Origin of the sequence: Paenibacillus konkukensis (assembly GCF_023523925.1) — a bacterium.
Taxonomy (GTDB): Bacteria; Bacillota; Bacilli; order Paenibacillales; family NBRC-103111; genus Paenibacillus_S; species Paenibacillus_S doosanensis.
In genome coordinates, this window is the sequence record NZ_CP027059.1 from 5,791,887 (window position 1) to 5,849,557 (window position 57,671).

The following is a 57,671-nucleotide window of genomic DNA, read 5'->3' on the forward strand; positions in this document are numbered from 1 at the left end:
GAGAACGGCAGCGAGGCGATGGAGCTGATCGAGAAATGGGCTCCGGACGTCGTCGTGACCGACATTCGCATGCCGTTCATGGACGGTCTGCAGCTGTCCGAATGGATTCGCGGCAAGTACCCGATGACCAAAATCATTATTTTAACCGGCTACGATGAGTTCGAATATGCCCAGAAGGCGGTCAAAATGCATATCGACGAATATGTGTTGAAGCCTTTTTCCACTCAAGAGCTTATGCAAGCGCTGGCCAAGATCAAGCGGCTGATCGACGAGGAAATCGCCCGGAAGGAGAACGTTCTGACGCTGCAGGAGCATTACAGGCAAAGCCTGCCTGTGCTTCGCGAAGTGTTCCTCGGTTCGCTGATGAACCGCAAGCTGCCCCGGGCCGAAATCGAGCAAAAGTCGCTCAACTATAACGTGAAGATAGACGGAGCAAGCTTCGTCGTGTCCGTGCTCAGCATGGACAATCCCGGCGGAGAGGAAGCGGCCGATCCGAACGGGAGGAGGGCCGGGTCGCAATCGCTCAAATATTCCAAGGACCAGGAATTGAAATTGTTTGCGATCTTAAACATTTCCGAGGAAATAGTCAATAAATACGAGGCGGGCATCGTGTTTTTGCACAACGGCAATCTTGTGCTGCTCACCGCGGCGGCGGAAACGGACCAGGAGGCGGTAAGCAAACGTACGGCATCCGTGCTGGAAGAGATCCGCCAGAGCATCGAGAAATATGTGAAGCTGTCGGTGACGATCGGCGTCGGCACGGTCACAGCGGATATCGCCAACGTCAGCTATTCGTACAAATCGGCGGTGATGGCGCTTGATTACCGGCTTATTCTCGGCAATAACCGGATCATAATGATCGACGACGTCGAGAAACGCGCCGTAGAGAAGCTGCAGTTCGATGAACTGAAGGAGCATGCGCTCATTCGCTGCATTAAGGTAGGCACGCTTCAGGAGATGAAGGAGCTGGTGGACGAGCTGTTCCAGGGGATTGAGGCGGCGCCGGTGTCGTTCAAGGATTACCAGATTTATTTGCTGGAGATGCTGACCGCCATATTGAAAGCGGCCAAAGACGCCAATCCCGATCTGGACCCGGTGCTCGGGGCGAGCTTCAATCCGTTCGCCGAAATCCATAAGCTGACCAACCCGCAGGAAGCGAAGGATTGGATTGCAGGGCTGTGCGGCCGCCTGATGAGCAGCATTGTCAGCGAGCGGCAGTCCTCCTACAAATCGCTGGTCGATAAGGCGAAGGCGTACGCGCTGGCGCATTATCACGAGAGCGATATTTCGATCAACAAGGTATGCAGCCATCTGCATATTAGCGCGGGCTATTTCAGCGGCATTTTCAAAAAAGAAACGAGGATGACGTTCGTCGGCTACTTGCTGCATATCCGCATGGAGGCGGCCAAAGAAATGCTGCGGACCACCGATTTGAAGACGTTCGAAATCGCCGAGAAGGTGGGCTACTCGGAGCCCAATTATTTCAGCTACTCGTTCCGCAAATATGTGGGGGTTTCTCCCAAAGAATATAAGAACAGCTCGCGCGAAGCTTAAAGAACAGGGGGGCGGCGGCGATGAATGCGATCCGCAGAAAGTATCGCGCTTTGGCCGACACGTGGAAATCGAAGAGCATCCAGTTTATTATTACCGCCTCCTTTACGCTGATCGCCATCGCGGTCATGCTGATCGTCAGCGTCATTTTGTACAACAAATTTGCGCGGACGGCGGAGCAAAATACGTTTCTCAGCAACGGACAGATCGTGGAGCAAATTAATTACAACCTCGAAGTGTATTTGAAGGCGGTCACGGAAGTATTCGATCTGGTCGACCGCAAGGTGCGAGCCGGCAGCCCGATTCCGAACGATACGCTGCTGGAGCAGCTGAACACGATCTTCGAATCGCGCGAGGATATCGTCTCGATGGCCTTGTTTACCCAGTCGGGCGAGCTGATTACCGGACTGCCCGCGGCCGAAATGCGCAGCAATACGAAGCTGACGGAGCAGAGCTGGTTCACGTCGGCGGTGGAAATACCGGATCATCTGTCCTTCTCGCTGCCGCATATTCAAAATTTGTACAAAGGCGAGTACAAATGGGTCGTTTCCATGAGCAAAGGGATTACGGTTATGCGAAGCGGCAAGCCGGAACGGGCGGTTCTGCTGATCGACGTCAATTTCAAGACGATGGACGAGCTGTTCCGCAGAGTCAGCCTGGGCAAAAAAGGCTACGTGTACATTATCGACGAATCGGCGGGCAATATCATCTACCATCCGCAGCAGCAGCTGATTTATATCGGCCTGAAATATGAAAACGTCGAACAGGCGCTGAAGTATACGTACGGCAGCTATTTGGACGAATCGACCGGCGAGAAGCGGCTGATTACGATCAAGACGGTCAATAACATCGGCTGGAAAATTATCGGGGTTTCTTACATGGATGAAATCGTGGCCGCCAAAAAAGAAATCGGAGGCTTCATCGCCTGGCTCCTCGCTGCGGTCATCGTATTCGTGCTGCTGATTTCCGCCTTCATGTCGGCCAAAATATCGCAGCCGATCAAAAGGCTGGAGAAATCGATGCGCAAGGTGGAGCAGGGGGACTTTCACATTCACATTCCGGTTACCGGCAACGACGAAGTGGGACGGCTGTCCCGCAGGTTCAATTATATGGTGTCGCAAATCCGCCAGCTGATGGATCAGAGCATCCGCGAGCAGGAAGCGAAGCGCAAGACCGAGCTGGACGTGCTGCAGTCGCAGATCAATCCGCATTTTTTGTACAACACGCTCAATTCCGTCGTCCGGATGGCGGGCAGCGGCAAGAGCGAGGACGTGATCACGATGATTACGTCGCTGTCGAAGTTTTTCCGCATCAGTCTAAGCCGCGGCAAGCGCATTATTACTGTGCGGGAAGAGCTGGAGCATGTGCGAAATTATTTGATCATTCAAAAAATCCGTTACAAAAATAAGTTCGAATACGTGATCGAAGCGGAAGAGGAGGCGCTGGATTGCCGGACGCTCAAGCTGCTGCTGCAGCCGCTGGTGGAAAATGCAATTTACCACGGCATCGAATATATGGTGGACGAAGGCTTGATCCGGATTACGGCGTCGCTCGAAGGAGGCAAGCTGCTGTTCACGGTGCAGGACGACGGGCTCGGCATACCGCCGGATAAGCTGGAGCGCCTGCTTCACGGCTCGGCAGCCTCGGAGGAAGGCTCCGGCGTCGGCGTTCGCAACGTGCATCAGCGTATCCGGCTGGCCTTCGGGGAGGAATACGGGCTGCATATCGACAGCAAGCAGGAGGAAGGCACCGTCGTTCGGGTATGGCTGCCGCTGCAGATGGACGAAGGGGGGACGCAAGGATGATTACAAGAGGAGCGGTAAGCTCGGTCATAAGACGCCGGATTATTTTGCTTGCCTTGGTGGCTCTTCCCGCACTGCTGCCTGCCTGCGCGTCCGATTCTGAGCCGGCGGAAGCCGGCCAAATCAAGAACGTAACGCTGCTTATGAAATCGAAGAGCGGCGATTACTGGAAGACGGTCAAGATGGGAGCGGAAGCCGCGGCCAAGGAATTCAGCGTGGAGCTCCGCGTCGAAGGGCCGGATGACGAAGGCGATGTGAACGGCCAGATCGAACTGCTGAATCGGTCGGTCAAGGACGGGATGGACGCGCTCGTGCTGGCGGCAAGCGATTATGACGCTCTAGGCGCGGCGGTAGACCGGATGGGCCTGCCGCGGGTTCCGGTTATCGCGATCGATTCGGAGGCGGGATCGTCCAGAATCAAGAGCTTCATCGGCATCGACAATGTCGATGCCGGCCAGAAGGCGGGCAAGAAGCTGATCGAGCTGACCGGCGGGAGCAGCCGCATCGCGGTCATCAGCTTCGGCAAAGGCGGGCGCAACGCGGAGCAGAGGGAGCGGGGGCTGCGCGATGCGCTTCGGGCCGCTCCCGGCGTGCTTGCCGGCGCTACGCAGTACTGCTCCGGCAGCGCAGAGCGGTGCGGCGAGCTGGCAGCCTTGCTGCTGCAGCGGGAGCAGGCGGACGGCATCGTCGCGCTGGATGCGGCCGCTTCGTTGGGCGTTGCCGCCGAAACCGAGCGCCTCGGGTTCGCCGGCAAGGTGAAAATCGTCACCTTCGATAATACGCCGGAGGATATCGAATATTTGCAGGAAGGGATCATCCAGGCGACGATCGTGCAGAACCCGTTCAGCATGGGCTATTTGGGCGTCAAGTACGCCGTCGACGCGATGAACGGCAAGCGGAATCCGGCCTTTATGGATACGGGGACGAAAGTGATCGATCAGGAAAATATGTTTTGGCTGGACAATCAGAAGCTGTTATTCCCGTTTGTGAAGTAGCTGCGTTATACGCGCGGCCCGTTTGGCTAACTTTAGACGCCGTCCTTATCTTAAGCCCCGCGGGAGTTAAGATAAGGACGGCGTCGTTTTTTTGCGGCCCCAAATACATGAGAATTTTTATAGAACGGATGAGAATTTTGCATGGGAATCGGCCGTAACTTCAACGATAATGAAAAAGCGGAAACGAGTTAACTATATAAGTAAATGGAGGTCAATGATATGAAAAAGGTTGTATCCACGCTGCTTGCGGCAGCATTAATGACGGCGGCGGCGGGCTGCTCCGGTACGGGCGGAACGAATGCGCCGGCAGCCGGCGGCGGCCCGGCCAACACGGACAGCGGAGCGTCCGCCAAGAAGCCGGTCATCGGCGTTGCGATCTACAAATTCGACGATACGTTCATGACGGGCGTGCGCAATGCGATCTCGGCCGCCGCCGAGGGCAAGGCCCAGACGGATATCGTCGACAGCCAGAACTCGCAGCCTACCCAGAATGACAAAGTCGACTTGTTCATTACGAAAAAAGTGAATGCGCTTGCGATTAACCCGGTCGACCGCACCGGCGCCGGCGTCATTATCGATAAAGCGAAGGCGGCGAATACGCCGGTCGTGTTCTTCAACCGCGAGCCGCTCGCCGACGATATGAAGAAATGGGATAAAGTGTACTATGTCGGCGCCAAAGCCGAGCAATCCGGCACGATGGAAGGGCAGCTGGTCGTCGATTACTTCAAGTCCCATCCGGAAGCGGATAAAAACAAGGACGGCGTGCTGCAGTATGTCATGCTGAAGGGCGAGCCGGGACATCAGGACGCCGAGCTGCGCACGAAATTTTCGATTAAAGCGGTGGAGGACGCCGGTATCAAGGTCGAGAAGCTGGCTGAAGATACGGCGATGTGGGACCGCGTCAAAGGGCAGGAGAAAATGGCCGCATTCCTCGCTTCCCACGGCGATAAAATCGAGGCTGTATTCGCCAATAACGACGACATGGCTCTCGGAGCGATTGAGGCGTTGAAAGCGAAGGGCTATTTCAAAGACAACAAATATATGCCGGTCGTCGGCGTCGACGCCACCGCTCCGGCCGTGAAGGCGCTGGAAGACGGCACGCTGCTCGGCACGGTGCTCAACGACGCCAAAAACCAGGGGAAAGCGACCTTGAATCTGGCCAGCGTGCTCGCTCAAGGCCAAACGCCGAACAAAGACAATACCGGCTATGAAATTACGGATGGCAAATACGTATGGGTTCCTTACAAAAAAATTACGAAAGACAATGTGAACGACGCCAAATAAATGCAGTGTTCATGAAAGGCAGCGCGGCGCGACCATGATGCGCCGAAGAAACTGCGGCAATACAAGGCAAGGGCAATGACTGCTTTCGTCGTACCCTTGCTTTCTTTTTTTCCGAAAGGGGCGTTACCATGGCTGACCATGAATTTGTGCTTGAAATGAACGGCATTTGCAAACAATTCCCCGGCGTCAAGGCGCTCGACAATGTGACGCTGAAAGTCCGGCCCGGTACGGTTCATGCCCTGATGGGCGAGAACGGGGCCGGCAAATCGACGCTGATGAAATGCCTGTTCGGCATTTATACGCCGGATGCGGGCGAGATTTACTTGAACGGCGATAAGGTGGAGCTGAAAAACTCGAAGGACGCTCTCGATCACGGCGTATCGATGATTCATCAGGAGCTTCACCCTATTCCGCAGCGCAATGTGATGGAGAATATATGGCTCGGGCGTTTTCCTGCAAAAGGCTGGGGGCCTTTCCGATTGGTAGATCATAGAAAAATGCTGAACGATACGAAGCGGCTGTTCAAGGAGCTGGAGATGGATATCGATCCGCACGCTTTGGCCGGTTCCATGTCGGTTTCCAAGCTGCAATCGCTGGAAATCGCCAAGGCCGTATCGTATCACTCGGGCGTCATCATCATGGACGAACCGACCTCGTCTCTGACGGGCAACGAAGTCGAGGCGCTGTTCAAAATTATCGGGCAGCTCAAAAGCCGCGGCGTCGCTATCATCTACATTTCACATAAAATGGAGGAAATATTGCGCATATCCGATGAAGTGACGATTATGCGCGACGGCAAGCTGATCGGCACGTGGGCGGCTTCGGAGCTGACGACCGATCTGATCATTACGCGCATGGTGGGGCGCGACCTCAGCCAGCGGTTTCCGGAGCGGACGAACGTACCCGGCGGCGTCTTGCTGAAGGTGGAAGGGCTGACTTCTCCGGCGGCGAAGTCGTTCAAGGATATTTCCTTCGAACTGCGCCAAGGCGAAGTGCTAGGGCTCGGCGGTCTGGTCGGCGCTCAGCGCACCGAGCTGATCGAAGCGCTGTTCGGACTGCGGGCCGTATCGTCGGGAACGATCACGCTGCGCGGCAAGCCGGTCAAATTCAAGAAGCCGCAGGCGGCGAAGCAGCATAAAATCGCGCTGTTAACGGAAGAGAGGCGGGTCACGGGCATTTTTCCGGTGCTGTCGATTCAAGAGAATGCGGCGATCGCCAATCTCGACCGGTACTTGAACCCGTTCTTCCTGCTGAACGAGAGGAAGATGAAAGCGGAAGCGGAACGCAGCGTTGAGCAGCTTCGGGTCAAGACGCCATCGGTCAAAACGCTGATCAAAAATTTATCCGGAGGCAATCAGCAGAAGGTGCTGCTGGCTCGCTGGCTGCTGACCGAGCCGGACATTTTATTGCTGGACGAACCGACGCGGGGGATCGACGTCGGGGCGAAGTACGAAATTTATTCGATTATCGCCGACCTTGCCAGGCAGGGCAAAAGCATTATTATGATTTCGTCGGAAATGCCGGAGCTGTTAGGAATGTCCGACCGCATCATGGTCATGTGCGAAGGGCGGCTGTCCGGCATCGTCGAAGGGGAGAAAGCGACAGAAGAAGAGATCATGCGCCTTGCGACCAAATATATGGTGTAGGGCTTCTCACGGGAGGATTCACACATGAACACGAAATCAGTAAGCAACTTTTTAACGCAGAACGCGATCTACATGGTCTTGATCGTCCTTGTAATCGGGATCGCCGTCTCGGACCCGCGATTTCTGTCGATAGATATTTTGCGCGATATTTTGCTGCAAAATTCCACCAGAGCCATCATTGCGCTCGGTATGGCGTTCATCCTGATCACGGGAGGAACGGACCTCTCCGCCGGCCGCGTCGTCGGGCTGACGGCGGTGCTGTCCGCTTCGATGCTGCAAATATCGGATTATCCGCGCCGCTTTTTCCCGGATATGCCGGATTTGCCTTTATGGGCGCCGATCGTGATCGGCATTCTCGCCGGCTTGCTCGTCGGATTGCTGAACGGCTGGATCGTCTCGCGGCTTAGCGTGCCGCCCTTCATCGCCACGCTGGGAACGATGGTTATCGTGTACGGCGCGAACTCGATTTACTTCGACCTCAAGCCGAACGAATCCCAGCCTATCGCCGGCTTGCGCAAGGACTTCACCAATATCGGCACCGGCTTCTTCGGGCCGAACGGCTCTTATTCCATCCCTTATATCGTCATTATCGCCATCATCGTCGCGCTGATCGTATGGGTTGTATTCAACAAGACGCGGCTCGGCAAAAATATGTACGCCATCGGCGGCAACATCCAGGCGGCCACGGTTTCGGGCATTAACGTCAAGCGCAACCTGCTGTACATTTACGCATTTGCCGGATCGCTGTACGGCTTGGGCGGCGTATTGGAAGCGGCCAGAACCGGCGGCGCGACCAACAACTACGGCAATATGTATGAGCTGGACGCGATCGCGGCCTGCGTCGTCGGCGGCGTATCGACGGCGGGCGGCATCGGCACGGTGCCGGGCGTGCTCGTCGGCGTGCTGATCTTCGGCGTCATCAACTACGGCCTGACCTTTATCGGCGTCAGCCCGTATTGGCAGCTGATTATTAAAGGGCTGATCATCGTAGCGGCCGTCGCGTTCGATATCCGCAAATATTTGGCCAAAAAATAGAAGCTCGGCACGGCATCATTCGGAGGGAGGGGCGGCGGACAAAATCGCTGTCTCGTCCCTTTGCTGCTTATGAACGTCCCGAACGGGAGGAGTTGGAACAGCGAGCGGAAACTTCTATCGACCGCAGGACACGACTCAATGACCGCACTTCTAAATGACATGGCGGCAAACGCGGGGAGGGTGGACAAGGCGTCCTTAGGGTGAGACAATGAGGTAACTTGGGGCGCGGCGTATCCAGAAAAGCGAGGGCCGTGCCGCAAGGGGACTTTAAACACGCAAGGACGGATGAGAGCTTGATGAAGCAGCAATCGGCGCGGCTTCCGCAGCCGCTGTATGTATATAGTTACGTTTGTCATGAAAGTGAACAAGCTTTATGCGCAATGGAGCTGCGCGCGCTGTTCGGCAACGATGCCGGGACAGGGGGAGCAGGCTATCTGTTCAGCTCCAAGGCGGTCGAGCCGAGCCGCAGTCCGTTTATTAAGCTGAGGCTGGATGTGCTCTGCGAGGAAGACAGCCTGGAGAAGCTGGCGGAACGGGCGGGGGAAGTGCGGCTTACGGACGAAACGTTCAAGGCCGAGTTCGTGGAAACCGGCGATGCTCCGGTTTATGAAGAGCGGCGGGCGATCGAGCGGCTCGTCGGCTCGCGGATTCGCGGCAAGGCCGAGATGCGCAGGCCGCAGCGCCGGTTCGGCATCGCCTGCGCGGACGGCCGTTGGCTGTTCGGCGACATCGTCAAGGGCGAGGCCGTATGGCTGCGGCATAACGAGAAGCCGCAGCAATATTCGACGGCGCTCGGCACGCGGGTTGCCAGAGCCGTCGCCAACATCGCCGTTCCCGAGCCGCGAGGCGTCCGGGCGATCGACCCGTGCTGCGGCATCGGCACGGTGCTGCTCGAAGCGGTGTCGATGGGCATCGACATGACGGGTAGCGATATCAATCCGCTTGCCGTGCGCGGAGCCCGGAGAAATCTCGCTCATTTCGGATTCGACGCGAGGGTGTCGGTCGGCAGCATCCACGCGATCGCAGGACGCTACGATGCGGCCGTGCTCGATCTGCCGTATAATCTGTGCTCGGTACTGTCCGCGGAGGAGCGGCTGGCTATGCTGGAGAGCGCCCGCCGCCTGGCTGCCAGAGTCGTTGTCATCGCGACGGATGCGATCGACGATGCCATCGCCGCGGCGGGGCTTGTTACGGTCGACCGATGCGAAGTGAGCAAAGGAGCTTTTGTCCGGCATATTATGCTGTGCGCGGACGACATGAGCGGGCCTCACGCTGCCAAGACCTAGCGTAAGGTTAAGAAAAGATCCGGGCAAAACCGTCAGCATTCACCATGGATCGCAGCAGGATTCCGGCGCTGCAAGACGTTGATATGCTTCTTATTGCGCTAATAGGTTCTTTTCGGGAGAAATATTATTTTCCCGGAAAGAGCCTTTTTCGCTTTGGCGTATGGCATGCATGAGCATGCCTGCACATATACTGGCATGGAGACAAGCTCGAGGCATTCGGGCCGCTTCATTTACAGGACCCGGCAAGGCGCAAGCGAGCGCGAAAGCCGGACCGGAGGGGCAAGGAAGAACAGGATAACCCAAGGAGGTCGTCATGTATAAGGGTACAAAGCTGCGCCCGTTCAATATGTTTGCTTGTCTGGCCGTCATTGCCGTTAACGCATTGGCGCAGATACATCCTCTGGGCGGACTTGCGACCGGAGAAATTTCCGCGATGTTTCCCGTTCAAATTACGCCTGCGCCGTACGCCTTTTCCATATGGGGACTTATTTATGCGCTTTTGCTCGGCTACGCCATTCTACAGCTCATTCCCGGACAAAGGGAGCAGGACGAGGTTCGGGCCATCGGTCCGTGGTTTGTCGTGAGCTGTTTTTTCAATATAAGCTGGCTTTTCTTATGGCAGTGCTTGTTCATCTCATCCTCGCTATTCGTCATGCTCGGCCTGCTGCTTTCCTTGGCGGCGATTTATTGGAATACCCGGTATAAGGGCTGGTCTTCGAACCGCTGGATTCGCTTTCTGGTGCAGATGCCGTTCAGTCTTTATTTCGGATGGATTACGGCGGCCAGCCTGGCGAATGCGGCCGTCTTCCTGTACGCGCATCAGTGGGACGGCTTGGGGCTGCCCGAAACGTTCTGGACCGTCATCGGTCTGCTGATTGCCGGCTTGCTGAGTCTTCTGATCGGCTGCCGTTTTCACGATCCGTTTTATATGCTGGCGATCGTTTGGGCGATGAGCGCTATCGGGACGGCTAACCGGGACTATCCGGCGATCTTCTGCATGGCGTGGGTCTCTGCCGGATTGCTGCTGATCTACGCACTGCTGCTGTTGTATTCGCTGCTTACGCGGAAACACAAGATAAAAAGGAGATAAGCCGGCCGAAGGACTGCGGAATGCTATCTGGCAATAAGGCTGCTTCACGCACAGATTCGTCTGGCGCGGGGTGGCTTTTTTCCGCTGCGGCATCAGGGAAATAAGGCTGAAAAGTGCAACAAAAAGGGCGCAGGAGCGTTACATATAGTAATAAATGGTATAAAAACGATTTTGAAATGAAAGGGGGCTTCGGTTCCATGCCCGATTGGTCGTATCAAACGCTGTTTCGCCCGCTGCTGTTTCGGCTGCCTCCGAAGCTGGCTCGGGATTTGACTTTGCACGCGATGGGAGCCTTGGCCAAGCTGCCGGGAGGCCGCCTGCTCATACGCACGATGGGGCATATGGAGCCATCTCCCTTGTTGGAAAGCGAGCTGGCGGGAGTGCCTTTGCCATACCCGGTCGGCTTGTCGGGCGGGCTCGACCCGCGCGGCGTCGCCCATCGGGCGTTGGCTCAATTCGGCCTCGGCTTCATCGAGATCGGACCGGTGACCGTCCGCGAGCTCAAGGACAGCCGGACGATTCGCCGGGATATCCCGAACGAGGCGATCGTTTACCCGGACGCTGCGGCGAACCCGGGGCTGGATGCGACGCTCCGCAGACTGCAGCGCAAGCGGGGGCACCCGCTGCCGCTCATGCTGCGCATCCGCAGCATGCCGGGCAGCTCGCCTGCGCAAGCGCTGCAGGAAGAGCGGCGCTTGCTGGCGGAGCTGCGGCCTTATGCCGCGGCGTTCTACATCGAAGCGCCGGACCCCGGCTGGCCGCTGCAGGAGAGCCTCGCGCACCTGCAAGCGATCGCGGCGTCGGCCGAGCGGCTGCCGCAGGATGCCCGGCAGGCGGATGCAGCGCCGCCGCTGCTGCTGTATGCGCCGCCCGATTATCCGCAGGAGCGGCTCGCGCAGCTGCTCCACGGCATTCGGTCTGCGCCGGGACCGTGGGCCGGCGTCGTGATCGGCGACGCCGCCTGCGGGGAAGGCGGCGCTATCGTCGGCCGCGCGTGCCGGGATGCGGCGGCCGAGCGGGTCGCCTTGCTCCGCGAGCTGGGCGGGCCGGAGATGAAGATCGTCGCCGGCGGCGGCGTCCACGAGCCGGAAGACGCGCTGGAGCTGAGACGGGCGGGAGCGGACTTCGTGCAGCTGCACAGCGGTCTTGTCTACGCGGGGCCGGGCCTCGCCAAGCGCATTAACGAAGCGATTCTATACGAGACGCTCCGCGCGTCCGAAGCCCCCGCGCCGCCTTCGTTCTGGCACGGCTGGGGCTGGATGTGTCTGCTCGGACTCGGCATGATCGTCGGCGGCGTGCTCGCCTGGATCATTGCGGCGACGACCGTCGTACTTCCTTATGATACGGCTTTCCTGGGGATGGAGCCCGCAGCCTTGACTCAGGCCAATCCGTACCTGCTCGGCTTTATGTCGCATGACAGGGTTACGCTGGCCGGTACGATGATTTCTATCGGCATTATATATGGGCAGCTGGCTTATCATGGGCTGGGCAAGGGGCTGCATTGGGCCAAAACCGCGTTGACGACCTCCTGCATCGTCGGCTTCAGCAGCTTTTTCCTATACTTGGGCTACGGTTACTTCGATCCGCTTCATGCGTCGGCGGCAGCGATATTGCTGCCGATGTTCATCTTGTCGATGCGCAGGCAGGAGGACCTCCCGCCCCGGGAAAGACCGAATCTGCTTAACGACCGGATATGGCGGCGCGCTCAATGGGGACAGCTGATGATGGTCTCCCTCGGCTTGGCGCTTGCTATCGGCGGACTCGTCATCTCCTTTGTAGGCGTCACCGCCGTTTTCGTGCCCGAGGATTTGCAATATTTATGCGCCACGCCCGAGATGCTGGCCGCAATTAACGATAAGCTTCTTCCGCTGATCGCGCACGACCGCGCCGGGTTCGGAGGAGCGCTGTTCGCCGATGCGTTAGCTCTGCTGGCCGCGGCGTTATGGGGAATCCGGCAGGGGAGCCGCTGGCTGTGGTGGACGTTTTTGCTCGGCGGGCTTCCGGGGTTCTTGGCCGGCTTCAGCGTGCATCAGCAAATCGGTTACACGAATGCATGGCATTTGCTGCCCGCTTATTTCGCTTTTGCATTGTATGTGCTCGGTCTGCTCTTCTTATATCCTTATATGATGAGCCGGCAGGCCGGAAGTCCCGTCGATCAGCGTCAGCCGGGACCATCGGCGCACATAAAAAGGAAATCCATGACATAACGTGGAAAGTAGTAAAAGCAAGCCATTAATCGGAACGAACGAGAGGTACGCTTATGATCGACATTACCGAAACGTATGTGGACTCGTTGGCTCTGAACGCCGCCGCCGTCAAGAACGGCCGGGATCTTGCCAGAAAAAACAGCTTCCCCAAACTGTGCCGCTCCGAAGATCAAACGCTGCTTTTCGGTGAGTGCAAAGGGAGCGGCAAGGAACCGTACCGCTGTTCGGCGGATTACGCGAAGCCGGACAATCCGGTGTTTCGCTGTTCATGCCCGAGCCGCCAATTTCCGTGCAAGCATATTCTCGGCTTGCTGTACGCCTTTGCTTCCGGGGCTCCGTTTCAGACGGAACAAGTCCCTGAAGATGTAGCGGACAAGCGCGAAAAGGCGGAGAAACGCGAGGAGAAGAAGCAAGCGGCCGGGGCCGCGGGAACGGCTCCTTCCGCCGCCAAGCGCAAGACGAACAAGTCCGCGCTCGTCAAAAAAATAGCCAGCCAGCTGGAAGGCCTCGGTCTGCTCGATAAGCTGGTCAGGCAAATCACGCAGAGCGGATTGGCCGGAATCGATCCGAAGACGCTTCATATGCTGGAGGAGCAATCCAAGCAGCTCGGCAATTATTATCTTCCGGGCGCGCAGGCGGCGCTGCGGGAGCTGTTGCTGCTGCTGCAATCGGAGGAGAACAGGGAAGCGGTCTATACGGAAGCGATGGACCGGCTGACCGTGCTGTATGCTCTGGTCAGAAAAGGCAGGGAGCGTCTGGAGGCGCGCCAGGACGACCCGGAAGCGCCGATGGACGCGGCTTCCACGCTGGAGGAGCGGCTCGGCCATGCCTGGCAGCTGGCGGAGCTGCGCGAGCACGGCCGGGTGCTGCCCGAAGCGGAGCTGCTGCAGCTGGCGTTCCGCTCTTACGAGGACGAAGCCAGGGCCGAATATGTGGATGAAGGCTGGTGGGTTCATCTGCAATCGGGGGCCGTGTATCCGACGCGCAATTACAGGCCGGTGCGGGCTGCCAAGCGTATGAAAGAGGAAGATTCGACGGAGGCCGTGGTCAAGACAAGCGAATGCTTCGTCTACCCGGGAGAGATGAATCCGCGGATTCGCTGGGAGGCGGCCTTGTTCCGCGAGCCCGGGAGCGGCGATTACGCCAAGGTGCGCACGGCCGCTTGCCGTTCATTCGCCGAGGCGGTCAAAACGGCCAAAAATCATATGAAAAACCCGCTCGGGGAGAAGCGGCCGGTCATGCTGCTGCATGCGGCACGGCTGCACAAGGCGGACGGGACGTATGTGCTGGAGGACGACACAGGGAAGCGGCTTGCCTTGGGCGACGCGGATTGGTCCGGGCGGGGAAGCACGGAGCTGCTGCCGCTGCTGAAGGCGGAGCATACGGACAATCAGACGTTTCTTGTGATGATGAAGCATGATTTTCAGGAAAACCGGCTGCAGGTTCAGCCGCTCAGTCTAATAACGGATACGGGGGTCGTACGGCTCATTTGATATTGCCATTCAGGAAAGGAGGCTCGCTTGATGAGCATACAACTGCTGCAAGAGTTACATAGCGAGGTTCGGCGGCTGTTCATAGCCGGCAGCGCCCTGGCGGCCGGGGACGTGCGGCTCGACAAGCTCAGGCCCCGGCTTGAGGCGCTGGGCGAGCATGCTCCGGTATTTCATCGCCTGGCCCGATTGGTGGAGCAGCTGACGGAAGCGTCCGGGGACGAAGCGCCGCCGAAGCTGCTTGAGCTGGGAACGCTGCTCCATGCGGTCATGTATACGCAAGGCAAGACGGATGCCGCCGGGGAAGCGGTGCCGATTCGGACGGTGGACACTTCTTGCTATACGGGAGTTTCGTACCGCAAGCTGCGGGCGGCAACCGAGGCGTTGACGCAGAAAGGTCCGGGCAGGCTGGAAGCGATACGAACGGCCTATGAAGAGGGCGTGTTCCGGGATATCCGGACCATCGTCCCCGCCGTTTCCGCTCTGGATGAGACGAATTCCGAAATCGCCGAATATGTGACGGAATATGTCGTTCCCGCCTTGGGGGAGCAGGCGCTGCCTGTTCTGAAAAGCCAATTCGACGTGCAGGCGGGCAAAGGAGCCGTTCGCCGGCTGCAGCATATTCACCGGATCGCGGGTATGAAGGAGAAGACTTTGTACTTGCAGGCGATGACCGAAGGCTCGCTGGAAGTACGGGCGGCCGCAATCAAGCTGCTGGGAGTGTATCCCGAATGCGAGGCCGTCCTGTTGGAGCAATCGCTCGATAAAAAGAAGGAAATACGCCGCGCGGCCTACTTCGCGCTGGCGGAGCTGGCAAGCGGCGCAGCTGCGGATCGGCTGTATCAGGCTTTTTTGGGCAAAGACCGCGACAATGCGATCGATCCGATCCAAAGCTGCGAATCCAAGTCGCTGACCGAACGGCTGGTGTCTTTTGCCGAAGCGCAGCTGCCGTCGCTTGCCCAAGCCGAGGCTGCAGAGCAAGCGATTGCGGCACTGGAGGCGGCTGCTCAATGTATGGACGGGAAGACGCATCCGCAGATCGCCGATTTGTGGATGAGGCTCTTATCGGAGCCGGCGTTCGCCGGGAAGGAAGCCGATACGCTGCAGCGGGAAGCGGCCCGGCAGCTGCTCGCGATGGGACTCCCGGGTACCGACCGGTTCCTGCTGGCGCTTAGCGAACAGCGGGACCGCAAATGGATCGCTTACAGCTTTCAAGCCGCCGTGCGTACGCTGCCGCCGGGAGAAGTATACGATCGTTTCGCGCAAGCGTTCAAAGCGAAGGGCAAGCAGCAAGCCGCGGCCAAAGAGCTGCTGCATGCTTTCTATACGCTGACGGAGCCTGCTGGCTGGAGAGCGGCTGGCGAAGCGGCGTCTTACGGAACCGCATATGACGGAGCGGCATCGCTCGGAACGGCATCGCTCGGAGGGGCCGAGCGGGCGCTGCCAGCCGGGCCTGAATGGGATTCCAGGTGGGTGCATCTGTTCGCCGACATCAACGAAGAGGAGCTGGTTTGCCGCCTGGCGAGCGAGCCGGACGACAAAGTTACGTCCTACTTGCTGAAGCGCTGGGAGACGGCTCCCCAGTTGATGAAGCCGCGCACCGTATCGATCCTGGGAGCTTTGCTCAGACAGCGCTGCAAGGATGCCCCCGAGCTGATTATGCGCACCTTCGAGTTAACGAAGGCCAAGCAGATCTATTACCTGGACGACGAGAAGCTGGCGCTGCTTGCCGCTCTTCCCGCGGCGTACGCCGAGCGTGTGGCGCAATTCGCCGAAGCGCTGCCTTACGAAAGCTTGAAGCAGCAGGTAAGGGAATTGGCGGAGCGGATCAAAAGCCAAGAGAACAAGGCAGTAACCTACTGACGCCCCTCTGTACGGGACGTCGACACGATAAAGGAGTGGAGCGAAACGAATGGAACAACAACAAAATGTACTCAGGCTGCCGGCCGAACGATTGTTTCGGGAGGAGCTCGAAGCTTTGCGGCAGGCGGACCGCGATCCGAGACCTGCGGGCTGGAGATTGTCTCCGCGGGCGGTGCTGACCTTCATTACGGGAGGCCAGGCGGGCCAAGTCGAGATTACGCCGAAATACATCGGACATAAGCGTCTGGTGGAGATTGCGATCGCCACGCTGCTGACCGACCGCGCGCTGCTGCTCATCGGGGAGCCGGGAACGGCCAAATCGTGGCTGTCGGAAAATTTGACCGCGGCCATTCACGGCGATTCGTCCAAGGTCATTCAAGGCACGGCCGGAACGAGCGAGGAGCAAATCCGCTATTCCTGGAACTATGCCATGCTGCTGGCCAACGGGCCGAGCGACGACGCGCTGATCAAGAGTCCGATCTACCGCGCCATGGAATGCGGCGGCATCGCCCGGTTCGAGGAAATATCCCGCTGCGCGTCGGAAGTGCAGGATGCGCTCATCTCCATCCTGTCCGAGAAGACGATCTCGATTCCCGAGCTCGGACGCGAGCTGTCCGCATCCAGAGGCTTCTCGATCATCGCTACGGCCAATACCCGCGACCGGGGCGTCAACGATATGTCTGCCGCGCTCAAGCGGCGGTTCAATATTTTGGCGCTGCCTTCACCGGCGGACCTGGAGACGGAAGTCGAGATCGTGCGCAAGCGGGTGAGGGACATCGCGGCGAGCTACGAGCTGCAGGCGGAGCTGCCGCAGGAGGAAGCGGTGCGCAAGGTGGTCGCGATCTTCCGCGAGCTGCGCAGCGGCATGACGCTCGACGGCAAGGAGAAGGTGAAGCCGCCGAGCGGCGTCGTATCTACGGCCGAAGCGATCTCTCTGCTGACGAACAGCATGGCGCTTGCCGCCAGCTTCGGCACGGGAGAGGTCAGGGAGGAAGATATCGCCGCAGGCTTGCAGGGAGCTATTGTGAAGGATGAAGATCAAGATCGTGTCGTCTGGAAACAGTATTTGGAAAATGTCATGAAGAAGCGGGGATCGGAATGGCGAAGCCTATACAACGCATGCAAGGAGATGAACGATTGAACCGCGGCCACGGGCAGGTGCATGTATTCGGCATCCGCCATTTATCGCCTGCGGGAGCCTATGAGCTTCGGGCCTTCCTGGACGAAACGGAGCCCGAGCTCGTGCTGGTCGAAGGGCCGTCCGATGCAACCGAATGGATCGGACAAATGACTTCGCGCGGCGTCAATCCGCCTATCGCTATTCTGGCTTATACCGAGCAGCTGCCGGTGGAGACGCTCGTGTTCCCCTTGGCGGCCTACTCGCCGGAATACCAGGCGTTCGTCTGGGCGGCCGAGCGCGGGGCCAAGGCGGCGTTCATCGACTTGCCGTCGGATGCCGCCGTCACGCTTCACGGGCTGCGGAGAACGTCCGGGGACGGGGACGCAGAGCCAGAGCTTCAGGAGGAAGCTGGATTGGACCGAGACTCCGCGCGCAGAGCTTATTACGGCAAGCAGCGCTTGATCTACGACCGGCTCGCGGAGCTGTCCGGCGAAGCGGATTACGAAGCTTATTGGGAAAGACAGTTCGAGCATCCGCTGCAGCCCGGCGCTTACCGCCGGTCGCTTCTGGAATATTCGGGTCAAATCCGCGCCATGCTGGAGCAGGACGAATGGGCGTTCGATCCGCAGGAGGCGGCGTATAACGCGATTCGCGAAGCCTATATGCGCCGCAGCATAGCGGAAGCTATAGCGGCGGGCCACCCCGCGGAGCGGATCGTCGTCGTGACGGGAGCGCATCACGCCTCCGCTCTCGATAAGTCGCTGCCGATGATGACCGACGAGGAGCTGCAAGGGCTGCCGCGCCGTCCGACGAAGCTGACGCTAATGCCGTATTCCTACTACAAGCTGTCCTCGCATTCGGGGTACGGGGCGGGCAATCCGGCTCCCGCCTATTTCGAGCTGCTCTGGCATTGTCTGCGGCAGGGCGACATGGCGAAGCTGCCTTCGCTGTATTTGTCTTCCGTCGCGGCCCGGATGCGGGAGGAAGGCAATTCGCGCTCGACCGCGTCCGTCATCGAAGGGGTTCGGCTAGCCGAAGCGCTGGCTTCGCTGCACGGCGGAAGCCTGCCGACGAATAAAGATTTGCGCGATGCGGCGATCGTCTGCCTGGGCTTCGGAGAGCTGGCTCCCGTTGCCGAGGCGCTGGCGCGAACCGATATCGGGACGGCCATCGGCTCGCTGCCGGAAGGGATCAGCCAGACGTCGATTCAAGACGATATGAACCGCAATTTGAAGCGGCTGAAGCTGGATAAATACAAAACGGCGGTCGCAGCCGACCTGGAGCTGGATTTGCGGGAAAACCGGAGGGTGCAGTCGGCCGAAGCGGCCTTTCTCGATCTGCACCGCTCGACCTTTTTGCATCGGCTGGGGCTGCTGCAAATCGCCTTCGCCCGCAACAAAAAGGTAAGGCAGAACGCCGCTACCTGGGCGGAGCATTGGGTGCTCCAATGGACCCCGGAAGCGGAGATTCAGACGGTGGAATCCGTTCTGAAGGGCGAGACGATCGAGCTGGCCGCCGCCTTCGTCATTAAAGAGCGGCTGGAGCAATGCGCCGAGATCCGCGAAGCTTCCCGGATCATTCGCGCCGCGTACGAATGCGGTCTGCCCGACGCCATGGAGCAGGCGCGCCAAGAGCTGCAGCGGCTCGCGGTGGAGGCCGGCAGCGTGCCGCAGCTTGCGGCCGCGGCGGTCGAGCTGTCGGTGCTGATCCGCTACGGCGATCTGCGCAAGGTCGACACGTCGGCGCTGCTGCCGCTGCTTCAGCTGCTGTTCCTGCGCGGCGCGCTGCTGCTCGTCGATGCGGCCGGATGCAGCGACGAAGCCGCCGCAGGCATCGCGCAGGCGATGGGCGAGCTGCACGGGATCGCGCAGGAGCATTACGATCACGTGGACGATGCGCTGTGGCTGCGCCAGCTTCAGGCGCTCGCTTCGCGCGACGACCGCAACGCCAAGCTGTCCGGCCTGGCCTTTGCGCTGCTGCTGGAGCGCAATCAGCTCGGAAGCGAACAAGTGTCGCGCGAGGTGTCGCGACGGTTGTCTCCCGGCATTCCGGCCGACCTGGGAGCCGGCTGGTTCGAAGGGATGTCGATGCGCAACCGCTATGCGCTGCTCTCGCGAACGGGGCTATGGGAGCAGCTGGACGACTATATCCGTTCGCTGGAAGGCGCGGAGTTTCACCGTTCGCTCGTATTTCTGCGCCGAGCGTTCGGCTCGTTCGAAGCGCGGGAGAAGCAGCTGGTCGCCGAGATGCTCGGCGAGCTGTGGGGCATTGGCGGCGACCAGGCGGGAGAAATGCTGCAGCGACCGCTCAGCGAAGAGGAGAGAAGGATGCTGGATGAGCTTAATGATTACGACTTTGGAGATTTGTGAGCTATGACGATACAGGAACGGCAGGAACCAATGGAGCCGGCAGAGCGGTTAAAGCGCTGGCGTCTCATTCTCGGCGAAGCCGCCGAGGAGAAGCTGAGCGCATTCGGCGGCGGCGCCGGGCTGCTCGACGAAGAAGCGAGAATGATGGACGAGGCGCTGGCCGCCATCTACGATGAAACCGGCGACGGAGCCTTATCCGGCGCCAGTCCGGGAGGGAGCCGCAAGGCGGGACTCGGCGCCTCGTCCCCGAAGCTGGCCAAGTGGCTCGGGGATATCCGCAGCTTCTTCCCTTCGGATATCGTATCGATCATTCAGGCCGATGCGATCGAGCGCAAAGGGCTGAAGCAGCTGCTGTTCGAACCGGAGATGCTGGAGCAGGTGAAACCGGATATTCAGATGGTCGCTACCTTGATGGCGCTCCGCGGCAAAATTCCCGAGAAGACCAAAGATACGGCAAGACAGCTGGTCAAAGCCGTAGTCGACGAAATTATGAAGCGGATGGAAGAAGATATTCGCCGGGCCGTCACGGGGGCGTTGAACCGAAGGCGGCATTCCCCGCTGCCTTCGCTTTCGGGGATGGACTGGAAGCGGACCATCGCCAAAAATCTCAAGCATTACGACGAGCAGAGCAAGCGTTTGATTCCCGAGCGCTTTTACTTTTTCGACCGGGCCCGGCGGAGCAAGGAATGGACGGTTATTTTGGACATTGACCAGAGCGGGTCCATGGCCGATTCGGTCATCTATGCCTCGGTCATCGGCTCCGTGCTCGCCAGCTTGCCCGCGCTGGAGACGCGGGTCGTCGTCTTTGATACGGAAGTCGTCGATTTGAGCGAGCAGTGCGCGCAGGACCCGGTAGATATGCTGTTCGGCATTCAACTGGGCGGCGGCACCGACATTAACAAGTCGGTCGCTTACTGCGAGCCGTTCATCAAGGAGCCGCAGAAAACGCTGTTTATTCTCATCTCCGATTTGTACGAAGGCGGCAACGTATCGGCCTTCCTGCGGAGGATGGAGGAGATGCGGGCGGCCGGCGTCCAAGCGATGTGTCTGTTGGCTCTATCCGATCGGGGCGTTCCGTCTTACGACGAAGGCAATGCCAAGAAGCTGGCGCGAATGGGCATCCCCTGCTTCGGTTGTTCCCCGGACCGCCTTCCCGAGCTGATCGAGGGGGCCTTAAAGGGGCAAAACTTGCAGGCGCTGGCCGACAAGCTGGGCTCCGTCAAAAGCTATCAGTGATGACGCGCCGCAGAAATCAATAGAAATTTTTAATAAAATCAATAAATATTTTTTATTTAATCATTGACAAACGTTCCCTCTCGCGTATATCATAACCATATCATAAATCGAAAGGAGGCCGATGATCATGATCCGGCATACGTTCAATGCAGTTGTCTTGGAATTGAATAAGCAGATGAAGTCCATCGGCCTCGACGGCCGGGTGTCAGTTGGATAATCCCGGGAGCGGACGTTTTGTCGGTCTTTTTGAAGGACCTTGGGCAAGGCGGTTCGCTTTCCGGGATCGATGATCCATAATTTCTGTGACATGAACCGTGGGCTTCCGTTGGGAGCCTGCGGTTTTTTTGTTGTTTAGGAAATGATGCGCAGCCATTTCCTGTGGATATTCGGGGGCTCCCCCGAAAGTAATGTCTAACCATAGAACGATCCCGGCGGATTGGTTAGACGCCGATCCATCCGAAGCTGGATGCGGACGGAATAAGCTTCAGAGCATCACGTCACTACCCTGGAAATTACTCTTGGTACCCCATTTCCATTGTCTGTGGTGCCGCGTAGCGGCATGGATGGCTTTTGGGGGATTTGTTCTATGTACAGCGGAATCGCGAATGAAACCGCGCACCTGAAAAACAACTAATCAACGATGAGAGAGGAAAGACCTATAGATATGGAACGATTACTTCAAGACAATGAACAACGGCCGCAAGAGGCCTATTACCGCAAGGTGCAGCTCCCGGCGGGGGACCTGCACGTCTATGCCAGCGACTCCTTGTTCGCCGGACTGGATTATAAAGTGCTGGACATGGCCAACAACAATCTGCAAATTCCCGGCAACCGGTATATGAGCTACACGCCCGACGTGCACGTGGGGGTCGGGACCTGCATCGGCACGACGGCGATCTGGGATATGGCGGACGGTTACGTGTCGCCTTCCATCGTCGGCAGCGATATCGGCTGCGGCATGCGGCTGCATTTGACCAATCTGCATCGCGACGACCTGCGCGACGTCAAGCTGCGGCGCAAGCTCGTCAAAGCGATCGAGCGGCATCTGCCGGTGGAAGAGCAGGCGAGGGGGCATTTCTCGGATATCCGGCTCGATCATATCGTGCGCAAAGGACTGTCCGGGCTGCCGAAGAAATACGTTCCCGATGGGTATACGCCCCGCAAAGCGACTTCGCTGACCCGCGTGGAATGCGGCAAATTCGGCTTGGACGAATCGTATTTGGAGCGGCTGCCGGAGACGGTTTATCATCGTGCGCACCGGCAGCTCGGGACGCTCGGCAACGGCAATCATTTTGCCGAGATCCAGTACGTGGAAATCGACGAGGATCACAGAGACATCGCCGAGCAGTGGGGACTGTCGGATGGGCAGGTGGCCGTTATGATTCACTCGGGCTCCCGCGCCTGGGGCGGAGCGGTCAATCAATACTGCAGCAGCGAGATCGTCAAGATGATGAGCCGCCGCGGTCTCGGAACGGCCGATCCGAAGCTGCTGTTCGCCCCGTTGGACAGCGAGAGCGGGCAAATGTACGTGAACCTGATGTATTCGGCGCTGAACTACGCCGTCGTCAACCGCCACCTGATCGCGTATGCGATTCGCGAGGCGGGCCAGCAAGTGTTCGGCTCCAAGTTCGAAATGAGCACTCTGTACGATCTGATGCATAACTATGCTTGGGAAGAGAAGCATGGCAAGAATACGCTGTTCGTCCACCGCAAGGGGGCTACGAGGGCGCTGCCGCCGGGTCATCCCGACAATCCGGATGCCTATGCGGAAACGGGCCATCCCGCCTTGATCCCCGGGTCGATGGGCACCTCCTCCTATATTATGGTCGGCAAGCCCGGCGGCCAAAGCAATTATTACTCGATATGCCACGGCGCCGGCCGCATACGCTCCCGCAGCGCGACGAAGCGTCTGGTGACGATGGACCAATTCCGTTCGTCGATGCGCATCGGATCGGACGACGAGATTGTCGTCAACCAGCGGACGCTCGAATCGCTGATCGACGAATCGCCGCAGGCTTACAAGGATGTCGACCAAATCATCGACAGCGTCGTCGGAGCGGGCTTGGCCGGCGTCGTCGCCAAGTGCAAGCCGCTGGCCGCGGTCAAGGGGGTGTAGGCGCATGATTCCGATACGCACCGGTTCCCCGGCACGGGGAGCAATGCAGACCGGCGGCTTGCGGACAGCCTCTGCCAGCCTCGTTAGCCATAGAACGCCGCACAGCGCGCCGCCGCATCATGATGCGGCGCTTGCTATCGAGCGCATTCAAAGCATGCTGACCGAACGGTTCGGAGCCGAGTTTCAAATGTATGTGCAGGATGATTACGGCAATGAAATGTGGGAGATGCTGGAGGAGGATATCCGCTCGGGCAGCGAAGCGGCGGAGCATATGGCATCGATTTACGACAGCGTCGAAGCGAAATCGTTCTCTTACCGCGGGGAGCAGGCCGAAGCGGGATACCGCATTTTCGCTTCGATTCGCAACAACGTCTTCCTCTATCCGGCTTATCGGGTTGCGCTGGCGAGAGTACCCGTATTCCGGCAGCACGGAATCTTCGACGAGGAGTATATTTTTGCCGCCGATGACGATTGCATGGACCGCTTCCTCGCTTATATGCTTCTCAGGCAAAGGGAGAACGACCGGGAGCATGTGACGGTGATGACGGACGGCCCTAACGGCCTCGAACGCTCGCAGGAGCCGATCACCAGAGCGGTCGGCCGCGATGAAGTGATGATGGACGATCGGGTGAAGCAGGAAATTTACCGGTCGATCGACGAATTTTTCTCGCGCGACCGGCAGTTTTTTACGTCGTACGATATTCCCTACAAACGGGGCATATTGCTCTACGGCCGGCCCGGCAACGGCAAGACGACGCTGGTCAAATCGATTGCCGGAAGCGCGCGGGCTCCGGTCGCTTATTGGCAAATTACCGAGCATACCTGCAGCCAATCGATTCAGGATGTATTCGAATCCGCTCAGAAGATGGCTCCGATGGTGCTCGTCATCGAAGATATCGACTCGATGCCCGGGCTGGTCCGCTCGTTTTTCCTGAACACGCTCGACGGCGCGACGTCCAAGGAAGGCATCTTTCTGATCGGGACGACGAACTATCCGGAGAACATCGATCCGGCGCTGATGAACCGGGCCGGACGTTTTGACCGCGCATACGAGATCAGGCTGCCCGATGCGGCGCTGCGCCGCCGGTATCTGGAGCGCAAGCGGCTGGAACTTGTCGCGGGCGACGGGGCGGCGGAGAGGGCGGCCGCACTGACGGAAGGCTTCAGCTTTGCGCAGCTGAACGAGCTGTATGCTTCGGCGGCGCTGCAAAAGCATTACGAGCAGGAAGTGAAGCTCGAAGCGCTAATACAGAATATGAAGGCGGAGCTGAATAAAGCACGGACGCAGCAGTGGGTTGCGGAGCAGGCGGGAGCGAGAATGGGATTCGGCGCAGGATAGAAGAGCAGCGCCGCTGGTTGCGGGGTTGACCGTCGTTCTAAAAGCAGTGCAGCTCAGGATGCATAACAAAGGGAGGACGGCTGCGCAGGGCAGTTTCCTCCCTTTGTCGTTTAGTTATACGCCGCCTTGCGTCCGGCGCTTATTCGAGCTTGAATCCCCGCGAGTCGAGGAACGGACGGATATGGGCGCGCCCCGGCTTGGCGTATTTGTCGGCGATGCCTTGGGACCAAGTGGTAAGCGTCTTGCCGCCCGTACGTTCCCTGTAATACTCGTACATTGTTTCGTCGTATTCCTTCGTCCCTTGCGCGGCCTTGTCGGCATGGTAGCGATTGCTGTGATACACGGCTTGCCGAGGCAGGCGAGGACGGTGGGAAGGCTCTTGGTCGGGAACGCCGACGCACATGCCGTAGACCGGATAAGTCAGCTCGGGAAGCTGCAGCAGCTCGCATACGTTCTGCGGGTTGTTGCGGATGCCGCCGATATAGCAGATGCCGAGGCCGAGCGATTCGGCGGCGATAGCGGCGTTTTGCGCGGCCAGCGTGGCGTCGACGGTAGCGACCAGGAAGCTTTCCGTATTATGGTGGAACGGCTGCCCGTGCAGCGCGGACGCTTCTTTGAGCCGGTGCAGGTCGGCGACGAAGACGAGGAACAGGCCGCATTGCTCGATGTAGGCCTGATTGCCGGCGAGCCGCGCCAGCTCCTGCTTCAAGCCCGGATCGGTAACGCCGATAATGCTGTAGGCTTGGACATTGCTGGAGGACGACGCCATCTGCGCCGAAGAGATAATCGCTTCGATCTGTTCACTCGTGAGGGCGTCCGGTTTGAATTTGCGGATGGAGCGGTGGCTGCGGAGCAGCTCGATGGTCGGATTCATAAAGGCCACAATCCCTTCTTGATTAATGATTGTAAATAAAAAGCCCCCGGCTTGGCGAGGGGTCTCCGAAGGTTCGGTTGATGTACTGTATTGTATCATAGAGCTAAGTCATATTCATCAGACGGTATAAGGATGAGATACATTCACAAAAAATATACTAATTTATGGGATGTACAGAAAAATAATTCGAAGCATGTTGACAATGATAATGAGAACCATTATCATTAGGATATAAGCAATGAGAATTATTATCAACGGTAAACAAAGCCTATAAGGAGGAGCATCTTTCGTGCAAATGGTATTGTGTCTGTTATTGCCTGCTTTGTTCGTATCCATGGTGCTTGTCGGGTTTTACTGCTGGGGAATGCGCGACGAATATAATTTTACCAAGTGGAGCTCCGGGAAGCGTAAGGGCGCATAGCCGCCGCTGACAAGAGTTTCAACACGTACATTCACATATTGAATTGGAGAAAGAAAGGAGGCAAGCCAGTGGCATCGATTTTAGTTGTAGGAGCAGATCATTTGGGGAATATGCCGGAGCAGCTTGCCAATATCGGTTTTGACGACGTTATGCATATGTCCGGACGCAAATGCCAGATGGTCCGCAAGGGCATTCCCGATAAAGTGGACGCGGTCCTCGTATTGACGGATTATATTAACCACAACTTAACCAAGGTGATCAAGCAGCAAGCCAAAGAGCAGGAGCTGCCGATCTATTATGCCAAGAGATCCTGGTGTTCTGTGCAAAAGGCGCTTTGTTCCTGCGAGCATGTTTGCGAAATGATGAGAGCGAAGCAGTAAGCCGGGCAGAGCGCCCTTAGCCGTTTCGCATCAAATATACATAGCAGGGTGATCGGTTTCAGGTTTGCTCCCTTTAATCGGGCCATTGCCCTCTACCGAATAAGAAGCTTCCGTTCCCGCTGTACACGGCGGTCAGAGACGAAGCTTCTTTGTGCGCTGTAAAGGCATTTTACGCAACAATAAAGATCACCCATCTGCTGTCGACAGATCCGGTGATCTTTACTTGATTTTGTCCCGCCAACAAGCTGGTATGAGAAGGGGGAAAGGAAAGGATTACGATGCAATCCGACCATATGGTTTTTATAAACTGCTGTACTAAGTGCGAAATGGAAATAGGATCGAAGCAACGGACATCATCTCTCTTGGACAGGCAGTCGTTCCGCAGGTACAATCCGAGAGGGTAAATCTACATGGCGAGGTTATCCGATGAAAGGTCAAAATAATGCGGTGTTGCGAGCATGAAAGGAATGCGTCGACCGCGGCCGGGCAGCAAACTATTCTAGCCTTTATTGATAGAACGTTCGGCGCGGACAAAGGCGATGAAGCGCTTGGCCTCTTCCGGAGTAAGCTTCATTCCGTCTACCGTCAAGGAGAATTTCTCCAAAATTTTTTCGTTGGACAGCTCCAACGAATCGACGAATTCGCGGACATCTTCATCCAGCACAATGTGCGGGTCGTCGGTCCTTCCGATGAGGTAGTCGATAGAAACGTTGAATAAATTCGCTATGCTGACGATGGTTTCGTAGTCCGGCTCTCTCCGGTTATTCTCGTAATGCGACAAAGAAGCGCGAGTAATACCGAGTTTGCTAGAAAGCCCCTCCTGCGTCAGGGAATGTTTTTCACGTAATGATGCTATTCGTTCCCCGTATTTCATAAATAGTTACCTCCAGTGATTACAATCAGTTAGTTGATAGATCAGGGTTTTCAAGGATATTATTCAAATGTCAGGGATTTTTTGGGAGTTAGCATTCTGTCATATTGACATTGATACAAAATGTATCGTATGTTAATGATAGTATATGAATTTGCTAGGCAATTATATACTGGATGCCACAATAACCGCCTTGACATTTTAATTTATTACAAAATGTATCGTAAGTTTATTTTACCCAAAAAAACGAAGGTTGGGAAGATGTCATGTGAACCAAAAAGAAAACGACAAACAATTTCATTTGCGCAAGCTGCTTCGCTCGATGGAATGCAGACTGTCGATAAGCCAAGTGAACGACCGCCCCGTGCAAACCGGATTTGCTTTAGTTGAGGTCGAGGGGCTGAGCTCCGGTGAGATTCAATTCGTATCGGAGCTGCTGCTGCCGGACCGGGGGCACGTTACGTTCTCTCTGGAATTTGTGTTTGAAGAAGCGGTCCTGAAATTTCAAGGCAGCAAGCTTCATCGATGCGGCGAGAGCGCTCCCTATCGCTATCAATTGGAATATGAGATGAACAGACTTGAGAGATCTATGCTTTTTGCCAAAATCAATCATCTCATGGAAGCCTCTCAATCCGCTGTGACCAAAGCCATAGCAAGCTACGCCTCGTTCTACTCCTACTATCATTTTACCCCTGGGAAAGTTTTTCAAACCTAATCCGGGAGCCTGCGAGAGTGAATTTGCACCTTGGAATCGATAGTCTATGAGGATCCTAGTATTCGGCGGTGCCGAAGCCAGGTAAGCGTATGAATCCATGCCGATGTTCTGGAAAAAGGAGTGCTGTGAATGAACGGTGACAACCTGGATCATGGGAAAATTCAACTAGACATCCAAAAAATTATGGTGCAGCTGAATATCGACGGGAAAAATTATACCAGCAGTTTGATGTCAATCCGCCATGAACGTCCACTTCCTCCGAAACCGAATGACAAGTAGCGCGGGCTGCTTGCCCCAAAGAAGCCGTCTATCTTGTCGGAAGCTCCGCAAGAAGGGAGCAAAGGCCTTCGTACCGGACCGATGATACGATTAGTATCAATCGTCCGGTATTTTATTTTTTAACGGTGGCGGGGTTGAATTATAAATAGTGCAGCGTTACTTCGCTTCTTACGAGAAAGCGCAGATTGAAGGCCGTCTGGCCGATTCCTTTGGATATATAGAAGGTGCCGTAGTTATTTGAATGGAGCCCTTTGTAGATCCCCATGGCGGGAAGCTTGCCCATCGGACGGAACGTGTAGAAGAACGGCAGGTTGAGCTGTTTGCCGTGCAAATGGCCGGCCATCAAATAATCGTAAGGCTCTTTGATGGCAAGCACGACATTAGGATCATGAGTGATGATGATGCGAGGCAGATCCGTATCGGCATACTGGAACGATTTGCGCAGATTACTTTTCCCCGTACTGTAGTCGTCGATCCCGATCAGCTCGAATCCGGGCATGCGAACCGACTCGTTGCGCAGCAAAATAATGCCGTAATACTGAATCAGCTTGATTAGCCGAATCACTTTACGCTGCTGGTAATCGTGATTGCCGAGCACGGCGTATACCGGGATGCGGTGGCCCGCCAGCATGCGCAGATAAGGGTCAAGCCGGGAAAGCAGCTTTTCCTCCTTGGTGAAGTCGCCGGTCAGGAAGATGTAATCCGGCTTCTCGCGGGCGATAATAGCGGATAAGCGGCGCGGTTTGATCCGCATTCGTTCTATATGCAGATCGCTGATCTGCAAAATGCGGATGCCGAGTCCGAGCGGATGCCGGATTTTTTCGACTTTGAGCCATTGGGTGGGGAGGACCAGAAGAAGATACCCGATGGCTGCGGCTGCAGCTGCAGCGATGAGTAAAGCGGCGGCGTACAACAAGCTCTCACCCCCTAATAGGCATTTGTATTTATCATACAATATATGGCGTTGATCCTGCTATCCGGCCTTTGTATTCCCGCTGAATGGGGGCGGTTAGGGCGGGTGGGAGAAAATATTTGGTAATGTAAATAAATTTTTATGGTTTTCGACAGAATCCTCGTTTGACAAGATACATAGTGTATCATAAAGTGGTTTATGAAGGCAATATTTTGTTAATGGAAAGTACATCATCCATAGGACTTTAGAAGGAGTGCGCCCAATGAATGCCAATAACTTGAAACAGGAGACCCGGACTTTAGATATACGTCATATTATGAAGCAGATGCAGATAGACGAGACGAAATTTATCGGCGCCGCCGCCGCCGCTTCTAGTGAAGCGCTTCCGAGCCGAAAGGTCGCTTTACGCCATCCCCTTTCTTCCCTTCCGATTCCAAGTCCCTCTTTAAAATAAGAGCTGCGATTTCCTCCTGAATTGTTGAATGATCAAGCCGAAGCTTTCCCTCAAGACTGACATGTTGGCAAGCGGGCCGGGCTTATGCGGGATGAATAAGAGTACGCTCCCCTATTAGCCTATGCTTGCTTATGGAAGAACTTTCAAGTTTTCTTGGCAAGCGGTCAAAGCGGCATAATTCATAAGAAGTATGGCCTATCGGCCGCACGGAGCTGTTTTTGTATAGGACCTCTTGACCGGGGGCTTTTTTTTATTTATGATAGATACAAAATGTATCAGATTTCGACCGATTGATACGCTGCATATAGGACCATTATCGATTATCGCTGTGTAAGACGACTTATACTAACAAATCGGCAGGAGGGGTAAGGATGAAAGTACTAATTACCGGAGGTGCGGGATTCATTGGGTCCCATACGGCGGACTGCGCATTGAGGGCAGGCTTGGAAGTCGTTGTTGTCGACAATTTTAGCGCGGGCCAAGAGGAAGACATTCCTAAAGGCTGCAAGGTGTATAAAGCGGATGTATCGGGCAAAGAGCTGCGGGACATTTTCGAAGGAGAGAAGCCTGACTACTGCATTCATCTGGCCGAGAAAAACGAGCTCGACGAGTCGATCATCAACCGCGGTCTCAGCCCCAATCTGCGGGGGCTCATCTATCTGCTGGATTTGTGCAAAGAGTTTCAGATTCAAAAGCTCGTTTACGCTTCTTCCGCGGAAGTATACGGCTTGACGGAGTCCCGGCCTGCGGATGAAAACGCTTCTTGCGTCCCCGTCTCCTGCATGGGAATGTCAAAGCTGGCTCCCGAAGAATATATCAGACTGTACGGAGCTCTCTACGGGCTTAACTATACGATCCTTCGCTATACGAACGTATACGGCTACCGTCAGAAGCGGTTCGGCGGGGGCGGGGTCATCTCCGCATTTTTGGAAACCTATGTGAACGGCGAGCGGCCGATCATATACGGCAAAGGGTTGCAAAGCCGGGATTTCGTCTGCGTGACGGATGTGGCGGAAGCGAACATTCAGGCGCTGACCCGGGGGAACGGGGAAATCTATAATATAGGTACGGGGGTAGCGACGCCGATCGCCGAGCTGTTCGATCTGATGAACGAAATGCTCGGTCAGAAGCTGAAGCCGGCTTACGCCCCGGCGCGCGCTGCGGAACAAACCCATGTATGCGTAAGCTACGCCAAGGCGGCCAAAGATTTGGGATGGACGCCTTCGGTCAGCCTGCGCGAGGGCTTGACGCAGATTGCGGGAGATTTTATTTACAAGCGGTTTATGGATAAATTGAACGGGGTAAAAGAGGCTGCGCCGGAACCGGCTTCTGTCAGCCTGATCGTTCGCAGAATGGGGGTAAAAAAAGCGGGACGCAGGCTAAAAACTGTAAATTCATGATACGCTTCGTATTTTAGAAGCGTGGCGAAAAAGCGGCCGGAGGACACGACTCAATCACCACTCTTTTAGAACTAAACAAAAATCCTTGCTTCCCGTGACAGGGTTAGGGCAGGGATTTTTCTATGAAAATAAAGATTTATTTATAATTTCGATTTCGACAAAATGATCGGCAGTTTTATAGGAACATCCCCCAGCAAGCGACATTATTTTTTGGACGCTTCATATATAATACTAAACAATGAAAGCTATGAAACGAGATGGAGAGTGGGACTGGGATGCAAGAGCAAAAGAAGAGCTTGGATATCAACCGTATTATGGAACAGCTGCAGATTTCCGCGGAAACCTATGAACGTTGGAGCGGCTTGGAGGACGAACATGCTCCGGCGGCCGACAAAGGCTTCTCCGCGTGCGGCGGCAAGCCGTTATATCCCGTATTTCACTGGGAAATGAATCTGATGGAATACAGCAGATGACACAGCCGCGACGAAAAGCCGCGTCATCAAGGCTTGGCCTGCGCTTGCTTGTTTTGGCTTTGGCCCGTTAAACGCTCCGAGCGAATAAAGGCAATGAAGCTTCTGGATTCCGCTTCGGTCAATTCTCTGCCGTCTACGGTCAGAACGAACCTCTCCATAATCGCTTCATCCGACAGCTCCAGCTGGTTGGCGAACTCGTTAATATAATAGGTATCTTCGCTGCGCCCCATCAAGTAATCTACGGTGACTTCGAAAAAATCGGCGAATTTTTGAATCGTCTCGTAATCGGGTTCTCTGCGGTTGTTCTCGTAATGAGAGAGTGCGGAACGGGTAATTCCTACCCTGCTCGCAAGCTCCTCTTGGGTCATGCATCTTTTGTTCCGGAGTTTCGCTATCGTTTGTCCGTATTTCATAAAGCTTTCGTCCACCTTCTCTAATCTGATTTGTTTCATGTTTGCCCCTCGGAATCAAGCTTTTGGCTACATTGTTCGTACGAGGCCGACTTCTTGCAAGGGTTGAAGCGCAAAATAAGAAATTCGGCCCATGTAAGGCCATCGTTCGACAAGAGGCGTATATAGACAAATCTTTGTTTAGGGTGATATGATTGCTCTGAACAATTAAATATGAAAGCGAATTAGGTGCTGGACGGGGCATGCCCCTCCGGCTTAAAAGGGAAGCCGGTGCAAAACCGGCACGGACCCGCCACTGTAAGGAGCGCCGATGATCATCGGTTTATTATCCGGTACGAATGCCACTGGGACGACAGTTGTCGCTGTCCTGGGAAGGCGCCGGACGAAGCTCTAAGTCAGGAGACCTGCCTCGTTCCATGACACTGTTAACCTACGCGGATTTAGGGAGGTGTTAGAGATCGGCTTACCTTATATAAAGCGCGGAATTCATTCCGGACGCTTATTACCACCCAAGGGTACGGGCTGCAAAAGCATTTCTAACACTATTTGTTGGAGATGCTTTTTTTATTGTTTAGGAATGGTGCGCCAACCGGCAACGACGAATACCGGCATGAAGAAATAAAGAAACGACTGGCGGATGGCTTGCTCAATTTTTAGGCATGCGCAGCCGCAGCGGGAATAGAGTTTAGGAAGGAAAGGATGTGCAAGCATGGCGGGCAAACTGCTTATTATCGGATTCGGGCCGGGCAGCTTCGAGCATATTACGAAACGGGCTCGGGAAGCGATTGAAGAAAGCGAAGTGATTATCGGATACAACACGTACGTCGATTTGATCCGCGGTTTGCTGACGGACCAGGAAATCGTCCGGACGGGGATGACGGAGGAGGTCAGCCGGGCCCAGGAAGCGGTGCGGCAGGCGGAAGCCGGCAAGAAGGTAGCGGTGATCTCCAGCGGCGACGCAGGCGTGTACGGGATGGCGGGACTGGTATACGAAGTGTTGATGGAAAAAGGCTGGAGCCGCAGCGGCGGCGTCGAAGTCGAGATCATTCCCGGCATTTCGGCTATCAACTCCTCGGCTTCGCTGCTCGGGGCACCGGTCATGCATGATGCTTGCACGATCAGTCTAAGCGACCATCTGACTCCATGGGAGCTGATTGCCAGGCGCGTCGAGGCGGCGGCTCAAGCGGACTTCGTCATTGCGCTGTACAATCCGCGCAGCGGCAGAAGGACGCGGCAGATCGTGGAGACGCAGCGCATTCTGCTTAAATACCGGTCGCCGGAAACGCCGGTTGGCATCGTGAAGAGCGCCTATCGGGACCGCCAGCACGTCGTGCTGACGAATTTGCGCGATATGCTGGATCACGATATCGGCATGCTGACGACGGTGATCATCGGCAACGCGTCGACAACGGTGTACGACGGCTTGATGATTACGCCGCGCGGCTACCAGCGCAAGTATACGCTGAACGCGGACGTTCAGCCTCTGAAGCCTCACCAGCGGCTGAAGGAGGAGGCGGAGCCGTGGGCGCTGCGGCAGTGGGATGAGCCGTCGGGAAGCGACTCCGACGACGAAGATTGGGACTGGGATGAGCCGGGCGAGTCCGATTGGGACGAGGAGGATGCCGGCGTCGGCGCGAGTGCTGCCGCGACAGCGGTGAGCGCGGAGCGGGCGAGCGAGCGCCCCGGCGGAGGCAGCGTGAGCGTCGCGGAAGCGAGCGCAGGCGCAGCGGTGAGCGCGGAGCGAGCGGGCGAGCGCCCGGGCGGAGGCAGCGTGAGCGTCGCGGAAGCGAGCGCAGGCGGAGCGGTGACAGCGGTGAGCGCGGGACGGGCGGGCGAGCGCCCGGGCGGAGGCAGCGTGAGCGTCGCGGAAGCGAGCGCAGGCGGAGCGGCGACAGCGGTGAGCGCGGAGCGAGCAGGCGAGCGCCCGGGCGGAGGCAGCGTGAGCGTCGCGGAAGCGAGCGCAGGCGCAGCGGCGACAGCGGTGAGCGCGGAGCGGGCGAGCGAGCGTCCGGGCGGAGGCAGCGTGAGCGTCGCGGAAGCGAGCGCAGGCGGAGCGGCGACAGCGGTGAGGCCGGAGCGAGCAGGTGAGCGCCCGGGCGGAGGCAGCGTGAGCGTCGCGGAAGCGAGCGCAGGCGCAGCGGCGACAGCGGTGAGCGCGGGACGGGCGAGCGAGCGCCTGGGCGGAGGCAGCGTGAGCGTCGCGGAAGCGTCGCCGCTGCAGCTGGCGCTGCAGGCGCTGCAGCTTGTCGACCGCAGCCGCGGCATAGAGACGGCGGCCGACGGCTTGCCAGCGGGAGCGGGGATGTTCCGCCAGCAGTCGATATTCGAGCTGGCGGTAAGTCCCGGCGTAGCGGAGAAGCGATTCACTGCGAAGCAGATGATCACGCTGGCCGATGTGGTCGGCGAGAAGGGCTCGATGGAATATACTCCGCATCATCAACTGATCGTGCGGGTGCCGACCGACAATCCGGATGAAATTACATCCCGGCTGCGCGCGGAAGGTTTTCTGCTTGCTCCGATCGGCGATGTGGCGCAGCTCAAGGCCTGCGACTTCTGCAACGGCGACAAGGGAGATGCCATTCCTTACGCCGAAGAGCTGCAGCGCAAGCTCGGCGGCCTCAACGTACCGAAGGAGCTGCGGATTGGTCTTAACGGCTGCGGTATGGCCTGCTACGGAGCGGTGCAGGAGGACATCGGCATCGTATACCGCAAGCAGAAGTTCGATTTGTTCCTCGGCGGCAAGACGGTCGGGCGTAACGCTCATCCGGGGCAGCCGGTAGCCGAGGGCATCGAGCCCGAGCAATTAGTAGAAACGATAGAACGAATCGTGCAGCGCTATATTTCGGAAGGTCATCCGAATGAGCGGTTTCATAAATTTTTCAAACGGGTCAAGGAATTAGAAGGTTATCGTCACCAAGAGCTTCCCGTTTTCCAAATTGAGAACGCGGTGTGTGGGGATTAACGTTACGTGACGGATATGGGAGGGGTTACTGATCATGAATGCTGTACTATTTGTAGGGCACGGCAGCAAGGATGCGGAAGGCAACGAAGAGGTGCGGGAATTTGTCCGCACGATAGCGGGAGAGATGGATCAGCAACTGGTGGAAACCTGCTTTCTGGAATTCGAATCGCCTACGATCGCTCAAGGCATTGAGCGCTGCGTGCGTCAGGGAGCTTCGCAAATCGCGATTGTTCCTATTACGTTATTTTCGGCGGGGCACGCCAAAATTCATATTCCGGCCGCTATCGACGAAGCCAAGCTTCGCTACCCTTCCGTACAATTTACATACGGACGGCCTATCGGAGTGCATGAACAAGTGCTCGATATTCTCGCATCCCGTCTGGAATCCGCCGGGGCGGCTGCGGGGCTTGAACTGACCGGGAGCCCGGAGCTGGAACCTGAGCTTGAACATACGGCAGTACTCGTCGTAGGCCGGGGAAGCAGCGATGCCGATGCGAACAGCGATTTGTTCAAAATTTCACGTTTATTTTGGGAAAAGCTCAAGGTCAAATGGGTGGAGACGGCGTTTATCGGAGTGACCGCCCCGTTGGTCGACGAAGGAATCGAGCGATGTCTGAAGCTCGGCGCGCGCAGAGTGGTCATCCTGCCGTATTTCTTGTTTACAGGCGTGTTGATCAAGCGGATGGAAGCGATGCTCACCCAATTTTCGGAGAAGTATCCGGGGCATCAGTTTATGCTGGCCGACTATTTCGGCTTTCATCCGAATTTGCGTCATATTTTGCGCGAGCGGGCTTTGGAAGCGGTCCAGGGCGAGACAAAGATGAACTGCGACATGTGCCAATACCGATTGGCGGCGATGGAGCATATCGATCATCATCACCATCACGACCACGATCATGATCACCATCATCACGATCACCATCATAGTCACGAACATGAGCATGATCACCATCATGAGCATGGACATGACCACGACCATCATCATGGACATAATCATGAGCATGGGCACGATCACCATCATGGTCACGAGCATGAGCACGGGCACGATCACCATCATGGTCACGAGCATGAGCATGACCACGATCATCATCATGAACATGAGCATGATCATCACGAACACGAGCGTGAGCATGACCAAGGACACAGTCATAAATCTGCGCATGATCATGATCACGCGCTTGCCCGCGGGCGCAGCGAAGGTCATTGATCGCGAACGTGGGGAGAAGGCTATGACGGAGCGAGAGGCAAGGCTGCAACACCCGCAAGTCATAAGCCGTAAGACGGCAATATCCCGGAAGTCCGGCGAGCGCTAGAGGGGGCCCCGGGGCAGTCCGGCAAGCAAAGGCGGCTTCGCTTTATAGCCGCCTTTGCCCGGATTTTTCACAAGATAGAGGAGGCAGTTACGATGATATTAGTGATGGCTGGAACGAGCGACGCCCGCGAGCTGGCGCTTCGCATCCATCAGTCCGGTTACACGCTGCTTACGACGGTGGTTACGGATAGCGCGGCCAAGTCGATGGAGGAGGCCGGACTCCCGGTCATGACCGGACGTCTGACCGCCGAGGCGCTGGTTGCTCTGGTTCGGGAACGCGGCATACGCGCGCTTGTCGATGCGACGCATCCGTTTGCGGAAGAGGCGTCGAAGAATGCTATTGCGGCAGCCCGGGAAGCAGGGGTGCCGTATATTCGTTATGAGCGGGACCGGATCGCTATCGACCAGCACCCGCTCATTACGTTTGCTGACGACTATGAGCAGGCGGCTGAGCTGGCCGCTCAGCGCAAGGGCGTCGTGATGCTGACGACCGGCAGCAAGACGTTGCATATTTTCGCCAAGCGGCTCCTAGGCTTGCCGGATACGACGCTGGTGGCGCGGATGCTGCCGCGCAGAGACAATATGGAGAAATGCGAAGAGCTCGGTCTTGAGCAAAAAAACATCGTTGCGATGCAGGGGCCTTTTTCCAGGGAGCTGAATAAGGCGCTGTACGAGCATTATAAAGTGACGCTGATGATTACCAAGGAAAGCGGCAAGGTCGGAGCTGTCGACGAGAAGCTGGAATCGGCGCTGGAGCTGGGAATTGAAACGATCGTCATCGGGCGGCCGAGCATCGAGTACGGCACGCATTACGGCGATTTTGACGGCGTGATCGGCAAATTAAACGAACTTTTGCAGGAGGCGTGATCGATGGATTTTAAAACGGAATTTAAACCGCTCACAGTACAGCCGCAGGAAATAGAAGAACAAAGCTTTCGCATGATCACTGAGGAATTGGGCGAGCATCCTTATACCGATGAGCAGTATTCGGTCGTGCAGCGGGTCATTCATGCTTCCGCAGACTTTGAACTCGGACGAAGCATGCTGTTTCACAAAGATGCGGTGCAAGCCGGCATCCAGGCGATCCGTTCGGGCAAAACGATCGTGGCCGACGTGCAAATGGTGCAGGTAGGCATCAGCAAGCCGCGCATCGCGAAGTTCGGCGGCGACGTGAAGGTATACATATCGGACCCGGACGTTATGGAGGAGGCGAAGCGCCTTAATACGACGCGCGCCATCATCTCGATCCGCAAGGCGATCCGCGAGGCGGACGGCGGCATCTTCGCGATCGGTAATGCGCCGACGGCGCTGCTGGAGCTGATTCGATTGGTGAAGGAAGGCGAGGCGAAGCCGGGGCTGGTGATCGGGGTGCCGGTCGGGTTCGTGTCGGCGGCCGAATCGAAGGAGGAGCTTGCGAAGCTCGATATTCCGTTCATTACGAATGTCGGACGCAAAGGCGGAAGCCCTGTCGCGGTAGCCTCGGTCAACGCGATTTCGCTCATGGCGGAGCGCCTCGGTTAAGGGGCGCCAGGACCCATGGCTACGATGAAGGGTAACGGCAGCGATAATCAGGAAGCGAAACCGCTTCGGTATGGTTATACGACAGGCTCCTGCGCGACGGCGACGGCAAAGGCGGCGCTCACTGCTTTAATTCTGCAGGAAACGCAGCTCGAATCGACGATCAGGCTGCCGATCGGGCAGGACGTTACGTTTATGATGGTGCGCTGCGAATATTCGGACGAGCACGCCGAAGCCGAGGTGATCAAGGACGGCGGAGACGACCCCGACGCGACGCACGGAGCGAGAATTTATGCCACCGTCACCTGGCGCCAGGAGCCGGGCATAGAGCTGGACGGCGGTATCGGCGTAGGCCGGGTCACCAAGCCCGGTCTGCCGGTTCCCGTCGGCGAAGCGGCGATCAATCCGGTGCCGCGCAAAATGATTCGCGATGCCGTAGCGGAAGTGCTCAATCAATACGAGATTCATCGCGGCGTGAAAGTCGTCATTTCCGTGCCGGACGGCGAGGAAATCGCCAAGAAGACGCTGAACGGCCGTCTCGGCATTATCGGCGGCATCTCGATCCTCGGCACGCGGGGCATTGTGGTGCCTTTCTCCACGGCGGCTTACAAGGCCAGCGTGGCCCAAGCCATCCGCGTCGCAGTGAAGTGCGGGTGCAAGCAGGCGGTGCTGTCGACCGGCGGGCGCAGCGAGAAGTACGGGATGGACATGTACCCGGAGCTTCAGGAAGAAGCGTTCATCGAAATGGGCGATTTCGTCGGCTTTGCGCTGACCCAGTGCAAACGGCAGGGCATCGAGAAGGTGACGCTGGTCGGGATGATGGGCAAATTTTCCAAGGTTGCCCAAGGGGTAATGATGGTGCATTCCAAAAGCACGCCTGTCGATTTCGGCTTTCTCGCTCGGGTGGCGGAGGAATCGGGAGCGACGGCGGAACAGATTGCGACCGTGCGCGAGGCCAATACGGCGGCGCTTGTCGGGGATTTGATGCTCGAATGGGGCTATGCAGGCTTCTTCGAGCGGTTAAGCTTCTACTGCTGCCAATCCGGTATGAACGAAGTGCAGGGCGGTATGGAAGTGGAGACGGTCATTATTTCCATGAAGGGCCAGCTGCTGGGCAAAGCGAGCTTGCCCCCGGGCGGCGCGTAAGATCGATGGGGATTTTTTTTGAAACACGGAGAAAAAGAGGCCGGAGATCGGGTTGAGAGCTGGAACAGCGAGTGGAAAGCTCTATCGACCGCAGGCCACGACTAAATTCGCAACGGACACAGCGGCCGTTATATCGACGCTATCTGCCCATTTGGATTTCTAACGGACACAGATGCAGCTATTTGCTGACAAAGCCGCCTTAGAATGCAAATTGGAGCTATGTAAGCGCCATGGTGACCGTTACGTTTAAAAAGCATCTGTTTGCGACGAATTAAGCTCCCCCATGTCCATTAAAATCTAGAAACGATTCGAAGCTCGGTTCCGGCGGCTGCATGGAAGGGGCGATTTTGGATAATTATTCGTGAATTTCAATCCGTCGGACACGTTTTTAGAAGTGCGGCGAAACAAGGAGGGGAACTGAAGTGATGAAACCGAAAGTGATCGGCATCGGTGACAACGGGCAGGAAGGGCTCCTTCCGCAATATGCGAAGTGGGTTTACGAAAGCGACGTGCTGGTCGGCGGCGAGCGGCAGCTGCAGTTTTTTCCCGATTATATGGGGCGGACAATCGTGATTAAAGGCGGTCTGTCCGAGCTTGCGGCCAAGCTGAAGGCCGAAGCGGAGCAAGGACGGAGCGTCGTCGTGCTGGCGTCGGGAGACCCGCTCTTTTACGGCATCGGAGGATATTTGTCCTCCAAGCTGGATGTAGAGGTGTACCCGAGCCCGAGCTCCGTCCAGGTGGCGTTCGCGCGGATGGGCCAAAGCTGGCAGGATGCGTACATAACCAGCGTGCACGGGCGCAGCATCAAAGGATTGGCGCAGCGCATCGACGGCAAGCCGAAGGTCGCGCTGCTGACCGACGAAACGAATCATCCGGGCGCGATTGCCCGCTATTTGCTATCGTTCGGGATGACGGAATATCGCGCGTTTGTCGCCGAGAATTTGGACGGTGAGGGCGAGCGGACCGGCTGGTACGACCTCACGGAGCTGGCGGAGCAGCAGTTCTCGCCGCTGAACGTGCTGATTTTATCGGCAGCAGGCGGGAAGGGCCCGGGCACCAGAGATGCGCTCGGCATCGAGGACGACAGATTCATCCAGCGCAAGCCGGATAAAGGGCTGATTACGAAAAAAGAAATCCGCGTGCTGAGCTTGGCGCAGCTGCAGCTGCAGGAAGACAGCGTCGTCTGGGACATCGGCACCTGCACCGGATCGGTCGCCATCGAAGCGGCCAAGATCGCCCGTTACGGACAAGTGTATGCGATTGAGAAAAACGAAGCGGATTTGCAAAATTGTATCGACAATATGCATCGTTTCCGCACCGACATTACGGCCGTTCAAGGCAGAGCTCCGCAGGGGCTCGAAGCGTTCCCCGATCCGGACGCCGTCTTCATCGGCGGCAGCGGCGGCGAGATGAAGGAGTTGCTGCACGCATGCTGCACACGGTTGAAGCCGGGCGGGCGAATCGTGCTGAACGCGGCGACGATCGAAAATTTGTATGAAGCGAATAAGGCGTTCGCCGAGGAAGGCTTCGCCACGAGCATCACGCTGGCGCAAATCGCGCGCAGCAAGCCGATTCTCGATTTGACGAGGTTCGAGGGGCTGAACCCGATCTATATTATTACGGCCAAGCATAAGGAGCCCGGCGGGGCGGAGGAAAGAGAGGCGAATGCGGGTGAGTAAGCTAGGCGTATTATACGGCCTTGGCGTAGGCCCGGGAGATCCGGAGCTGATTACGGTCAAGGCGTTTCGGATTTTGAAGGAATCGCCGGTTATTGCATATCCGCGCAAAAAAATGGGAGCCAAAAGCTATGCGCTCACCATCACCGAGCTGTATGTGAACACCGAGGAGAAGACGATGATCGGACTGACCTTCCCGATGACGCGGGACCGCGAGGCGCTGGAGATGCAGTGGAGCCGCACGGTAAGCGCCGTATGGGAGCATCTGGAGCAGGGCAAGGACGTGGCGTTCGTCACGGAGGGCGATCCGATGATATACAGCACGTTCATTCATTTGATGCGCCTCATGAAGGAGCGCCATCCGGAGGTCGAGATTCGTTCGATCCCCGGAATTTCATCGGTCAATGCTTCGGCGTCCCGGCTTGGCATTCCGCTTGCCGACGGCGACGAGCAGATCGCCATTGTGCCAGCGACGGACGATTACGACAAGATGCGCACCGCTATCGAAAACCATGACTGCGTCGTATTCATCAAAGTGGCGAAGGTCATCGATCTGATGATTCATGTGCTGCGCGATCTGGGGCTAACGGACAAAGCGGCCGTGCTTACGAAGGTGACCTCCTCCGAGGAAATGATTTGGACGAACATTGTCGAGCTGCAGGGCAAAGGGCTTGAATACTTGACGTTAATGGTGGTGAGAAAATAGTGAAAATTTATATTATCGGAGCAGGTCCGGGCGATCCCGATCTCATTACGGTCAAAGGACTGCGCATTTTACAGGAGGCGGACGTCGTCCTGTACACCGATTCGCTGGTCAATGAGGAATTGATCGCCAAGGCGAAGCCGGAGGCCGAGGTGCTGAAGAGCGCCGGCATGGATCTGGAGGAGATGGTCGCCGTCATGGTCGACCGGGTGAAGCAGGGCAAGCTTGTGGCGCGTGTGCATACCGGCGATCCGGCGGTGTTCGGCGCGATCATGGAGCAGGTGGCGCTGCTGAAGAAGGAAGGCGTCGGCTACGAGGTCATCCCCGGCGTCAGCTCGGTGTTCGCATCCGCGGCCGCTCTCGGCGCGGAGCTGACGATACCGGAGCTGACCCAGACGCTGATCCTGACGCGCGCCGAAGGCCGCACGCCGGTGCCGGAGCTGGAGAAGCTGAAGGATTTGGCGGCGCATCACTGCACGATCGCCTTGTTTCTGAGCGCGACGCTGACGAAGAAGGTGGTCAAGGAGCTGACCGAGGCGGGCTGGAGCGAGGACACGCCGGTAGCCGTCGTGCAGCGGGCGACTTGGCCCGATCAGATTATCGTGCGCACGACGCTCGGGAATCTCGATCAGGATATGCACAAAAACGGAATTCGCTCTCATGCGATGATTTTGGCCGGATGGGCGCTGGACCCGAATATTCACGAGAATGACGAATACCGCTCGAAGCTGTACGACAAGGAGTTCACCCACCGCTTCCGCAAAGGGGTGAAAGCATGATCGTTCTGCAAGAAGGGGAGATTCCTGCGATCGCGCAGCGCGGCGATTATGCGATCGTCGCCATTACGAAGCACGGCGTCGAGATGGCGCGCAAGCTGCACGGCAGCTTCAGCCATGCCGATCTGTATTATATGTCGAAGTTCGAGCGCGGCGACGAGGAAGCGCGCGGCATTCAATTGTTCGAGGGCAGCGTCAGGCTGTTGTTTCCCGCGCTGTTTCCCGCTTATAAAGGCCTTATTATTATCATTTCGCTGGGCGCGGTCATTCGGATGATCGCACCGCTGCTGCAGGATAAGAAGAAAGACCCCGGCATCGTCGTCATCGACGATAAAGGGGAGAACGTCATCAGCGTGCTTTCCGGCCATTTGGGCGGCGCGAACGAGCTGACCCGCGAGGTGGCGGCGGCGATGGGGGCCAGACCGATCATTACGACGGCCTCCGACGTGCAGGGCACCATCGCGGTCGATCTGTTCGGCCGCCGGTTCGGCTGGGAGTGGGAGTCGGCGGATAAGCTGACGCCGGTCAGCGCTTCGGTCGTCAACGAGGAGCGGGTAGCGGTCGTCCAGGAGTCGGGCGAATCCGGCTGGTGGCTGTACGACACGCCGCTGCCACCGAATATCCGCACGTATGTTGCGGTAAGCGAAGCGCTGGCGGCCGGACCTCAGGCCGCACTGGTTGTCACTCATCGCCTGCTGGAGCCGGAGGAGCAGGCGATTCTGGACAACGGCGTGCTGTACCGGCCGAAGGTCATTACGCTCGGCATCGGCTGCAACCGCGGCACGTCCGCCGAGGAGATCGAGGCGGTTATAACGGAGACGCTTGCCGAGCTGAAGTTTTCGGTGCGCAGCGTCAAGGCCGTGTGCACCATCGATTTGAAGAAGGACGAGGAGGGGCTGCTCGCCGTCGTGCAAAAGCATGGCTGGGCGTTCGTCACCTATACGCCCGAGCAGTTGAACTCGGTGGCTATCGAGGACCCTTCGGACACCGTGTACAAATTCACCGGCGCTTACGGCGTCAGCGAGCCGGCGGCCAAGCTGCATACGGGCGCCGAGAAGCTTGCGCTCGTGAAGAAAAAGTCCGGCAACGTGACGATTTCCGTCGGCGTCGCTTCATTCGCGCAGGAAGGGCGGGCGGAAGCTAATGTCCTACAGCGTTAATTCCGGCGCAGGCGTCGCGCACGGCGCTCGCAAAATCGTCATTGCCGGCACCGGCAGCGGCGTCGGCAAGACGACGATGACGATCGGCCTGATGGCTGCGCTGAAGCGGCTCGGCCGCGAGGTGCAGGGCTTCAAGTGCGGGCCGGATTATATCGACCCGACCTATCATACGGCCGTCACCGGCCGTATCTCCCGCAACCTCGACAGCTACATGCTGTCTCACGATACGGTGAAGGACATCTACAACCGGGCGAGCGGCGATGCCGACATCTCCGTCATCGAAGGCGTCATGGGCTTCTATGACGGCAAAAATCCGAAAACGAACGAAGGCAGCACCGCGGAGATCAGCATGCTCCTCGAAGCGCCGGTGCTTCTGGTCGTGAACTGCCAGAGCATGGCGCGCAGCGCCGCCGCGATCGTCCGCGGGTTCCAGATGCTGGAGCCTGCGGTCAACATCGTCGGCGTCATCGCCAACAAGGTCGGCAGCGACGGCCATTACAAGCTCGTCCGCGAGGCGATCGAGCAGGAATGCGGCATTCCCGTTGTCGGCTATATGAAACGGGAGGATCGGATCGAGATGCCGGAGCGTCATCTCGGCTTGGTGCCTTCGATCGAACGGGGCGAGCTCCGTCCGTTCTTCGACAAGCTGGCCGAGCTGGTTGCCGCTACGGTGGACGTGGAGAAGATTTGGGAGCTGGCCGCATCGCCGGAAGCCGAATCCGAACCCAAGGAGCCTGCGGCCGCCCCGTCCGTCTTCCTCCCGCGTGAGGATGCGCCTCGGCCGAGAGTTCGCATCGCGGTGGCGAAGGACGCCGCGTTCAATTTCTATTATCAGGAGAATTTCGAGCTTCTCCATGCGTACGGCGCGGACTGCGTCTTCTTCTCGCCGCTGGCCGGAGAATCGCTGCCTGCGGGTGTTCACGGGCTGTATCTCGGCGGCGGCTTCCCCGAAGAGTTCGCCGACGTTCTGTCGGCCGGGGAAGCGGTCCGGCAGTCGATCCGCGAAGCGATCGAGCGCGGCTTGCCGACGCTCGCCGAATGCGGCGGCTTCATGTATTTGACAGAAGCGATCGAGACGACGGACGGGACGAGATATCCGATGGCCGGTCTCATTCCCGGCGCGGTGAAGATGCAGAAGAAGCTCGCTGCGCTCGGTTACAGGGAAATTACGGGTACGGAAGCCAACTTCTTGCTGGGATCTTCGGGCAAGGCGAAGGGCCATGAGTTTCACTATTCGACGTTCAAGCCGCATCCTGACGCCGTTATCCGCCATGCTTACGAGACGAAAGGCTTGCGCGGTATTAAACAGGAAGGCTATCTGAATGAAGCCGGCACGCTGGTTGCCGGATATACCCATATCCATTTCGCCTCCGAGCCGCTCCTCGCGGAGCGGTGGGTCGAAGCATGCGTACAATACCGAACGAAAGGGGAATAAACGATATGTCCATTATGAATGTGCTGCAGCAGCGCCGCGCGGTGCGCAACGTGAAGCCTGTGGAGGTGGAGGAGGAAAAAATCCACGCTCTGCTCGCCGCCGCCACGCTGGCTCCCAACGACCGGCTGCGCGAGCCGTGGCATTTCTACGTCATTCGCGGCGAAGCCAAAGCGCGCTACGAAGCGCTAGCCCTGTCTTATCTGGAGGAGCGGTTCCCGACCAAGCCGAACTTGGTGCAGGAATCGCTCAAGGTGCTGACGGCCACTCCGCTGGTGATTGTAGTCACCGCCGACGTCATTCCGGGCGACGCGGCATCGTCCAAGGACAATGAATATGCGACCGCCTGCGCGATCCATTCGATGTGGCTTGCGGCGACGGAGCTCGGACTAGGCTTCGTCTGGCGCACGCGCGGCATCGGCTTGGTGCATGACGAGCGGATGCACGCCTTCATCGGCTCTCCCGAGAACAAGAAGGTAGTCGGCACGCTGTTTATCGGCTATCCGGTTGAAGAAGCGGCTCCGACGGCCCGCACGCCGCATAGCGATAAAACGACCTGGCTGTAAGGAACGAAGCCTCCGGCGCCGCTTTCGAAGCGCGAGCGCCGGAGGCTTCTTTTCTGCCGCGGAAGCGTATTTCGATCAGTGATCCGGAAGAATCCAAAGATCGCCGTTCCAGCTGTGGATGCGGTACCAGCGCTGACCCTGCTCATCGTCCCACTGCTGAAAGGCTTCGATCTTTTGCGGAGAAAGGGAGCCGAAGATCGGATGGTCCATCGCCGGGAACAAATGGATCAGCGTGTCCTTGCTTAACTGAATCGTGTCGCTGCTCGGCTTGGCCGAAGCCGGCTGCGCATAGCGGGGATCGATCCAAAATTCGGCGCCTTCGGCGTCGCGGACATGGTATTCCCCGTTAACGGTCTTCTCCAAGGCGTATACCGTCTGCGGCGGGATCATCACGGCCTCCGAGGGCCGCTGCAGGCGATGCGCGGTATCGGAATCCTCCATACGCAATGTCTCCGTCGGCAAAACCATATCTTGGTCGATGATTTCCATATCCAGCAAAATGCGGTTAGGTTTTACGAGCCACATGTCGCCGAGCCAGGATGTCTCGATCCGGTATGCATTGCTGCCTCCGGGCGTTTGGAACATCGCGTTGCAGTGGACGGTCTGCGGAGCCAGCACGACATCGGTTTGCGCGGATTGCACCGGCTCCGTATATAAGGCCGCGGACCAAATCAGCGCGATATTCGTATCCGCCGGGACGATCCGGCCGATTCGCTCATAATCGATATGCATCCACATGTCGCCGAGCCAGGTGGTCGCGATGCGAATCCAGCGCTTGCCTTGCTCGCCCGGCGGCGGGGCGAGGTACCACTCTTGTTCCGCTTCGACCGTTTGGACGTCCTGCGGCGAGAGCACGGCCCAGGGCTCGCCGCTATCGTCCGGCTCCGGGTAGAGCGGGGTGTCCTCCAATAAGGTGATGACCGGCGGCAGCTCAGGGGGGCTGAACTTATGGGCCAGCGCAGGCAGAGCTATCGCATCCGCGGGCGATCCGGCCGGGACGAGAAGCGGCGAAGCGCACAGCAATACGGCAAACATAAAGCGGATGAGTCGACGGGCATGCCGGTTATTTCGGAATTTCATGGTCTGAAGGCCTCCTTGTTACCAGTAAATGGATTGTAATGATAGTTAGACGCCGTATCTCGTCAAAAGGTTTCTTTGCCTCGGGCGAATCGCCGGCAGTCCGCTCTTTTTCCGCGGCAGCACGGGAATGATAGAGACACGAAACGATCTTTTTCATCATAGTATATGGTACAATCGATAGAAGATTAGTAGAAACCGGTGGGTCTTATGAAAGGGGTTGATCTCTCATGCTGATTTCCGAGCTTCACGCGGACCGATTGTCAAGAGACGACCTGACCCGGCTGTTATTTGCGGATAGCCCGCTGAAGGAAGAGCGCGGGGAGTGCATCTTTGTATTCGGCAGCGGCGGCAGCCTGGCCGAGGAGCGGGTCAAAAAAGCAGTTCAACTGTACCATGCGGGCAAGGCTTCGTTAATTCTTTTTTCCGGGGGGACCCGGTGGGGGCAGCGGAGCGTGCCGGAGTCTCTGATCATGCGGGAACAGGCGATGCAGTGGGGCGTTCCGGCAGAGGCGATTTTGGTAGAGATGGAGTCCGACCATACGAAGGAAAATGTGCTTGCCTCCATGCTGGTCTTGGATCGAAAACTCGGTTTGAACCGAATCGGCCGGCTGCTTGTCGTCAGCGCCCCGTGGCATATGAGAAGATGTCTTTTGACGCTGCGCACCTACATGCCGGGTTGGATCGACTATGCGTTATGCCCGGATGACCGCTCCTGCGGACAGTCTTATAACTGGTGGCTGTGTCCGGGAGAAGAGAAGAAGGTGTACCGTGAAGCGGAGGCGTTAATCCATTACGTGAGGGAAGGGCATATAGCCGACGAGCTTTTCTAAGCCGCGCGGATTCCGTCCGCCGCCGCATCTTATGCGGGATCTCTAACGAGTAAAGCGAATGGGGGGAGGACGAGGAATGGCCGTACTGTCGATATTGCTTATGCTTTGCAGTCTGGTGATGCTGTGGAAGCCAGTGTGGGTGTGGAATGCAGTGGAGAGCTGGAAATCGGAGGATGGCGCAGAGCCTTCGGACCTGTACATTTGGTCGGTTCGTTTCGGAGGCGTTATGTGTTTTCTGGCCGGGTGCGGAGGCATTGCCGCCGGGATGCTGTAGCTTAACGCCAAGATATTTTATTGAATAAGCCTACGCAGGGTTACGGCGATGCGTTCAGCACGTATCGAAACAGCAGAGACAGTAATTTTCGCATGGATTTAACGCTCATTTTGTTCATGGCGTTGGCAAGATGAATTTTGACCGTTTTTTCGCTGATGGTGCAATGTTCGGCAATTTCCCGATTGGAAAATCCGAATGCGGCGATCAGCGTCACCATTTCCGATTCCCGCTTCGTAAGTGCATACCGATTGGCCAATGTCTCCATAGCGATCTCCACCCTTTGAATCGGCAAATCATGTAGGCTCTCATAGTCTGAACCGCAAAGCTCAAGCATCTTTTTGGTGTTTTCGCCGCGATTGCCGTCTTCCAACTAGGTTTCCCTCCTATTCAAGCTTTCGTTCCAGCAGCAATGTAATGAGCAAATATTGACTTGATAAAAAAAGAACACAACCTAATACGTTCCATAAAATTAGAAACATGGTACATGTCTCCCTTGAAATTTTTATTTTCATATGAAACTAAGAACAAATTGTGGGCTTCTTTTTTATCCGCGTAGCCTGCTGCAATCGATGAATCGGGCTAATTTCATTATAGATATGTCCAATGGCCTATACTAGATGAAGAAATTCACTAGATGAAGGTAGAAACGGGCGAATTTCGACATTTTTCTGCGATTTCTATGACCAAAGTCACATTTGTGGTAAAATATATGTAATTAGTGACTTATGAAAGGCTTACAATAATGGATTTGCAGCTGGTTAGAAGAATGAAATTTATAACGACCGTCATCGTCATAGGAGCAGCGATCTGCTTGATGCTCCATACGGCTCATCTTTCTATTGGGCTCTTGTCGCTTTTGGGCGTATATATAGCGATCGTCCTGATCCGAGATTACTTCTTGAACATCCAGCTGCATCGTAGAAGCGGTTTTTGGTTTTTGTGCGTTCAGTTGGCGCTTGCCCTTGTCATATGCATCGAGTCGGAAAGCTTTTTCGGGCAAATCTATTTGCTGGTTCTCATAGGCGAATTTACGTTTCACCAATCGAGAAATCATTCGATTATGTTCACGGCGGCGACCTATATCAGTATTTTCATAGGCGTAGTGATATATCGCGACTTCCCGTCTTTTGAACAAATCTATCTGCTTATTCCCAGAGTCGTCGATTATGTTGCCATATTCGGGGTAAGCCTGTTGGCGAGAATCGCTTTTCATCAAAAGAATCAGTTGGCCAAAGACAACGAACAGCTGCGGCTGGCCTCGATTGAACTGGAGCGCAAAGCCAAGCTGCAGGAGCGGACGAGAATATCCCGGGAAATCCACGATTCGGTAGGACATACGCTGACGGCGGCATTAACCGGATTACAGACAGCCTCCCATGCCATGAAAAAGCAGCGATACGCTATTGCGGAAGAAATGCTGGGCCGGTCTATGGATAACATATCCAGAGGCTTGGCTGACGTGCGAAGCTCGGTTCACCTGCTGCGCGACAATTTCCCCGATCACACGTTCATTCCCGAGCTGATCCGGCTGATTGAAGAGACCGTCACGCAAACCGGCGTGAAGATCGAATACGACATAGACGAGGCGATGCCGGATCTTACGCCAATGATTGAGCTGACGGTTTACCGCGCGCTGCAAGAAGGATTAACCAACGGCATCCGCCACGGTTCGAGCACGTATTTTCACTTTTCGTTATCGTACGACGGCGTAATGATACGGTTTGTATTGTCCGATAACGGCGATTCGCCGATCGCGATTGTTCACGGGTACGGTCTGAGCGCCATGAAGGGACGGGTTCAGGATGCCGGAGGGGAGCTTTCGGTGGCAGCCGAGGGGGCGGCCGGCGGAGTCACGCTGCAAATTACAATCCCTTTCAGCGCAAATCATCGGGAGGAGTGAACGGAATGTCACAAGCGACCATTATTATAGCGGACGATCAGCCCTTAATTCGCGACGGTTTGGCGGCTATTCTCGGCATGGAGGATGAATACAAGGTCGTAGCTAGGACCGGAGACGGGCTGAGCACGATGGAGCAGGTTGAATTGCATCGCCCTCAGCTCGTGTTGATGGACATCCATATGCCGAAGCTGGACGGTCTGGAAGCGACCAAACGAATCAAAGCGGAATATCCCGACACCAAGGTTTTAATTTTGACCACCTTCGAGGATGAGCAGTACATTATGGAAGCTATTCGCTACGGCGCCAGCGGTTATTTAGTTAAAGGGGTCGAGACGCAAACCATTATTTCCACCGTGCAAGACTGCCTGGACGGAAGAATGACCTATCCCCTCAGTATTCAAAAGCGTCTCGTACAAGCTCTTCAGTCCTCGGAGCAGCGAGAGAAGCCGAAGGCCGAGGAAAGCGGCGCCGGCATTCCTTCCGCTGCAGACCGGCAGCATGACGATAAGCCGCATAGTTTAACCGTTCAGGAACGCAACATCGTCAGAGAATTAAAAAAAGGCAAGTCGAATCAAGCCATCGCCTCCGAATTATTCCTGACGACCGGCACGGTCAAAAATTATTTGAGCGTCATTTATAAAAAGCTGAACGTCGCCGGACGTTCCGAAGCGATCGCCTATCTGCATAAACATGATCTATAGCGGATCGCGCCGCTTGACGCGCATTTCATCCGCTTGTCAGTAACGTCCTCTGCTGCAATGACCAACAATGCCGAAGCTGCATTCTCCCTCCGGCACCGCTTTACAATTCCCCATTCCTTCGCCATAACTCGATTTTCTCCGCGGCCGTTGTGCCGGTAAAAAAGCAATCGGGAAGAAACGCGCTTTCATGTTCTGTGATATGATCGCTATATCAAATGAACGAGAAAGGTGTGCAAAATATGAATGTCTCTATTTCCAAAGGCCGATTGTGGACGGCGCGAGTCATGAGCGGACTGGTCATTTTGTTTATGCTGTTCGACGGCGTATCGAAGCTGTTCAAGCCCGCCCCGGTTGTGGAAGGCACGGTTTCGCTCGGTTTTGCCGAGCATCATATTGTCATTCTTGGCATCCTGGGGCTGATTCCTACGATCTTGTATGCAATCCCCCGCACTTCGATCCTGGGAGCGGTGCTGCTCACCGCCTATTGCGGCGGGGCGGTAGCCACGCATATTCGCATGGATTCCCCGCTCTTCTCCCACGTTTTATCCGCGGTCTATGTCGCCGTCTTGATGTGGGGAGCGCTTTGGCTCAAGGATGAACGGGTGCGCAAGCTATTTTCGCTGTCGAGCGGAAAGTAACAGCAGCTCATGGGGCTGCCGCATGGCCGGAAGCTCTTATACACAATTTTGCAATTGCAGTAAAGGCCGGACTTTTTATATAATGCTTATAAAAGGAGGTCGGTATATATGGCAAATCATTTTGCCGGAAGAAGAATCGGCTCATGCAAAGCCTAGCATTAGGGCGATACTTTGCGTGGGCGGACGGTTATTGCTAACATGTCGCCCGTAGGGAGCTTATATCGTTTCTAATAATGGGCTTTGCACTTATTTTTTTGTTTTTATAAAAAATAAGGGGCTGAAAGCTATGAATACACCATTTATTAGAAACCATCAGTACAACATTATTAAAAAGCAGATCGGGTTGCTGCAAAATGCCTGCAACACCGTATCCGATCCGAAAGTGGTCGAATCGGTGAGATACAGCGCGCAGCACAAAATCATAGAAGCGTTCCCGGATGCTTCGGAGCTGCAAAAACCATTGCTGGAGCAGGCCGGATCGTTACGAACGACCGGAGAATTTCAGCAGTATCTGCATTCGCTCGCGCCGTATATGGCGCCGTTTCCGTCATTGACGGCCAAGCAGCTTGCCAAGCTGTATCCCAAAGTCAAAAAATTGAAGACTCCCGACCTAACCGCTATCGATTACCGCTATGTCACTTATCTCGGATGGGTGGATATCGCGACCAATAAATTGTTTATCGTTTACGAGCTGAACGGGAAGCCGGTCGGTATTGAAGGCCGGTATACTCCGACGAATAAAGGCGTGTGCTTTTTGTGCAACCGGCATGAAGAGGTGGCGCTGTTCTCGGCGGTGACCAAGTGGAGACCCGCTAACGCTTCTCCCGATTACTACAAAGCGATCGGCAACTATTTGTGCGTAGACAGCGAAGCCTGCAACAGAAACATTACGGATGTCGGCGCGTTGGAGAAATTTATTCGCGAAGTGACGGGGACTCCTGAATCGTGAAATCGTAACATTATGAAGCAGTTTAAAGCCTGCCGGCTGCGGCGGGCTTTTTTTGTTGTTTAGGAAATGATGCGCAGCAATTTCCTGTGGATATTTGGGGGATTGGTTTCTTTTTTCGGGGGAAATGCCCGGATCGATTGGTTGGGAAAATAATCGCGGAATGGGAATTAATTTAATTTTATTATGGCGATATGACCGCGGAAGATTTATGATGGAACAAAATACATGATTAACGGGTGGTTGGATGCGGGGGATCGGGAAGGCAAATTTCAAGTTAACCTATAAAAATAAGCTGATTATTATTTTTGTGCTAGTCGCTTTTTTGCCGTCCTTTTTGATGCAGTACGTCACTTATATGAATTCGACGCAGGCGATGAAAGCGAAAATCAACGAGCAGGTTAACTACAATTTGATTCAAACGAATAAAAGTCTCGATGCGGTCTTAACCGAGTATGAAGATACTTTGTATCAATTGATCATTAACGACGATGTCGTCAAATCGACCCCTAAGCTGCTTCACGGCTCCGACTTCGATCAGCTCGTCGCCTCGGATGTGCTGCAGCAGATATTCGCCGGTTATTCGAATTCCAAGAAAGGTATACGAAGGATTACTTATTTCGATAACAACGGGAATGTGCTGGTATCTTATGATAAAACGACGGGTTCCTCATGGAGTCAGGAGAGGGACGGAACACCGTTTTTGCTCATTATGAAGCTGAACGACATGCGGCAGAATCCACTGATTACCGTTACAGAGAAAGCGAAAACGGACGGCGGCGAAGCATACTATATATTCCATATCGCCCGCAAGCTGTTCGGCATCTCGTCGGGGCAGCTGGAGAGAATGGGATATATCGTCATGGATCTTGACGAGTCGGTACTTTCAGAAGCGTGCACCGTGTCGCTGCCGAATGCTCCGACGAGCGGAATCAGCAGCGCTAACTTTCTCATGGACGCTTCTGGTAACCTTATCTCGTTCCCGGAGAAGGAAAAGATCGGAGCGAGCTTCTTCAGTCTTTTGGACGCCGAACATTCGGACGTGTCTCCTCTCCCCGAGCAGGCCGCGGTGATGGGACAGCCTTCCATCATGAATTATTATCCGAACGAGAAAACCGGATGGACGATTGTAAACGTTACCAGCGAAGCGAAGATGTTCTCGGAAATGTACGCCATGCAGAAAATTACGATTTGGACGGGGCTCGCCATGCTCTCGGTTTCGATTTTGCTGATTGTCTATTTCTCGGGACTGCTTACGAAGTCGATACGGACCATCGTCAGCGCGATGCAGCAGACCGAGCACGGCAACCTGAACGTGAAGCTGGACGATACCAGCGGAGATGAAATGTCGATCATCGCTTCCAGCTACAATAAGATGATGGCGACGATCAACGAGCTGATGGAACGAACGAAGCAAGCCGTGCAGAAACAGAAGGAGTCGGATATCCGGTCATTGGAGGCCCAGATTAATCCGCATTTTTTATACAATACGCTGGATTCGATCAATTGGATGGCGATTGAGAAAGAAGAGCATGAGATTAGCCGGATGCTGAAGGGGCTCGCGCTCATTCTTCGTTACAGTGTGAGCAGCAGCAATCAGATGGTGCCGCTGGCGCGGGAGCTCGAATGGCTGGAGCAATATTTGTTTTTGCAAAAAACTCGCTTCAGCGATTCGTTTCAATATTATGTACATATGCAGCCGGGACTGCAGCAGGCTCCGATGTACAAGCTGCTGCTTCAGCCGTTTGTTGAAAATTCGATTTTGCACGGGTTTGCAGGAAGGAAGAGCGGCTCGGAGCTGCATATTCGTTTTTTGACGGAGGATGAGAGCTCGTTATGCGTGGAAATCGAAGATAACGGCTGCGGCATGGACGAGGCCGTCGTGAGAAGCATACTGCTCGCCGAAGCGCGGGATGCCGCCGAAGCGTCCTCCGGAATCGGCATACGGAATGTGATAGAGAGATTGCAGCTATATTACGGGGAACGGGCGCATTGCCGTATCGAAAGTGTCCGGGGCCGGGGAACGAGGGTGAACTTGATCATGCCGCTGTGCCGGGAGGGGAATTCATGAGAATTGTCGTTGTGGAGGATGAAGAGAAAATTCGCAAGGGCATCGTTCGGCTGATCCATAAATTGAGCGAACAGTACCGGGTTGTCGGAGAATGCGAGAATGGTCTGGAAGGCATAGCATCCATTAAGCGGTTGAATCCGGATTTGGTGATCACGGACATTCGAATGCCCCTTATGGGCGGGATGGACATGCTGGAGACGCTTAAGGGGGAAGGGATCGCGCCGCGAACGATCATTTTAAGCGGCTATTCCGAGTTCGAATTTGCCCGAAAAGCACTGCAGCTCGGCGTTGTCGTCGAATATTTATTGAAACCGATTACGGCCGACGACTTCAAGCAGGTGCTGCTTCATATGGAAGCCGATTTGGCTAACCGCCGCGCGGATGACATGAAGGCAGCCGGGGCGGATGAGGATGGCGGGCAGTGGTTCAGAAGGTATTGTCTGCAACCGGATATGGAGCCGGATCAGGCGCCGGAGCGCGTCAAGCAGCGGCTCGCAATGAACGGGCCTTCGGCGCGTTACCTTGCATCCGTCTACACCGGCCAAGCCGGCGGGGAGCAGGCGGAGGAAGCAAGAAGAACGCTGCAAACCGCTCTGGAGCTGGATGACAGGGTCAACGACTTCCTGTTGGCCGGGATTCCGGAGCTGTGCGAATTGAATCTTGCGCTGACGATGAAATCCGCGGCTCCTTGCATGAGCAGCCTGTGGGAGCATCTGCTTGCCAAGCTGCGCGCTCTGCCGCTGAACGATGCGATCTTGACCTGGGAGCAGCTTGCTCCCGGCGATGACTTAAGAGAGCGGCTGCGCGAATTGAGAGGCTTGCGCAAATGGTCTCTGCTTGCGGGCGGCGAAGCCGCTCTCAATCAACATAAGGCGGCTGGCGTTGCCGGCAGAGGGCCGCTGCCGTATCCGGCGGAATGGGAGCCGAAGATCAAGGAAGCGGTACTTAGCCGCGACCGGACGGGAATGAAGCGGGAAACGGAGCTGTTTGCGGAGCACTGCATGAGAGAGGCTGCCGATCCGCAGCAGGTGCTTGACGCCTGTATCCGGTTTCTATCCGCGATGCAGTATATGGCGGGAGTCATCCTCGGCGATGCCAGCACGGCGAAGGAGTGGGGAGATCTTTATCATCGGCTGTCGCTCGCGCAGACGCCCCGTGAGCTGAGAGAGGCGCTGCTGGATGCCGCCGATCGGACCGCCGAAGGCTTCGCGTCGGTTCCCGTGTCGCACAGCCTTGTGATCAATAAAGCGGTGAAGCGGATTCAGGAACGGTACCAGACCGGAATTACGCTTGAGGAGCTGGCCGGCTCATTCGGCATTACGCCGGAATATTTGAGCTCTTTGTTCCAGAAGGAGCTGGGCGTTTCATTCACGGCCTGCGTCAAAAATATGAGAATCCGCAAAGCGAAGGAGCTGCTCGCCGGAAACCGGCTCAAAGCGTTCGAGGTGGCGCAGCGGGTCGGATATTCGGACGCCAAATATTTTTCCCGCGTATTTAAAGAAGCGACGGGGCTTACGCCGGGGGAGTTTCAGCGGCTGCACCGGTAACCGACTTCGGCAGGTTTTCTCGGAATCCGCCGGGCGGGTCAATTGACTTTAAACCAGTCCACCTTTCTTAAAAAATTAGAATTATCAATCCTCCGGCTAACGATTATGATAATCTTGTTTCTTCGGGCAGCGGCAGGCGCGGCAGTGCGGAGACGACTTTTTACTTCATTTCGGGAGGATGGGTGCTTTTAATGAAAAATATTATAAAACCATCGTGTTTGATCGGTTCCATGCTTTTTATTTTGGCCGGATGCTATGGCGGGACGGGCGCGGATCTGCCTGGGGCCGCCCAGGAGGCTAAGCCTTCGCAAGCGGACGCGGCGCCGCCGGACAATGAATTATTCATTTTCACGGCATGGCCCGCCTATTTCGTTAAGGAGGAAAATTTCGAGCGGCAGGTCGGCCAATTTATAAAAAAGAAATTTCCGGATATTAAAGTCAAGCATGTAGCCTGGGATAATCCCGGCCGGAGATACGAGGATCTGATTGCAGCAGGCACGATACCGGATATCGTCTTTGACGAAGTCCGCCGCAACACGTACAGACAGGTACGAAGGTTCAAAATGGAATATGATATGACCGATCTGATCAAAAAGTATAATTTCGACACGAGCAAGCTGAATCCGGCGGACATGCAGCATTCGATTAATACGTCGGACGGCAAGCTGTACTCCCTCCCCTTCAACTCGAACGAATATGTGCTTATTTATAATAAAGATATTTTTGACAAGTTCGGCGCCGATTACCCTCAAGACGGCATGACATGGGACGAAGCCTATGAAATGGCCAAGAAGCTGACCCGGCAGGAAGGGGACATCACTTACAAAGGCTTCCAAATGAATCCCGCCCATTATTTGCGGTTCAATCAGCTATCGGAGCCGGGGCTTGATCCGAGCGAGAACAAGGCATCCATGGTATCGGGCAAATGGACGAGCATTGTCGATAATATTCGGCGCTTCTACGATATCCCGGGCAATCAGCTGGTCAAGACGAATGAATTCACCAAAGGACGCGTCGCGATGATCGTCGATTCCATGGAAAATGTAACGAGAATTGTGAACGAGAACCCCAAGATCAATTTCGACGTTTCTTCAGTCCCGGTGTTCCCGGAAGCCCCGAAGTCCAAGTTCCAGCCTAATACTAACGGCATGTTTATAACGAAGCAATCGGACAAAAAGGATTTGGCGTTCCAGGTCATCGCTTATTTGCTGTCTCCCGAGGTGCAGATTGAGATGTCCAAGCAAGGGGTCATGTCTCCGCTGATGGACCCTGCCGTGCAGCAAGCGTACGGAAGCTCCATTCCGGAATGGAGGGGCAAGCACGTCGAATCGTTGTTTGCCTTGAACAGCGCGAAGCCGCCTCTGCGCAAGCCGGGCCTGACGTTTATTAACGAAAATACGGACATGGTGTGGAATCTGATCGCCACGGAATCCAAAGACAGCCAGACAGCGCTCAGAATGACGAACGAATCGATGAATAAAGCGATCGAGGAGACGATCAAAATTCAGAAGGAAGGCGGCATCAGCGATTACGAATAAGTTTAGCCTTCGCAAACGAAGCCGAACGGGTTATTATCGAAGAGAGTGTACGATGAGAAATCTGTCCTTTATTAAATACATATTGTTGGCGGTGAAAGGTATGAAATTTTATGCGGCATCCAGCTTTCGGAATATCGACGCGGTCAGAACCGTTACCAAAGGGCTGAAGGAAAAAGGCTGGAGCTTGACTTACGATTGGACGCAAGGCTTCAAAGATGCGACGATAGAGCAGTTCAAAGAAATCGGTCAACAAGAAAAGCAAGCCGTTATGGATGCGGATTGCTTGATCATTATGCTGCCCGCCGGCAAAGGAAGTCATATTGAAATGGGGATTGCGCTGGGAGCGGGCAAAAAGGTGTATCTATATGCTCCGAACGGCGAAACGGTGAATCTGGAGACGACGAGCACGTTCTACCATTTGGATGAAGTTGGAGTATTCACCGGAACGGTAGACGAGCTTATCGAAGGGATTTGCCGCGCATGATCATGCCGCGTAAATATAAGGAGGAGATCCGGTCATGCAAGGGTATAACGTCATTATGATCTACAATAAAGATATGGACCGGCTGCTTATGTGCAAACGCTTGAAGGAGCCGTATCTAGGTCTAAGCAATCTGGTCGGCGGCAAAATTGAACCCGGGGAGCCGGGGCCGGAGGCGGCTTACAGAGAGCTGCGGGAAGAAACCGGAATTTCCGCGGAGGATGTGAGCTTACGTCATCTGATGGATTTTACCTATTATTTGCAGGATTGCTATGTCGAGGTGTATGTCGGTAAATTGAAGCGAGACGTCATCGTCTCCGGAGACGAAAACGAGTTATATTGGTCTGATTTGGAGCGGGACTTTTTCGATATGGCGCTCTATGCGGGAGAAGGCAATATCGGACACATGATCGAGCAGGTGAAGATGAGCAGAGAGATTCTGTTTAGCGACTGAACGCCGCGCCGAAAGCAAGCGTCTCAAGAGGAGAAAGATCTATGCGCAAAAAACGTTTTTGCGCTCCGCGGCGATTTGTTGGATAATGGAAGGGACTAGCTAATGCTTACGACATTCTATTGCTCAAGGGGGCTATTTACAATGAGCCAGGCTTCCATTCAAAGGGTGCATTTCGACGACGCGCCCGCCATTCAAATCGATGCGGGAGGTTACCGCGCGGTCATCGCGCACAGCGTGGGCAGCAATATGGTTGAGCTGAGCCGGCCAGGGGACGGGCTGAGCTTTCTCCGCACGCCGGAGAACGGAGAGACGCTGCGCCAGAAGAGCCAGCGCTACGGACT

The 57,671-nt window shown here is 56.1% G+C and carries 52 protein-coding genes and 1 riboswitch (2 of these 53 cut by a window edge); of the genes, 46 read left to right on the top strand and 6 right to left on the bottom strand.

All coding sequences use genetic code 11. The annotated features are described in order from the left end of the window. The 16 genes from SK3146_RS25220 to SK3146_RS25295 all read left to right on the top strand — a co-directional run. On the top strand, positions 1-1,554 hold the 3' portion of the coding sequence (locus tag SK3146_RS25220; protein ID WP_249861353.1) for a response regulator. 102 nt of this gene lie to the left of the window's left edge; the window shows 1,554 of its 1,656 coding nt (coding positions 103-1,656); its start codon lies off the left edge, out of view; it ends in the stop codon at positions 1,552-1,554. A 20-nt stretch (positions 1,555-1,574) separates the two neighbouring features. After that, complete coding sequence (locus SK3146_RS25225) at positions 1,575-3,356, top strand: sensor histidine kinase (protein ID WP_249861354.1); 1,782 nt, start codon at positions 1,575-1,577, stop codon at positions 3,354-3,356. Next, positions 3,353-4,348, top strand: a complete 996-nt coding sequence (locus tag SK3146_RS25230; protein WP_249861355.1) for a substrate-binding domain-containing protein — start codon at positions 3,353-3,355, stop codon at positions 4,346-4,348. Before SK3146_RS25225 ends, SK3146_RS25230 begins: the two co-directional genes overlap by 4 nt. 219 nt (positions 4,349-4,567) lie before the next feature. Continuing rightward, the gene (locus SK3146_RS25235) at positions 4,568-5,632 is read left to right on the top strand and encodes a galactose ABC transporter substrate-binding protein (RefSeq protein ID WP_249861356.1); all 1,065 of its coding nucleotides are present in this window, start codon (positions 4,568-4,570) and stop codon (positions 5,630-5,632) included. 128 nt (positions 5,633-5,760) lie between these two features. Continuing rightward, on the top strand, positions 5,761-7,278 hold the full coding sequence (locus SK3146_RS25240; RefSeq protein WP_249861357.1) for a sugar ABC transporter ATP-binding protein: 1,518 nt from the start codon (positions 5,761-5,763) through the stop codon (positions 7,276-7,278). A 24-nt stretch (positions 7,279-7,302) separates the two neighbouring features. Beyond that, positions 7,303-8,313 carry a galactose/methyl galactoside ABC transporter permease MglC gene (gene mglC, locus SK3146_RS25245; RefSeq protein WP_249861358.1) on the top strand — a complete coding sequence of 337 codons (1,011 nt, stop codon included), beginning with the start codon at positions 7,303-7,305 and terminating at the stop codon, positions 8,311-8,313. A gap of 296 nt (positions 8,314-8,609) precedes the next feature. Next, positions 8,610-9,599: a TRM11 family SAM-dependent methyltransferase gene (locus tag SK3146_RS25250; protein ID WP_249861359.1), complete on the top strand. Its 990-nt coding sequence runs from the start codon at positions 8,610-8,612 to the stop codon at positions 9,597-9,599. Positions 9,600-9,912: 313 nt separating this feature from the next. Beyond that, positions 9,913-10,689, top strand: a complete 777-nt coding sequence (locus tag SK3146_RS25255; RefSeq protein ID WP_249861360.1) for a hypothetical protein — start codon at positions 9,913-9,915, stop codon at positions 10,687-10,689. A gap of 197 nt (positions 10,690-10,886) precedes the next feature. Next, the gene (locus tag SK3146_RS25260) at positions 10,887-12,896 is read left to right on the top strand and encodes a dihydroorotate dehydrogenase (protein ID WP_249861361.1); all 2,010 of its coding nucleotides are present in this window, start codon (positions 10,887-10,889) and stop codon (positions 12,894-12,896) included. A gap of 53 nt (positions 12,897-12,949) precedes the next feature. Next, complete coding sequence (locus SK3146_RS25265; RefSeq protein WP_249861362.1) at positions 12,950-14,389, top strand: SWIM zinc finger family protein; 1,440 nt, start codon at positions 12,950-12,952, stop codon at positions 14,387-14,389. Positions 14,390-14,419: 30 nt separating this feature from the next. After that, a complete protein-coding gene (locus SK3146_RS25270; protein ID WP_249861363.1) occupies positions 14,420-16,249 on the top strand; it encodes a hypothetical protein in 1,830 nt (609 codons plus the stop codon). A gap of 49 nt (positions 16,250-16,298) precedes the next feature. Further along, the gene (locus SK3146_RS25275; RefSeq protein WP_249861364.1) at positions 16,299-17,390 is read left to right on the top strand and encodes an AAA family ATPase; all 1,092 of its coding nucleotides are present in this window, start codon (positions 16,299-16,301) and stop codon (positions 17,388-17,390) included. Further along, positions 17,369-19,738 (top strand): DUF5682 family protein, encoded by a 2,370-nt coding sequence (locus SK3146_RS25280; RefSeq protein ID WP_249861365.1) that lies wholly within the window; start codon positions 17,369-17,371, stop codon positions 19,736-19,738. The genes SK3146_RS25275 and SK3146_RS25280 overlap by 22 nt, the downstream gene beginning before the upstream one ends. Before the next feature lie 3 nt (positions 19,739-19,741). After that, positions 19,742-20,974 (top strand): VWA domain-containing protein, encoded by a 1,233-nt coding sequence (locus SK3146_RS25285; protein ID WP_249861366.1) that lies wholly within the window; start codon positions 19,742-19,744, stop codon positions 20,972-20,974. Positions 20,975-21,638: 664 nt separating this feature from the next. After that, positions 21,639-23,090 carry an RtcB family protein gene (locus SK3146_RS25290; protein WP_249861367.1) on the top strand — a complete coding sequence of 484 codons (1,452 nt, stop codon included), beginning with the start codon at positions 21,639-21,641 and terminating at the stop codon, positions 23,088-23,090. A 4-nt stretch (positions 23,091-23,094) separates the two neighbouring features. Next, positions 23,095-24,429 (top strand): AAA family ATPase, encoded by a 1,335-nt coding sequence (locus tag SK3146_RS25295; RefSeq protein ID WP_249861368.1) that lies wholly within the window; start codon positions 23,095-23,097, stop codon positions 24,427-24,429. Between the two features lie 139 nt (positions 24,430-24,568). Here the strand turns inward: SK3146_RS25295 and nfsA are convergent, their stop codons facing one another. Next, positions 24,569-25,303, bottom strand: a complete 735-nt coding sequence (gene nfsA / locus SK3146_RS25300; RefSeq protein ID WP_249861369.1) for an oxygen-insensitive NADPH nitroreductase — start codon at positions 25,301-25,303, stop codon at positions 24,569-24,571. A gap of 289 nt (positions 25,304-25,592) precedes the next feature. Between nfsA and SK3146_RS35050 the strand changes: the two genes are divergently transcribed. Together SK3146_RS35050 and SK3146_RS25305 are read left to right on the top strand one after the other, a co-directional pair. Next, the gene (locus tag SK3146_RS35050; RefSeq protein ID WP_259619765.1) at positions 25,593-25,724 is read left to right on the top strand and encodes a hypothetical protein; all 132 of its coding nucleotides are present in this window, start codon (positions 25,593-25,595) and stop codon (positions 25,722-25,724) included. Between the two features lie 68 nt (positions 25,725-25,792). Beyond that, positions 25,793-26,104: a DUF2325 domain-containing protein gene (locus SK3146_RS25305; protein ID WP_249861370.1), complete on the top strand. Its 312-nt coding sequence runs from the start codon at positions 25,793-25,795 to the stop codon at positions 26,102-26,104. Positions 26,105-26,603: 499 nt separating this feature from the next. Here the strand turns inward: SK3146_RS25305 and SK3146_RS25310 are convergent, their stop codons facing one another. Next, complete coding sequence (locus SK3146_RS25310; RefSeq protein ID WP_249861371.1) at positions 26,604-26,978, bottom strand: helix-turn-helix domain-containing protein; 375 nt, start codon at positions 26,976-26,978, stop codon at positions 26,604-26,606. Positions 26,979-27,243: 265 nt separating this feature from the next. Between SK3146_RS25310 and SK3146_RS25315 the strand changes: the two genes are divergently transcribed. Continuing rightward, complete coding sequence (locus SK3146_RS25315; protein ID WP_249861372.1) at positions 27,244-27,690, top strand: hypothetical protein; 447 nt, start codon at positions 27,244-27,246, stop codon at positions 27,688-27,690. Between the two features lie 129 nt (positions 27,691-27,819). Continuing rightward, positions 27,820-27,969, top strand: a complete 150-nt coding sequence (locus tag SK3146_RS25320) for a hypothetical protein (RefSeq protein WP_249861373.1) — start codon at positions 27,820-27,822, stop codon at positions 27,967-27,969. A 139-nt stretch (positions 27,970-28,108) separates the two neighbouring features. On the opposite strand, the gene SK3146_RS25325 is transcribed toward SK3146_RS25320, so the two are convergent. Continuing rightward, positions 28,109-28,885, bottom strand: a complete 777-nt coding sequence (locus SK3146_RS25325) for a metallophosphoesterase (protein ID WP_249861374.1) — start codon at positions 28,883-28,885, stop codon at positions 28,109-28,111. A 259-nt stretch (positions 28,886-29,144) separates the two neighbouring features. On the opposite strand from SK3146_RS25325, the gene SK3146_RS25330 reads away from it, so the two are divergent. From SK3146_RS25330 to SK3146_RS25340, 3 genes are all read left to right on the top strand, one after another. Beyond that, positions 29,145-29,336 carry a hypothetical protein gene (locus SK3146_RS25330; protein ID WP_249861375.1) on the top strand — a complete coding sequence of 64 codons (192 nt, stop codon included), beginning with the start codon at positions 29,145-29,147 and terminating at the stop codon, positions 29,334-29,336. A 371-nt stretch (positions 29,337-29,707) separates the two neighbouring features. After that, a complete protein-coding gene (locus tag SK3146_RS25335; RefSeq protein ID WP_249861376.1) occupies positions 29,708-30,736 on the top strand; it encodes an NAD-dependent epimerase/dehydratase family protein in 1,029 nt (342 codons plus the stop codon). A gap of 275 nt (positions 30,737-31,011) precedes the next feature. Then, entirely contained in the window at positions 31,012-31,209 is a 198-nt protein-coding gene (locus SK3146_RS25340; protein WP_249861377.1) for a hypothetical protein, read from the top strand. Between the two features lie 26 nt (positions 31,210-31,235). Here the strand turns inward: SK3146_RS25340 and SK3146_RS25345 are convergent, their stop codons facing one another. Then, complete coding sequence (locus SK3146_RS25345) at positions 31,236-31,622, bottom strand: helix-turn-helix domain-containing protein (RefSeq protein WP_249866433.1); 387 nt, start codon at positions 31,620-31,622, stop codon at positions 31,236-31,238. 206 nt (positions 31,623-31,828) lie between these two features. Beyond that, a riboswitch (cobalamin riboswitch) is annotated at positions 31,829-32,045 on the top strand. A gap of 283 nt (positions 32,046-32,328) precedes the next feature. On the opposite strand from SK3146_RS25345, the gene cobJ reads away from it, so the two are divergent. From cobJ to SK3146_RS25400, 11 genes are all read left to right on the top strand, one after another. Then, complete coding sequence (cobJ, locus tag SK3146_RS25350; protein ID WP_249861378.1) at positions 32,329-34,581, top strand: precorrin-3B C(17)-methyltransferase; 2,253 nt, start codon at positions 32,329-32,331, stop codon at positions 34,579-34,581. Between the two features lie 34 nt (positions 34,582-34,615). Beyond that, the gene (locus tag SK3146_RS25355) at positions 34,616-35,788 is read left to right on the top strand and encodes a sirohydrochlorin chelatase (RefSeq protein ID WP_249861379.1); all 1,173 of its coding nucleotides are present in this window, start codon (positions 34,616-34,618) and stop codon (positions 35,786-35,788) included. 198 nt (positions 35,789-35,986) lie between these two features. Next, the gene (cobK, locus tag SK3146_RS25360; RefSeq protein WP_249861380.1) at positions 35,987-36,760 is read left to right on the top strand and encodes a precorrin-6A reductase; all 774 of its coding nucleotides are present in this window, start codon (positions 35,987-35,989) and stop codon (positions 36,758-36,760) included. 3 nt (positions 36,761-36,763) lie between these two features. After that, positions 36,764-37,414, top strand: a complete 651-nt coding sequence (locus tag SK3146_RS25365) for a precorrin-8X methylmutase (RefSeq protein ID WP_249861381.1) — start codon at positions 36,764-36,766, stop codon at positions 37,412-37,414. 24 nt (positions 37,415-37,438) lie between these two features. Beyond that, on the top strand, positions 37,439-38,557 hold the full coding sequence (locus SK3146_RS25370; protein ID WP_249866434.1) for a cobalt-precorrin-5B (C(1))-methyltransferase: 1,119 nt from the start codon (positions 37,439-37,441) through the stop codon (positions 38,555-38,557). A gap of 425 nt (positions 38,558-38,982) precedes the next feature. Continuing rightward, positions 38,983-40,236 (top strand): precorrin-6y C5,15-methyltransferase (decarboxylating) subunit CbiE, encoded by a 1,254-nt coding sequence (cbiE, locus tag SK3146_RS25375; RefSeq protein ID WP_249866435.1) that lies wholly within the window; start codon positions 38,983-38,985, stop codon positions 40,234-40,236. Further along, complete coding sequence (gene cobI, locus SK3146_RS25380) at positions 40,229-40,939, top strand: precorrin-2 C(20)-methyltransferase (RefSeq protein WP_249861382.1); 711 nt, start codon at positions 40,229-40,231, stop codon at positions 40,937-40,939. Before cbiE ends, cobI begins: the two co-directional genes overlap by 8 nt. Then, positions 40,939-41,715: a precorrin-4 C(11)-methyltransferase gene (cobM, locus tag SK3146_RS25385; protein WP_249861383.1), complete on the top strand. Its 777-nt coding sequence runs from the start codon at positions 40,939-40,941 to the stop codon at positions 41,713-41,715. The genes cobI and cobM overlap by 1 nt, the downstream gene beginning before the upstream one ends. Next, positions 41,712-42,872, top strand: coding sequence for a cobalt-precorrin 5A hydrolase (locus SK3146_RS25390; RefSeq protein ID WP_249861384.1), 1,161 nt, complete (start codon positions 41,712-41,714; stop codon positions 42,870-42,872). Before cobM ends, SK3146_RS25390 begins: the two co-directional genes overlap by 4 nt. Next, positions 42,856-44,307, top strand: coding sequence for a cobyrinic acid a,c-diamide synthase CobB (locus tag SK3146_RS25395; RefSeq protein ID WP_249861385.1), 1,452 nt, complete (start codon positions 42,856-42,858; stop codon positions 44,305-44,307). Before SK3146_RS25390 ends, SK3146_RS25395 begins: the two co-directional genes overlap by 17 nt. Before the next feature lie 5 nt (positions 44,308-44,312). Further along, complete coding sequence (locus tag SK3146_RS25400) at positions 44,313-44,870, top strand: nitroreductase family protein (protein WP_249861386.1); 558 nt, start codon at positions 44,313-44,315, stop codon at positions 44,868-44,870. 75 nt (positions 44,871-44,945) lie between these two features. Here the strand turns inward: SK3146_RS25400 and SK3146_RS25405 are convergent, their stop codons facing one another. Next, complete coding sequence (locus SK3146_RS25405; RefSeq protein WP_249861387.1) at positions 44,946-45,950, bottom strand: SH3 domain-containing protein; 1,005 nt, start codon at positions 45,948-45,950, stop codon at positions 44,946-44,948. Positions 45,951-46,177: 227 nt separating this feature from the next. On the opposite strand from SK3146_RS25405, the gene SK3146_RS25410 reads away from it, so the two are divergent. Together SK3146_RS25410 and SK3146_RS25415 are read left to right on the top strand one after the other, a co-directional pair. Beyond that, entirely contained in the window at positions 46,178-46,780 is a 603-nt protein-coding gene (locus tag SK3146_RS25410; RefSeq protein WP_249861388.1) for a YdcF family protein, read from the top strand. 76 nt (positions 46,781-46,856) lie between these two features. After that, positions 46,857-47,054 carry a DUF6199 family natural product biosynthesis protein gene (locus SK3146_RS25415; RefSeq protein ID WP_249861389.1) on the top strand — a complete coding sequence of 66 codons (198 nt, stop codon included), beginning with the start codon at positions 46,857-46,859 and terminating at the stop codon, positions 47,052-47,054. Positions 47,055-47,094: 40 nt separating this feature from the next. Here the strand turns inward: SK3146_RS25415 and SK3146_RS25420 are convergent, their stop codons facing one another. Then, complete coding sequence (locus SK3146_RS25420; protein WP_249861390.1) at positions 47,095-47,424, bottom strand: helix-turn-helix domain-containing protein; 330 nt, start codon at positions 47,422-47,424, stop codon at positions 47,095-47,097. 396 nt (positions 47,425-47,820) lie between these two features. Here SK3146_RS25420 and SK3146_RS25425 point away from each other — a divergent pair, with 396 nt between their 5' ends. From SK3146_RS25425 to SK3146_RS25470, 10 genes are all read left to right on the top strand, one after another. Continuing rightward, positions 47,821-48,954, top strand: a complete 1,134-nt coding sequence (locus tag SK3146_RS25425) for a sensor histidine kinase (RefSeq protein ID WP_249861391.1) — start codon at positions 47,821-47,823, stop codon at positions 48,952-48,954. A gap of 5 nt (positions 48,955-48,959) precedes the next feature. Beyond that, complete coding sequence (locus SK3146_RS25430) at positions 48,960-49,655, top strand: response regulator transcription factor (RefSeq protein WP_249861392.1); 696 nt, start codon at positions 48,960-48,962, stop codon at positions 49,653-49,655. Positions 49,656-49,894: 239 nt separating this feature from the next. Continuing rightward, positions 49,895-50,293 (top strand): DoxX family protein, encoded by a 399-nt coding sequence (locus SK3146_RS25435; RefSeq protein WP_249866436.1) that lies wholly within the window; start codon positions 49,895-49,897, stop codon positions 50,291-50,293. A gap of 286 nt (positions 50,294-50,579) precedes the next feature. After that, positions 50,580-51,242: a FusB/FusC family EF-G-binding protein gene (locus SK3146_RS25440; protein WP_249861393.1), complete on the top strand. Its 663-nt coding sequence runs from the start codon at positions 50,580-50,582 to the stop codon at positions 51,240-51,242. 244 nt (positions 51,243-51,486) lie between these two features. Continuing rightward, a complete protein-coding gene (locus tag SK3146_RS25445; RefSeq protein ID WP_249861394.1) occupies positions 51,487-53,310 on the top strand; it encodes a cache domain-containing sensor histidine kinase in 1,824 nt (607 codons plus the stop codon). Next, on the top strand, positions 53,307-54,857 hold the full coding sequence (locus tag SK3146_RS25450) for a response regulator transcription factor (RefSeq protein ID WP_249861395.1): 1,551 nt from the start codon (positions 53,307-53,309) through the stop codon (positions 54,855-54,857). Before SK3146_RS25445 ends, SK3146_RS25450 begins: the two co-directional genes overlap by 4 nt. 191 nt (positions 54,858-55,048) lie before the next feature. After that, a complete protein-coding gene (locus tag SK3146_RS25455) occupies positions 55,049-56,395 on the top strand; it encodes an ABC transporter substrate-binding protein (protein WP_249861396.1) in 1,347 nt (448 codons plus the stop codon). Positions 56,396-56,495: 100 nt separating this feature from the next. Continuing rightward, entirely contained in the window at positions 56,496-56,879 is a 384-nt protein-coding gene (locus tag SK3146_RS25460; protein WP_249866437.1) for a nucleoside 2-deoxyribosyltransferase, read from the top strand. Between the two features lie 34 nt (positions 56,880-56,913). Next, complete coding sequence (locus tag SK3146_RS25465; RefSeq protein WP_249861397.1) at positions 56,914-57,330, top strand: NUDIX hydrolase; 417 nt, start codon at positions 56,914-56,916, stop codon at positions 57,328-57,330. A gap of 141 nt (positions 57,331-57,471) precedes the next feature. Then, on the top strand, positions 57,472-57,671 hold the start of the coding sequence (locus tag SK3146_RS25470; RefSeq protein ID WP_249861398.1) for an aldose 1-epimerase. The gene runs 826 nt beyond the window's last position; only the first 200 of its 1,026 coding nucleotides appear in the window; the start codon lies at positions 57,472-57,474; its stop codon lies beyond the right edge, outside the window.

Bases quoted from the DNA above. Each gene is read 5' to 3' on its own strand.
- SK3146_RS25290 (WP_249861367.1), top strand. From the start codon at position 21,639: ATGGAACGATTACTTCAAGACAATGAACAACGGCCGCAAGAGGCCTAT.
- SK3146_RS25450 (WP_249861395.1), top strand. From the start codon at position 53,307: ATGAGAATTGTCGTTGTGGAGGATGAAGAGAAAATTCGCAAGGGCATC.
- SK3146_RS25335 (WP_249861376.1), top strand. From the start codon at position 29,708: ATGAAAGTACTAATTACCGGAGGTGCGGGATTCATTGGGTCCCATACG.
- SK3146_RS25415 (WP_249861389.1), top strand. From the start codon at position 46,857: ATGGCCGTACTGTCGATATTGCTTATGCTTTGCAGTCTGGTGATGCTG.
- SK3146_RS25280 (WP_249861365.1), top strand. From the start codon at position 17,369: ATGCAAGGAGATGAACGATTGAACCGCGGCCACGGGCAGGTGCATGTA.
- SK3146_RS25425 (WP_249861391.1), top strand. From the start codon at position 47,821: ATGAAATTTATAACGACCGTCATCGTCATAGGAGCAGCGATCTGCTTG.
- SK3146_RS25430 (WP_249861392.1), top strand. From the start codon at position 48,960: ATGTCACAAGCGACCATTATTATAGCGGACGATCAGCCCTTAATTCGC.
- SK3146_RS25295 (WP_249861368.1), top strand. From the start codon at position 23,095: ATGATTCCGATACGCACCGGTTCCCCGGCACGGGGAGCAATGCAGACC.
- SK3146_RS25395 (WP_249861385.1), top strand. From the start codon at position 42,856: ATGTCCTACAGCGTTAATTCCGGCGCAGGCGTCGCGCACGGCGCTCGC.
- SK3146_RS25230 (WP_249861355.1), top strand. From the start codon at position 3,353: ATGATTACAAGAGGAGCGGTAAGCTCGGTCATAAGACGCCGGATTATT.
- SK3146_RS25400 (WP_249861386.1), top strand. From the start codon at position 44,313: ATGTCCATTATGAATGTGCTGCAGCAGCGCCGCGCGGTGCGCAACGTG.
- SK3146_RS25410 (WP_249861388.1), top strand. From the start codon at position 46,178: ATGCTGATTTCCGAGCTTCACGCGGACCGATTGTCAAGAGACGACCTG.
- SK3146_RS25405 (WP_249861387.1), bottom strand. From the start codon at position 45,950: ATGAAATTCCGAAATAACCGGCATGCCCGTCGACTCATCCGCTTTATG.
- SK3146_RS25260 (WP_249861361.1), top strand. From the start codon at position 10,887: ATGCCCGATTGGTCGTATCAAACGCTGTTTCGCCCGCTGCTGTTTCGG.
- SK3146_RS25270 (WP_249861363.1), top strand. From the start codon at position 14,420: ATGAGCATACAACTGCTGCAAGAGTTACATAGCGAGGTTCGGCGGCTG.
- SK3146_RS25390 (WP_249861384.1), top strand. From the start codon at position 41,712: ATGATCGTTCTGCAAGAAGGGGAGATTCCTGCGATCGCGCAGCGCGGC.
- SK3146_RS25465 (WP_249861397.1), top strand. From the start codon at position 56,914: ATGCAAGGGTATAACGTCATTATGATCTACAATAAAGATATGGACCGG.
- SK3146_RS25310 (WP_249861371.1), bottom strand. From the start codon at position 26,978: ATGAAATACGGGGAACGAATAGCATCATTACGTGAAAAACATTCCCTG.
- SK3146_RS25460 (WP_249866437.1), top strand. From the start codon at position 56,496: ATGAAATTTTATGCGGCATCCAGCTTTCGGAATATCGACGCGGTCAGA.
- SK3146_RS25275 (WP_249861364.1), top strand. From the start codon at position 16,299: ATGGAACAACAACAAAATGTACTCAGGCTGCCGGCCGAACGATTGTTT.
- SK3146_RS25320 (WP_249861373.1), top strand. From the start codon at position 27,820: ATGAACGGTGACAACCTGGATCATGGGAAAATTCAACTAGACATCCAA.
- SK3146_RS25455 (WP_249861396.1), top strand. From the start codon at position 55,049: ATGAAAAATATTATAAAACCATCGTGTTTGATCGGTTCCATGCTTTTT.
- SK3146_RS25235 (WP_249861356.1), top strand. From the start codon at position 4,568: ATGAAAAAGGTTGTATCCACGCTGCTTGCGGCAGCATTAATGACGGCG.
- SK3146_RS25440 (WP_249861393.1), top strand. From the start codon at position 50,580: ATGAATACACCATTTATTAGAAACCATCAGTACAACATTATTAAAAAG.
- nfsA (WP_249861369.1), bottom strand. From the start codon at position 25,303: ATGAATCCGACCATCGAGCTGCTCCGCAGCCACCGCTCCATCCGCAAA.
- cobJ (WP_249861378.1), top strand. From the start codon at position 32,329: ATGGCGGGCAAACTGCTTATTATCGGATTCGGGCCGGGCAGCTTCGAG.
- SK3146_RS25445 (WP_249861394.1), top strand. From the start codon at position 51,487: ATGCGGGGGATCGGGAAGGCAAATTTCAAGTTAACCTATAAAAATAAG.
- cobK (WP_249861380.1), top strand. From the start codon at position 35,987: ATGATATTAGTGATGGCTGGAACGAGCGACGCCCGCGAGCTGGCGCTT.
- SK3146_RS25255 (WP_249861360.1), top strand. From the start codon at position 9,913: ATGTATAAGGGTACAAAGCTGCGCCCGTTCAATATGTTTGCTTGTCTG.
- SK3146_RS25285 (WP_249861366.1), top strand. From the start codon at position 19,742: ATGACGATACAGGAACGGCAGGAACCAATGGAGCCGGCAGAGCGGTTA.
- SK3146_RS25240 (WP_249861357.1), top strand. From the start codon at position 5,761: ATGGCTGACCATGAATTTGTGCTTGAAATGAACGGCATTTGCAAACAA.
- mglC (WP_249861358.1), top strand. From the start codon at position 7,303: ATGAACACGAAATCAGTAAGCAACTTTTTAACGCAGAACGCGATCTAC.
- SK3146_RS25265 (WP_249861362.1), top strand. From the start codon at position 12,950: ATGATCGACATTACCGAAACGTATGTGGACTCGTTGGCTCTGAACGCC.
- SK3146_RS25435 (WP_249866436.1), top strand. From the start codon at position 49,895: ATGAATGTCTCTATTTCCAAAGGCCGATTGTGGACGGCGCGAGTCATG.
- SK3146_RS25340 (WP_249861377.1), top strand. From the start codon at position 31,012: ATGCAAGAGCAAAAGAAGAGCTTGGATATCAACCGTATTATGGAACAG.
- SK3146_RS25355 (WP_249861379.1), top strand. From the start codon at position 34,616: ATGAATGCTGTACTATTTGTAGGGCACGGCAGCAAGGATGCGGAAGGC.
- SK3146_RS25345 (WP_249866433.1), bottom strand. From the start codon at position 31,622: ATGAAATACGGACAAACGATAGCGAAACTCCGGAACAAAAGATGCATG.
- SK3146_RS25250 (WP_249861359.1), top strand. From the start codon at position 8,610: ATGAAGCAGCAATCGGCGCGGCTTCCGCAGCCGCTGTATGTATATAGT.
- SK3146_RS25370 (WP_249866434.1), top strand. From the start codon at position 37,439: ATGAAGGGTAACGGCAGCGATAATCAGGAAGCGAAACCGCTTCGGTAT.
- SK3146_RS25225 (WP_249861354.1), top strand. From the start codon at position 1,575: ATGAATGCGATCCGCAGAAAGTATCGCGCTTTGGCCGACACGTGGAAA.
- cbiE (WP_249866435.1), top strand. From the start codon at position 38,983: ATGAAACCGAAAGTGATCGGCATCGGTGACAACGGGCAGGAAGGGCTC.
- SK3146_RS25330 (WP_249861375.1), top strand. From the start codon at position 29,145: ATGAATGCCAATAACTTGAAACAGGAGACCCGGACTTTAGATATACGT.
- SK3146_RS25365 (WP_249861381.1), top strand. From the start codon at position 36,764: ATGGATTTTAAAACGGAATTTAAACCGCTCACAGTACAGCCGCAGGAA.